Origin of the sequence: Gluconobacter albidus, assembly GCF_002723915.1 — a bacterium.
In the GTDB taxonomy this organism is placed as follows: domain Bacteria; phylum Pseudomonadota; class Alphaproteobacteria; order Acetobacterales; family Acetobacteraceae; genus Gluconobacter; species Gluconobacter albidus.
The window spans coordinates 227737-283444 of record NZ_BEWL01000001.1 but is presented as its reverse complement, the minus strand read 5'-3'; the positions used below and the strand labels follow the sequence as shown (position 1 = coordinate 283444).

Below are 55708 nucleotides of genomic sequence, written 5' to 3'. Positions count from 1 at the left end.
TGGTTCATATCCATCAGGTTTTCATGCATGAAACTGTAATGGCACGCGACCGTCTCGCCGAAACGGCGCGTCTTGTATTCGGGATTGCCAACCGATCCCATCTGTGGAAACGGCGTGCTTTCGGCTTTCGCGGGATCGCCCGGGAAGATGAAGATCAGGCCGCCTTCTTCGCGGCACGGATAGGTTCGCACGCCGTTCGGCAGTTTGCCCTTGCCCAGATACGGCACGTCGATGCATCGCCCGGAGCGTCCATAGGCCCAGCCATGATAGCAGCACTGCACCGCTTCACCGCTGACCTTGCCGAGGCTGAGCGGCACCTGACGATGTGCGCACCGGTCTTCCAGCGCAAACACGCTCCCATCCATCGGGCGCACGAGTGCGATCGGCTGCCCGGCATAGCGCGTGCCAATGGTCTTGCCGCGCCTGAGTTCGCGGGACCAGGCGACCGGATACCAGTAATCGGGGTTGGCCAGAACGCGCCGAAGATCTCCTGTCTTGCGGACCACATCCTCGACTGGAGAATATTCGCCGATATTCGGGTCGATCACCCGATCTGTGCCCGAAGGAGAGTTTTCGGCAGCAGAAGAGACAGAAAGCGTCTGCGACATGAGTATCCTGATCCGTAATGAAACCGCGACATCGTCTTGCTGAGAGTGAACCTAACAGGCAAAGCCCCCCTACAGGAAGCGATCATTCATGCCCGCAGAGCGCGTCTTTCCCGCAACATGCGGCACAAAAACCACCGTTTTCGTGTCATTGAAACATCATCTAGCAATGCTGGCGCTTTCCGCAGTGTGCAGGCACGTTTAGGACACCGCTTCCCAAAGTTTACAAAACCCAGATTCCGGAGTTTCGTCCACGGTGCGAACCAGATCCCTGCTGCTTTCCTCCATCGCACTGTTTGCAGTCCGCCAGTCAGCTCTGGCGGCAGGGCATCAGCCCCTTCCTGCAGCGGATGATGCTTCGCCGGTTTCGGTGTCCGCGCATCCGGCAAAGCATCATGCCCCGAAAGCTGTTTCTGGCGCATCTGCACGGAATGGCGCGGAGCACGCCGCACCGGTTCGTCGCAAGGCCGGAGCTCTGGAATCCCGCGCGACCGAAAGTGTCGCCGTCACGGGGCGGCAACTGACGGGCCGTGACGCCGAGCAGGCTGTCTCGAAAGCCATCATGCGCCAGTACGTCCCCGGAACCAGTGCCTACAAGATGCTGGACCGCACGCCGGGCGTGAGCTTCACTTCCACCGACCCGTTTGGTATCGACAGCTTCGGCGCCAATCTCTACGTGCGCGGGTTCTTCATGAATCAGATGGGGGTGACGGTGGATGGCGTTCCCCTGAACGACCAGACCTACCAGTCCGTCAGCGGCATGAGCCTGGCCTCTGCCATCATTCCCGATGACATCCAGTCCATGCGCATGTCGCAGGGCGCAGGCTCCGTTGAGCTGCCCTCCATGAACACGCTGGGCGGGACGATCCAGATCGGCTCTTCGGATCCCGACGATAAACGCGGTGGCAAGGTGAGCCAGTCCTTTGGCAGCTATGGCTCCTACCGCACCTATGTCCGTCTGGATTCCGGCAAGCTGAACCAGACCGGCACGAAGCTCTATACCTCCTATGCCCGGACCGACGAGGGCATGTGGATGGGCAGTGGCGACCAGTTCATGCAGCAGGTCGATGCTAAGCTCGTACAGCCGATCAATGAACGCAGTCGCATGTCGGCCTTCTTCAACTGGTCCAGCCTTGCGCAGTGGAACTATCCCGATACGTCCATCGGCATCCTGAAGAACCTTGGCTGGCGTACACCCCATCTTTATCCGAACTATGGTCTGGCTTACGGCATCGCCAATGGGACGCGCCCCTATCCGGCGGGTTACAACAGTGTTCCGGGTATCGATGGCTCCAATATCGCCATGTATGACGGCGGTCAGGCCGAAACCAATTACATGGGCGGGCTGCATTTCGATCTTGCCCTTACCGACCACCTGACCTGGAACACCACGCTCTACGGCCACAGCCAGACCGGCTATTATAGCTATACCGACAGCGACCCCGACGATCAGGTCGAGGACGGCGCACCCCTGTCCGAGGAAGTCTGGCAGAACCGTCAGGAACGCTACGGTTTTGATACCAGCCTGCGCTACAAATGGGGCCGCCATACGATCGAAGGCGGTGTCTGGTACGAGAACAACAACCAGCAGGCAGGTCTTTTCAATTACCGCCAGCCGCTTCTGGGGCAGGGTGCACCGCTCAAGGCCGTCGGGCCTTATGACGTTTATGGCCCGGCCTACCTGGAAGGTTACAACTTCCAGTGGAACACCAATGTCATGCAGTTCCATCTTCAGGACAGCATCCAGCTTGCTGAAGGCCTGACCCTGCATGTCGGTTTCAAGTCCATGACCGCTACCACATCCGGCGGTGCGCAGTATAACAATGCTGACTGGACGGGTGCTGACGCCCTGCCGAACGGATCGCTGACGGCGTCTCAGGCCTTCCTGCCACATGTCAATCTGGACTGGCACATCAACCGCCACCACGAGATCTATGTTGACGTGGCCGAGAACATGCGCGCCTACGAGGTCTCGGCCTATGGTGTCGCAAACTCGGTCTATTCCGTGCAGGATCAGGCGACGTTCCAGGCGCAGAAGAAGTCTCTAGAGCCGTCAAAGGCCTGGGTCTATCTCGGTGGTTATCGCTATTCGTCGAAGCTCCTTCAGGTGAACGCGACGGTCTACCACGCCAGCCTGATCCACCCGATCCTGGCCGCGGCCGTTGGCTCTCTGACCAACCCGGTCTCGCAGGTCATTGATTTCGGCCATATCTCCATGACGGGTGCGAATGGCGACATCACCATTACCCCCATCGACGGCCTGAGCATCAGCAATAACCTGAGCTACAACAAAGGTACCTACGATCGGAACGTCGATACGGTCGGCGGCTATTACGCGCTCGCGGGCAAGAATATCGTGAACTATCCCGCCTGGATGTACAAAACATCGGTTGCCTATAGCTGGAAGGGTATGACAGCGCATTTCGATGCCAACTACTACAGCCGCCGCTATTACAGCTTCATGAACGACACGTCGATCGGCGGCTACTGGCTGGCTAATGCCGGTGCGCAGTATCGTTTCGGCAAGCTCAGCGTTCTCAAGGATGTCACGGCGAGCTTCAATGTCTACAACCTGTTCAACACCAAATACATCTCCATGATGGGTGAGAACGATAACCCCGCTGTGGGCGATTACCAGTCCATGGAGCGCGGTGCTGTCCGCGAATTCTTTGGCACCGTCAGCGCGTCATTCTGAACGACGGGCAAGGCAGGCGGAGCTTCGGTCCGCCTGCTTTCAGCATCAGGAAAAAGCTGAGAGAACTGCCGGGTCAGGGTCGTCTGCATTTTGTCCCGTCAGACGTGAGCGGGCTGCACTCGCAACACGCCTGCTCCGTCTTGCCGTGCGTCGGAACAGCTGCCGCAGAATGAGGATATTTTTTCCGACTTCCGTCGTCAGCATCACAAACGCAAGGCTGGATGCCGCTTCGATAAAAGACGTGACTTCAAAGCTGGTGGCAAAGGTCAGAAAATCCGGAGCCATCTGCAGGCTTGTGGCAAAACCATCATGGCCCAGTAACCACGTGGCGCAACCCACAAGCAGAATAGTCCCCAGCGCAAGAATTCCCACCACATGGGGAAATTCTTTTATCCATCTGCAGGGACGCGTCACAAGCCGATCACGACAGATCCTGCCGACCGGCGTATCGGGTGCGGCGTAGGCCAGAAAAATCGCAGCAAACAGGCATAGAAGTATCAGGGGTGCCATGAACGTAACCTCAGTTCTCGCCATTCGAAGAATTATAGTCCTTTTTGGATGGGCGGTTCGCAAGTGTTTTCAGATCGGCGACGCCAAGTGTGGCACGAAGGCTGTCAGGTATCAGTGCAGCGTTAAATGGTGCGCGTGTGGGAGTTTCTTCCTTCCCGGTTCCGGCTACGCTCCGGATGACAGTCTGCGTGCCGAAAATCTGTGGGTGCCTGTTCTGCTGAAGATAGCGATCCAGTGTCGCTGCTGCGATCCAGCGGGCCTGTGTGTACCCCTTTGCCAGTGCGGCCATGGCCAGGACGTGCGCAAGCAGGTAATCGTCCGGTTTCTGGCCATGCTGCTGAATGAAGGCTGCTTCGTAGTAGTCCAGCCCCGTCGTGACGACATTCTGCTCCAGCATCCTGTGTAGTTCGGCCCGCCGCTTCATGTCATTGGGGATCAGGGTGTCCCAGTTGATCGGCTCCTGTTCACGCTCTGCCTGATCGGCGTCGAACATGGCCTTGAGGCGTGGATTGTCTCCGGCCTGAGCCGTATTCATGGCAGAGGCCAGAAGGGCAAGGAGTCCGAGGGCGTGGAATATCTTCATGGTTTTTTTCCGTCCTCACGACTGCGGAATACCCAGTTCCGCAGCCAGATCGCTGATGAACTGCGAGGCCACGCGGCCGGACCGACTGCCCCGCGCCATGGCCCACTGAAGCGCCTTGCGTCGCAGGTTCTCACGCGGAACCGGCAGGTTGTAATAAGCCGCATAGGCTTCAACGATCGCCAGATAATCGTCCTGCGTCGCGCCATACAGTCCGATCCACAGACCGAACCGGTCCGAAAGAGAGACCTTTTCCTCAATCGCTTCGGATGGATTGATTGCGCTTCCCGTCTCGTTCTCGATCATATCCCGCGGCATCAGGTGACGGCGGTTGGACGTCGCATAGATCAGGACGTTTTCCGGGCGTCCGCCGATCCCGCCATCGAGCACGGATTTGAGTGACTTGTAATCTGCGTCCTGGCTTTCGAACGAAAGGTCATCACAGAACAGGATGCAGCGGCGTTTCGTGGTCCGCAGGACAGCCAGCAGTTTCGGCAGCGATGAAAGTTCGTCCCGCTGGATCTCGATCAGTGCGAGCGTCCCGCCGTTCTTCGCACGCTGCTCCGCGTTCACAGCCGCAACGGAGGCTTTAACGAGCGAGGACTTCCCCATGCCACGCGCCCCCCAGAGCATGACATTGTTGGCGCTGAAGCCCTCCGCGAAATGCCGCGTGTTGGCCATGACCTGATCCATCTGACGCTTCACGCCCTGAAGCAGGGACAGGGGCACGCCCGAAACCTTCTCGACTGGCGTCAGCATGCCCAGCGCGGCCTGCCACAGAAAGGCGTCATGTTTGTGCAGGATATCCGCGCTTGGCGGAGGCGGACTCATGCGCTCCAGACTGTCGGCAATACGTTCAAGCGCGCTGAGCAGGGCATGGTTGGTCATGGGAAACGGTTCCGGGCTGAAAGAAGTTGAGATCAAAAGACATCGGCGCCACGCTTGACGGGCAGCCCCCGGACGATATGGTCCCCGCCAGCTTCACTCAAGACTGGACCCCGACATCCATGAGCAGTCTGTTCATTCCTTCCGCCCAGGCCGCCGATGGTGGTGGTCTGCTTTCCAATCCGCAGGTGCTTCAGTTCGCCCCGATGATTTTCATCTTCGTGGTGTTCTACTTCCTGCTGATCCGCCCCCAGCAGCAGCGCGCACGGAAACTGCGCGACGAGCAGGGCTCGCTGCGTCGTGGTGACCGCATCGTCACGGCCGGTGGCATCGTGGGCGTCGTGCAGGCGACGCGTGATGACAGCGATGAAGTCGATGTCGAGATCGCACAGGGTGTACGCGTGAAAATCGTCCGCAGCACGATCACGACCATCACGTCGCGCGAGAAAACGCCCAGCGCTTCCTGAACCGGGCTTTTTCGACCCGTTCATGAAAAACGCCCCGCCCGGAAAACCGGACGGGGCGTTTTTTTGTCTGATGAACCTCGAAGGGATCAGGCAGACTTCAGTTCGGCTTCCGCGAACTCGTAGTTGGCGAGCTTGTCCAGATAGTTCGTGACATAGTCCGGGCGACGGTTGCGGAAATCGAGGTAGTAAGCGTGCTCCCACACATCGAGGCCCAGAAGCGTCTTGCCCTGACCTTCAGCAAGCGGGTTGGAGCCGTTTGCCGTTTTCGTCACGGCAAGCTTGCCGGACTTGTCCAGTACCAGCCAGGCCCAGCCCGAACCGAACTGCGTCGTGGCAGCCTGCTTGAAGAGCTTCTTGAACTCTTCAACAGACCCGAAGTCTTCAGCAATCTTCTTTTCCAGACTGGTCGGGATCTTGCCGCCCTTCGGAGACAGATTCTTCCAGAACAGGATGTGGTTCCAGTGCTGGCCCGCATTGTTGAAGACCGGGGCAATCTCAGGCTTGCCGTGGGAGAACGCGATGATCTCCTCAAGCGTCTTGCCAGCCAGTTCCGGCTTGCTCTCCACGAAACCGTTCAGGGCCGTGACATAGGCCTGATGGTGTTTGCCGTGGTGCAGTTCCAGCGTTTCCTGGCACATGCCCGCATCAGCGAGAGCATTTTCGGCGTAGGGCAGGGTGGGAAGTTCAAAGGCCATGATGTCACTCCTTGGCAGAATAAGGCGAGGTGACCGTCCTCAGGGACGGGTGCTCCCGCGTATCGTTCTCATTTATGAGGAAGATTGGCAACGCTGTGTTCCATCGCACCGATGAGGGCCGAGTAATCCTCATCCGCATGCAGCCGGTTGGAAAGGGCCAGAGCCTGATCGGCCACGGCCATGCCTGGCATGAACGCGCCAACCTTGCGTCCGGCATCGAGCAGCAGCCCCATGTCCTTGGACATCAGGCGTGTGGGGAACTGCGACGGGAACTCACGGTTCTGGCCCATCTTCAGTTTACGCTTGTGATGCGGGCTGACGACGGCCACCTGCTGAAGCGTCTCGAACACGACATCGCGGTCCAGCCCCGCAGCCAGCCCGTACGATACGCCTTCGGCCACGATGTTGAGCGTCGCCCCCATCACGCCGTTCACGACCAGTTTCAGGCGTGCGGCCGCACCGGCAGGCCCGGCATGGATCGTCAGCTTGCCGATCACGTCCAGAACCGGCTGCGCCCGCTTGACCACGGCCTCATCGCCTCCCACCAGCATGACCAGATCGCCAGTCTCGGCTTCCGGCGTGCTGCCGGACATGGGGGCATCAAGCAGGGAGAACCCATGTTCCACAGCAAGCTTTGCAAAGGCGTCCGCCTGATCCGGCGAGACTGTGGATGTATCGAGGACAAGCTTGTCAGCCGTCAGGGCAGCGAGCGCGCCATTTTCGCCATGCAGGGATTGATTTTCCGCGGCATCATTCGGCACGCAGAAAATGATGATCTCGGCCGCTTCGGCAATCGCACGGGGCGAGGGCAGCATTTCCGTTTCATCCTTGCCCCCTGACGGCGCGAACGCGACAACCGGGTAGCCGGCCTTTCGCAGATTGGCGCCCATACGCTGGGCCATCGCACCGTAGCCGATAAAACCGATTTTAGGACGGGGCATGGATACTGGCTCCTTATGATGCGTTACGACAGACTCACGCATCATAGGTGCCAGAGTTTCTCAGAGTCCGGAAATTGATCATGGCACTTTTTCAGTACCCCAGGCCGCTGCCATCCGAGATTACTCCAAAAGAGATGTATCTCTCCCGACGTGCCCTGATCGGCGGTGCGGCAGCCCTGAGCACGCTTGCCACCGCGGCAAACGCCGCATCTCTCCAGACGCATCCGGGGCCGTATTCCGGCAATCTCACGCCGACGCCACACGAAGACGTGACGCACTATAATAATTTTTACGAATTTGGCATGGGCAAAGCCGATCCTGCGGCCCGCTCGCAGGACTTTCATCCGCTCCCCTGGACGCTGGAGATCACGGGTCTTGTCCGCAAGCCCGTCCGTCTGGACGTGGAGCAGCTTCTGCGTTCTGCGGCAATGGAAGAGCGTATTTACCGCATGCGCTGTGTCGAGGCGTGGTCCATGGTCATCCCGTGGGACGGTCTCCCGCTGGCGAGCCTGCTGAAGGACGCTGATCCCGATCCCCGCGCCACCCATGTCGCTTTCGAGAGCGTTCTGCGTCCGTCGGAGATGCCCGGACAGAGTGACGGCCTGTCGGGCATCCAGTGGCCTTACGTGGAGGGTCTGCGTCTGGACGAAGCTATGAATCCGCTGACGCTACTCGCGCTGGGTGTTTATGGCGAGACGCTTCCAAACCAGAACGGCGCGCCCATTCGTCTGGTTGTTCCGTGGAAATATGGTTTCAAAGGCATCAAGTCGCTTCAGCGTATTCGCCTGCTGGACCACGAGCCGCCCACGACATGGAACCGCCTCGCCTCCGACGAATACGGCTTTTATGCCAACGTCAATCCACAGGTCGATCATCCCCGCTGGAGTCAGGCGACAGAGCGCGTCATAGGCGCGCACTCCCTCTTCGGTGCCACACGGCAGCCGACGCTGATGTTCAACGGATATGGCGAGCAGGTGGCGGATCTGTATCGCGGCATGGACTTGCGGAAAAACTTCTGATGCCGTCAGAGGGGATGTTTGCCTCAAGAGCCAGAAGCGGTATGCTGCAACGGCACTGGCGCGTGATCCTGTATCCGCTCGGCATGATCCCGGCCGGGTGGCTCGTCTGGCAGGGGCAGCATGGCGCGCTCGGCGCCGACCCGGTCAATGTGTTCGAGCGGTCACTAGGGCTCTGGGCCTTCCGTTTCCTGCTGGCCTGTCTGGCGCTGGCTCCGCTGAGACGTTTTGCGGGCATTAGCATTAATCTGCTTCGATACCGACGTCTGACCGGATTGCTGGCGTTTTTTTATGCCAGTCTGCATGTGCTGGCGTATGTCGGTCTGGATCACGGGTTCGACTGGACCGTTCTGTGGACCGACATCACGCACCGCTTCTTCATCATTCTCGGGATGAGTGCTCTGGTTCTGCTCATTCCACTCGCGCTGACCTCAAACGCGTTGTCCATGCGCCTGATGAAGCGCCGATGGAAATTTCTGCACAAGCTGATCTACCCGGCCACAGTTCTGGCAGGCATCCACTTCTTCTTGTCATTCAAGACATTGAACTCGGTCTCTGAGCCCTATCTTGCAGCATTGGCGTTGCTTCTGGCGTGCCGCATCCTGCCGAAGAGACGCGTATAAACGGGCTCTGATCCAGAGCCCGTCGGGTTTTTTACAGGGTCGGACGCAATGCTGCGCGAATTTTGGGTGACAGCTCAGTCAGGGCGGAGCGACGCTGCGCCATCATGTCAGCCGGGAAAGGCTTGCTCGGAAAGTGGCATCCGTCGGCCAGAAGCAGGCCATCCGGAAGATGGGTGATTTCGCCGGGCCGGAAATCAAGCCGCGATAACGGAATGCCACATGCGCCCAGAACCGCAATATGGGCGCTGATTCCGAGTGTGAGGACCAGCTTCAGTCTGGGCATGCTCTGAAGCTCGGTACAGAGCGCGGCGCTACAGGCTTCGAGCTCTGACGGGAGAGCCAGAGGTTGTGGCGACAGGGGCTGCATGACGCTGGTGATGCGCCCCAGAATGGCCTCCGGCCCGGTAAGGGCCGGGTCGAAGACGATGCTGTTGGCGTCCAGAAAGGACGCCAGGGTCTCCGTGGCATCTTCCGGATCGAGGCAGACAATCAGCATTTCGGCTGAGAGCGGCCCGGTTCCTGACCGCGCGCCTTCTGCAAAGGCGGAGAGCGGAGGAGGGGCGGGGATCGTTCCGGTAGAAGCCCGAGGGGTCATGAGTCGCTGGTCTCGTCGCTGTTGATGTCGGCAGGATGACGAACCGGGCCCTGTCGGGGCGGATTGCGCGGTTCAGCCTGACGCCGTGTGAACGACGGCGCGATGTCCGCCAGTTCCACGAACATATCTGCCTGACGCCGCAGATCGTCTCCGATCATGGGGGGCGTCGAGCGCATCGAGGAAATGACCGTAACCCGGACCCCGCGTGCCTGCGCCGCCTCAACGGCACGACGCAGATCAGAATCGCCGCTGACGATCACGGCGTGATCGAGGCGGCCCGCCTGTTCCAGAAGATCCACTGTCAGTTCGACATCCATGTTCCCCTTGATACGCCGTCTTCCTGAAGGATCCGTAAACTCCCGCGCAGTTTTCAGCACAAGATGATACCCATTATAGGACAGCCAGTCCGTCAGGGGGCGGATGGGGGAATAGTCATCCGTTTCAGGCATGGCGGCATAATAGAAGGCGCGCTGAAAAAGAGACGCATTTTCAAAGAGTTTGCGAAGGTTGCGGAAATCGACTTCAAAACCCAAATTGCGGGCTGCGTGATGGAGGCTGGCGCCGTCGATGAAAAGGGCAGTGCGTTCGTTCTGGCGCAAAAGCATGAAGGTAATCCCGGTATGTAAAATATGTCGCCCTGCGCAGGAGAGGCTGCCGTCCAGCTGCGACCAGGCGTGGAGGCACTCGGGTTCAATTCCGGAGGCGGGGCAGGCGCCGATTGCATTCGCATGAACTGCATGTTATTGCCAGCGTTCTCTCTTATTTTATTCTTTTGTCTTACCCGAAGGGGGCCTGTCGCATGGCGCGCGTAACCGTCGAAGATTGCATCGAGAAGGTTTCTAACCGTTTCGAACTGGTCCTGCTGGCTGCCCAGCGTGCCCGTGGCCTGTCGCGCGGCGAGGAAATCCGGCTTGATCGTGAAAACGACAAGAATACGGTCGTCGCCCTGCGTGAAATCGCCGAAGACAAGGTAAGCCTTCCCGTTCTGCGCGAAGGCATCATCCGCTCTCTGGCGCGCGCTCCCGAGCCGGAGCCCGTGGACGAAGAGGTGCTGGATCTGATCCCGACGGACCAGAACATTTTTGGTCTGCAGGATGTCTCCGCCGAGGAAGAACATGCTCACATGGCCGAGAACATGTCTGCAGATGAAGCCGCTGCCATTGAAGCCGAACTGGGTGGTCGGGGCCGTCGCTGATCTCTGACCGGTTTTACTAAGAGGAGGAATGCTGCATGCCTGATGCATCTCCTCCGACTGCACCCCCGCCTGTCGCAAGCGGGGACTTCAAGCCGTCCATTGCCGGACTGCTGCGACGAATCGAAAGCTATGATCCGTCGGCCGATCTCGCGCAGATCGAAGCCGCCTATGATGTTGCGGCCAACGCCCATAACGAGCAGCGCCGTGATAATGGCGATGCCTACATCACGCACCCGATTGCCGTCGCCAATATCCTTGCGGGTTTCCGCATGGACGCAACCTCCATTATGGTGGGGCTGCTCCACGATACCGTGGAAGACACCGGCGTTTCCTGTGACTCCCTGAAAGCCCGCTTCGGCGAGGATGTTGCAGCGCTCGTTGACGGTGTGACGAAGCTGACGCGGCTCGAACTCCAGTCCGACCGCACCAAACAGGCCGAAAATTTCCGCAAGCTGGTTCTGGCCATGTCGCGGGATATCCGCGTCCTGATCGTCAAGCTGGCTGACCGCCTGCACAACATGCGCACACTTCATTATGTGCAGCGTACGGACCGTCGGCAGCGTATCGCCCGCGAGACGATGGATATCTATGCGCCGCTCGCTGAGCGCATCGGTATGGACCGTGTCAAGACGGAGCTTCAGAACCTTTCTTTCGCCCAGCTCGAGCCCGAAGCCGATGCGACGATCCGTGCAAGGCTGAACTTTCTGCGCGGGCAGGGCGCTGACGTCATCGAGCAGGTCCGTCAGGAGTTGATGGCTCTGTGTGCGGAAACCGGGATCGACAGAGTCGAGGTCACGGGACGCGAAAAATCTCCCTATTCGATCTGGGAGAAAATGCAGCGTCGGAATGTGGCGTTTGAGCAGCTTTCGGACATCATGGCCTTCCGCCTGCTCGTCCCCACGCGTGACGCCTGTTACATGGCGTTGGGAGCCATTCACGGCGCCTATCCGATGATTGCCGGGCGTTTCAAGGATTACATCTCCACCCCCAAAGCCAACGGATACCAGAGCCTCCATACCGGCGTGACCCTGCGTCATCCGCGCAACCAGAAAATCGAAGTCCAGATCCGGACCGCTGAAATGCACGATCTGGCTGAGAACGGCGTGGCCTCTCACTGGGCCTATAAAGAGCACGCGACGCCCAGTGAGCGCGAAGCCGCGGCTCTGTCGTCTGCTTTTGGCGCCCCGACCCGCAAGCTGCGCTGGGTTCAGGACCTGCTGGAAATTCTTGAGGACAGTCAGGCTCCCGACGAGTTCCTCGAAAACACCAAGCTCGAACTCTATCAGGATCAGGTTTTCTGCTTCACCCCCAAGGGGCAGCTGATTTCCCTGCCGCGCGGCGCCACTCCCGTTGATTTCGCTTATGCCGTGCACAGTCAGGTCGGCGATACCTGCGTCGGCGCGAAGGTCAACGGACGCCTGATGCCCTTGCGGCACGAGCTGCAGAATGGCGATCAGGTCGAGATCATGACGGCCCGGGGCGGCACGCCGTCGCCATCGTGGGAGCGTTTCGTCGCAACGGGCAAGGCCCGTGCCCGTATCCGGCGTTTCGTAACGCAGCAGCAGCGGCAGGTGCATCTCGATAATGGCCGTGCCGCCATTGCCAAGGCGTTCCGTCAGGAAGGGGTGGATGGTTCCGAAAAGGTGCTTGACGGCATCCTCAAGGAGCTCCGTCAGGCTTCAGTCGAAGATCTGTATGTTTCGGTCGGCAATGGCCAGCTTGGCCCCAAGGACGTCGTCAACACGGCGTATCCCGAACTGCGTCAGAGCGTTCGTGCGCCCCGCATGGTGCCGGGACTGTCGCCCCGTTTCGGGCAGTCCCTCATGCTGGGCTCGGGGCACGGCGCCCCGAAGGCGACGGCGCATTCCGGAAGTACGATCAAGGGGATCGGTTCGGGGATCGCCATCAGTTTCGCGGGCTGCTGCCGGCCACTGCCGGGAGACCCGATCGTCGGCATCATCGCACAGGGCAAGGGCGTCACCATTCATCGACGCGGCTGTCAGAACCTGTCCAGCTTCGCGGACACGCCCGAGCGTTTTCTGGAAGTGGACTGGGATTACGAAGCTCTTGGGCGCCGTCAGGGTACCGAACCCTATACGGCCCGCCTGTCGGTGGTGGCTGCCAACGAACCCGAGGTTCTCGCGACCCTGACGAATGTGGCTGCAAAGCACAATGGCAGCGTCCTCAACCTCAAGATCGTAAACCGCCAGCTCGATTTCATGGAAATTCTGGTAGATCTGGAAGTGAAGGACCTGCGCCATCTCTCGTCCATGATCGCGGCCTTCAGGACGGCTGTAGGTGTCATGCAGGTCGAGCGCGCCAAGGGATGACCCCATGATCCTCGGGATGGGGACCGATCTATGCATGATCTCGCGTATCGAGAAAAGCGTCGAGCGCTTTGGCGACCGCTTCCTCAACCGCGTTTTCACGCAGGCCGAACGCAGCCATGCTGACCGGCTCTCGGGAGTGGCGCGCATGGGCAGCTACGCCAAGCGCTGGGCCGCCAAGGAAGCCTGCGTGAAAGCGCTGGGCACAGGCTTTGCTCACGGAGTCCAGCTTCAGGATATCGGGGTCTGTAACGGACCAAGCGGTGCTCCCGAGTTGCGGCTTTCAGGAAGGGCGCGGGAAGTCCTGTCCCAGTTGACGCCTCCGGGACAGAACGCCCAGCTTTTCGTCAGCCTGACGGATGACCCGCCGTTCGCCCTGGCGCAGGTCATCATCCAATCGGTACCGCCGGAGGCGTCCGGACGGCCAGGACCGATTGAAGCGCTCGCCAACGTCGCCAAGCTGCGTTAAGAGCGTCTGATGATCAAGGAGAACAGACCCGTGCAGGGTTCAGAAAGTACGGGTGACAAGCCCGCACGCCGCGAAGAGACGCTTGGCGAAAGCATCCGTTATTTCTGCGTGCTGCTGCTGGCGGTGTTTGCCGTGCGCTCTCTTGTGGTGGAGCCTTTCAATATCCCTTCCGGTTCGATGATCCCGACACTGCAGATCGGTGATTTCGTTCTGGTCTCGAAGTTCAGCTACGGATATTCCCGTTTTTCCTTTCCGTTTTCGCCAAACGTCTTCAGTGGCCGGATTTTTGGAGCCGAGCCTCATCGTGGCGATGTTGCGGTCTTCCGTTTCACGCGGGATACGTCCGTTGATTACATCAAGCGTATCATCGGGCTGCCTGGCGACCATATCCAGGTCACGGGAGGGCATCTTATTCTCAACGGAATCGAAGTTCCCCGGACGGCACTTGGTCATTACGAGGTGCTGGACGAGAACAACCGCCTCCTCAGTGGCGAACTCTATCGTGAGAGCCTTCCTGGCAGCGGCGGACGTGCGCCGGTCGATCATGACATTCTCAAGCTGACGGATGAAGGTTTCGCAAACGATACGCCGGAATATGTGGTTCCGGAGGGATCGTTCTTCGCCATGGGCGATGACCGCGACGACAGCGCCGACAGCCGGTTTCAGGGTGATGGTCCGGACGATCTCGGTTTCGTGCCCATGCAGAACCTTGTCGGTCGCGCGCCGGTCGTCCTGTTCTCAATGGATATGCGCCATCCGGCATGGCAGTTCTGGTACTGGCCGACCGAAATCCGCTGGAACCGTTTCCTGCATCTCGTCACATGAAACTCTCCTCAACAGACGCCCTTGCGTCGATGCAGGCAGCGCTCAGGCATGATTTTGCAAAGCCTGAGCTGCTGAGCGAAGCGCTGACCCATCGTTCCGCCGTTTCCGGCCGCGATCCGCGCCGCGCGCGCCGGAGCCAGCGTCCCAAGGGCACGGGTTCGAACGAACGTCTTGAGTTCATCGGGGATCGTGTTCTGGGTCTGCTGATGGCCGAATGGCTGCTGGAACGTTACCCGGACGAACAGGAGGGCGCGCTCGGCCCGCGTCACGCCCATCTGGTATCGCGCACGGTTCTGGCTGAAATCGCCGATCAGGTCGGGCTTTCCGGCTCCCTCCAGATTTCTCCGCATGAGGAAGATGCCGGGATCCGGCGTCTGTCCAGCATCCGTGCGGACGCGATGGAAGCCCTGCTGGGCGCACTGTATCTGGATGGTGGGCTGGAGCCTGCGCGTCGGGTGGTCCGCCAGTACTGGCAGTCCCGGCTGGACAGTGCTGACCGGCCGCACAAGGAGCCCAAGACCCTGCTTCAGGAATATATGCTGTCGCAGGGACTGCCGCTTCCAAATTATGAACTCCTGTCTTCGGACGGTCCTTCCCATGCACCCGTCTTCCGCGTCAGCGTCACGACGCTCGGGCAGACGGGAACGGGAGAGGCCGGCAGCAAGAGGCTGGCAGAAACGGCAGCGGCAACCGCTCTGCTGAAACGTCTCGGTCAGAATGTGGCGTCCTGAGATGTCATCAATAAAGGATCAGAACATGACCACGCGCTGCGGTTTCGTGGCTCTCGTCGGGGCTCCGAACGCGGGGAAATCCACCCTGCTCAACCGGATTGCCGGAGCCAAACTGTCCATCGTCAGCCCCAAGGCGCAGACGACTCGTTTCAGGACACTGGGCATCGTCATGCAGGATAACGCCCAGATTATCCTCGTGGATCTGCCGGGTATCTTCAAACCCCGTCGCCGCCTTGACCGGGCTATGGTCAATGCTGCCTGGTCCGGGTCGCAGGACGCGGATCTGACGCTGCTTCTGGTGGATGCGAAGTCGGGGCTGCGCGAGGACGTCCGCGAAATCATCGCAAAGCTTGCGGGGAGCAAGGGGCGCATCTGGCTTGTCCTGAACAAGACGGATCTAGTGGAGCGGGGAGAGCTGCTTCCCCTGACTCAGGAGATCGGTGGTCTAATCAGCGTGGAGCATGTCTTCATGCTGAGCGCGCGTTCGGGCGAGGGCGTGAACGACCTGATGGCTCGTCTGGCGACCGAACTGCCGGAAGGTCCGTTCCTGTATCCTGAAGATGACCTGACCGATCTGCCAGATCGCCTTCTGGCCGCCGAACTGGTGCGGGAGCAGATTTTCATGCAGACGCATGAGGAAATTCCCTATCAGGCAACGGTCGAGACGGAGAGCTTCAAGGAACGTCCGGACGGTTCGGTACGGATCGAGGTGACGATCTACGTCTCCCGTCCCGGACACAAAGCCATCCTGATCGGCGAAGGCGGCCACAAGATTAAATCCCTCGGTGCGCGGGCACGGATGGAGCTTCAGGAACTGCTGGATCGCAAGTGCCATCTTTTCCTGAACGTTAAGGAACGCGCAGGATGGGACGAGGAAAAGGCCCGGCTGCGTGCCATCGGTCTGGACGATTGAAAAAGACAGGTGCCGGAGCGTTTGAAATCCGGCATCCTGACATCGCTTGTTCCAATGCCGCCACGTCTGTATGACGGGCGCAAATCAAGACACCACATCCAGCCGGAGACGGGCATGATGACCGAGAACCCAGAACAGAGCTCCTCCTACAAACGCGTCCTGCTCAAGGTGTCCGGCGAGGCCCTGATGGGCGATGGGCCGTCGGGAGTAGACCCCGTGATGGTGGACATGGTTGCCGCCGATATCGCTGAAGTGCGGGCTTCGGGGGTAGAAGTCTGCCTCGTCGTCGGGGGTGGCAACATTTTCCGCGGTCTGGCGGCGGCCGCCAAGGGCATGGACCGTGCTCAGGGCGATTATGCCGGTATGCTGGCCACTGTCATCAATGCGCTGATGCTGCAGAATGCGCTGGAGCGCCGCGGCATGGAAACGCGTGTCATGACCGCGATCCAGATGGCCTCCATCGCCGAGCCCTATATCCGCCGTCGCGCCGTGCGCCATATGGAAAAGGGCCGCGTTGTCATTTTTGCGGCCGGTACGGGTAATCCGTTCTTCACGACGGATACAGCCGCCGCCCTGCGTGCCAACGAAATGGAATGTGATGCGCTCTTCAAGGGGACGCAGGTGGATGGCGTCTATTCCGCCGATCCGCGCCGCAACCCGGACGCCCAGCGTTACGACCGCCTGACCTATCTCGAAGTTCTCGCCCGCGATCTGAACGTCATGGACGCTGCGGCCATCAGTCTGGCTCGCGAAAACAGATTGCCCATCGTGGTTTTCAACATGCATGCTCCCGGCTCTTTCAGCGCCGTCATGCGTGGGGAAGGGCTTTTCACCAAGATCATCGAAGCGGACTGATCTTCGCATTTTCAACGAAATCTTCAGGTTCCGTCCTGAGACCAACGTCGAACTGAAAGGAACAGCTCATGCCTGCTGACCTGAATGACCTCATCGCCGATCTGACGCGCCGCATGGACGGTGCGATCGAAAGCCTGCGCCGGGACCTCTCGGGCCTGCGTTCGGGCCGTGCCAGCCCGAACCTCCTTGAGCCGGTCCGCGTCGAAGCCTACGGGTCCGAGGTGCCGCTGTCGCAGGTCGGCTCCATCGCCGTACCTGAAGCCCGGATGCTGACAGTTTCCGTCTGGGACCGCACGGTCGTTGGTGCCGTCGAGCGCGCCATCCGCGACAGTGGTCTCGGCCTCAACCCGTCCACGGACGGCCAGACGGTCCGCGTTCCCATTCCGGCCCTGACCGAAGAGCGCCGTAATGAACTGGCCCGTGCCGCCGCCCGCTATACCGAGAACGGCAAGATCTCCGTACGTGGCGTGCGTCGCGACGGTATGGAGCAGACCAAGGCGCTGGAAAAGAAGAGCGAGATCAGTCAGGACGATATGAAAACCTGGACTGATGCCATCCAGAAGCTGACGGACCAGTACATCAAGAAAGTGGACGATATTTTCGCGGACAAAGAACGCGAGATCAAACAGGTCTGATTGCGCATTTGCCCTTAGGATCTTTTCCCCGCTCTGAAGGCACGGTCTCCTCTCCCATCGGGGGGGGGGCGAGCGCCGTTCCCGTCCATGTCGCCGTGATCATGGATGGAAACGGCCGCTGGGCGCGTGCGCGCAGGCTCCCGGTAATCGCAGGACACCGCCAAGGTGCGGAATCCGTGCAGAAATGCGTCCGCACGGCCATCCAGCAGGGCGTGCGATATCTCACGCTTTATGCATTTTCGTCCGAGAACTGGCGTCGCTCGACGAAAGAAGTCGGAGATTTGACTTCTCTGTTGCGCTTTTATCTGCGTCACAAGATCAACGAACTCCACGGACAAGGTGTGCGGCTGCGGGTCATCGGCGAGCCAGAGCGGTTCGAGGGGCCTTTGCGCGAAGAACTCCACCGTGCTGAAACCCTCACGCTTCACAACACTACCCTGACCCTGACGCTTGCACTGTCCTATGGCGGCCGTGCTGAAATCGTGCAGGCCGCCCGCCGTCTCGCTGAAGATGCTGTTGCAGGCCGGATTACACCTGACAGCATCACTGAAAACACGCTTCATGATGCGCTTCAGACAGCCGATATGCCTGATCCCGATCTGGTAATCCGGACCAGCGGCGAATGCCGGCTGTCCAATTTCCTGCTCTGGCAGAGTGCGTATGCCGAGCTGATTTTTATGGATGTGCTCTGGCCCGATTTTGGTGAGTCAGAATTTCTGGATGCCCTGTCACGTTTTGCCGGTCGTCAGCGCAGATTTGGTGGACGCCCCGCATGAGCAGTGCTTCAGCACGCTGGTCCGATCTGAGATTGCGTCTTCTATCGGCCGCGGTCCTCGTGCCGATTGCGGCTTTCTGCATCTGGCGCGGTGGTCTGGTCTATGATGCCCTGATCCTGCTGGCGATGTTCGGTCTGGTCTGGGAGGGCGAGACGCTTATTCGCCAGCCTCTGAAAACGTGGCGTGGCGGTCTGCTGCTCGCCTGGCCCGTGATTGCTGGCCTTGCTGCCCTGAAAGGGGAGTGGAGCGCCGCCTTCTGGATGATCTGGCCCACGCTGATTTTTGGCTTTCCGGCCAGCGTTCCCGTCATAATCGCCATTATTGGAGGCCTGTCGCTTCTGTGGCTGCGTCATCTGCCTTTCGGGATGGCGTCCGTTCTTTTCGTCCTGTCCGTCGTGATTGCCAGCGACAGCTTCGCGTATCTGACAGGCCGGGTTTTCGGTGGCCCGAAGCTGGCTCCGTCCATCTCTCCGGGAAAAACCCGCTCCGGCGCGATCGGAGGGCTTCTTGGAGCGTCTCTGGCGGGCGGCCTTGTTGCATGGCTGGCTGTGCCGGGTACGCAGATCGGTGGTCTCATCTGCGGTGCAGTCTTAGGGATTTTTTCCCAAAGCGGAGATCTTCTGGAGAGCGCGGCCAAACGTCGGTTGGGCGTGAAAGACTCAGGACGCCTCATCCCCGGGCATGGCGGCCTTCTAGACCGCTTTGACGGCCTTCTTGCTGCGGCTCCTGCCGCGGCACTGTTATCGCTTGCGGTGGCAACGCAGCCTTTTTGGTCCATCCTTCCTGCACATTTACCTACTTCTTACGGGAGTTCTTCGCATGACTGACGGTTCTGCACGGTCCACACGCCGTCGCATCACAGTGCTGGGCAGCACCGGCAGTATCGGAACCTCCACAGTCGATCTCCTCGCGCGGATCCCGGATGAGATCGAGGTCCGGGCGCTGGTCGGAGGCTGCAACGCGGCTCTTCTGGCCGAGCAGGCACGTCTTTTGAATGCTGAAGTGGCCGTCCTACATGACGAAAGCCGTCACGATGAACTGAAATCCCTGCTTGCAGGCACTGGCGTCCGGACTGCGGCCGGTCGTCAGGCCGTGATCGAAGCCGGTGCCATGGAAGCCGACTGGACCATGGCTGCGATTACGGGCGCAGCGGGTCTGGAGCCCACACTGGCCTCCGTTCGCAACGGACATGCCGTGGCGCTCGCTAACAAGGAAGCGCTCGTCTGTGCGGGGGATGTCATGCTGCGTGCCGTCTCCGACGCTAAAGCCACCCTTCTGCCCGTCGATTCGGAACATAACGCCATCGCCCAGTCTCTGGGTGGCTGCGATATGGAAACCGTTGAAAAGATTATCCTGACGGCGTCCGGTGGCCCGTTCCGTCAATCGACGCTTGAAGACATGCGTGCAGCCACCCCGGAAAAGGCTCTGAAGCATCCGACATGGTCGATGGGCGCCAAAATCACGATCGATTCGGCGTCCATGGCCAACAAAGGTCTGGAAGTCATCGAAGCCGCACGTCTGTTTGGTCTGACCGAAGACCGGATCGACGTTCTGGTTCATCCGCAGTCTGTCGTGCATGGTCTCGTGCAGTTCCGGGATGGCAGCCTCGTCTCGCAGATGGGCTCTGCCGATATGCGTATTCCCATTGCCCACACGCTCGCCTGGCCCAAGCGGATGGAGACGCCTTGCGGACGTCTGGATCTGGCCGCCTATGGCCGTCTGGAGTTTGAGGCGCCGGATGAAGTGCGGTTTGCCCCGCTTCGCCTTGCCCGGCAGGTTCTGCGGGCAGGCGGTGCGGCCCCAGCCGTGTTCTCTGCTGCCAACGAAATCGCTGTCGAGGCCTTTCTGAACCGCCGTATCGGGTTCCTCGGTATTGGCGAGACGATCGACGCCGCTCTTCAGGCCATGACTGAAAATCCCGAGCTTAAAAGTCTGGATGATGTCCTGCACTGGGATGCGCGGGGCAGGGAGCTGGCCGAGGCTCATATCCTGCGGACCAGCGGACATCTGCGAAACCACCTCAGCGAGGCCGCTCTGAATGCATGATCTTCTGCGGACCATTCTGGCCTATGTCCTGATTCTGGGCATTCTCGTTTTCATCCACGAACTCGGGCATTATCTGGCGGCGCGCTGGCGTGGCGTGAAGGTCGATACGTTTTCGATCGGCTTCGGCCCTGCACTCTATCGCTGGCATGACAAGTCCGGTACCGAGTGGCGGATCAGTGCCATTCCTCTGGGTGGCTTCGTCAAACCGCACGGGTTTGAAGGTCCAGAAGACGCGACCGAAGAACAAAAGGCCGCGTGGATTCCGGGGCGGACGTTCCACGACAAGCCGGTGGGATCACGGGCCATCGTTATTCTGATGGGGCCAGTCTTCAATTTCCTCTTCGCCATTCTGGCGTTCACGGTGCTGTTCGCAGTCATCGGCAAGCCAGAGATTCGCGGTGATGTCTCGCAGGTTGTCGTGGGAAGTCCTGCGGATCATGCAGGCGTCAAACCGGGCGATGTGATTACCCGGATTGGCGAGACCCACATCCTCGGAGCCGAAGATGTGATGGCCAGTGTTGCCTCTCATCCAGGGCAGCAGACCGTGCTCGGTATCCATCGCGGGACTGAGGATCTCAGCCTGCCCGTCACTTTTGATACCGTGAAAAGCGGCGGTCACGAGATGGGCAGCCTCGGAATTGCGTTTGGCATTTCCCGTGGACATCCCGTTTCGCTTCCTTCGGCGTTCATCATGGGCATCGAGGAAACCTGGGACAAATCGGTCATGACGTTGCAGGGCGTCTGGCAGATCGTCAGCGGTCAGCGAAGTGCGAGGGAACTGGGAGGTACGATTCGCATCGCACAGCTCTCTGGACAGGTCGCCAGCTACGGTCTGGCCAGCATCATTTCCTTTATGGCGCTGCTTTCGATCAATCTTGGCCTGATCAATCTCTTTCCAATTCCAGTGCTCGATGGGGGGCGTCTGGTCTTTTATGCCTGCGAACTCGTCCGCGGTCGCCCGGTTTCGCGCCGTGTCCAGGAGATCAGCATGCAGGTTGGAATGGCGCTGATCGGCGCTCTTTTCCTCTTTTCGACATTCAACGATCTGACCAATATCGGACTGTTTCACTGGATCTTTCACGCAGTAAGCTAAATATTCTGAAAAGACTTGTGATACAGTTGAACACGTCAGGGCATCTTGCGCGGGGCAGTGGTTATCGGATACCTCGGCCAGTGGCGTAACGTGTCAGTCGCCTGCAAAAAATATGTTACAAGGAAAGCCGGTTTGTCAGGATCACGGTCAAGAGGTTCCCGGTCTTCGAACACGCGTCTGCTGCTTCTCGCATCAGCCTGCCTGCTGCCGGTCGTCCTCGGAACAGCTCAGGCGCGTTCCGTTCGTCATCAGGCCCCGGCATCAACGCCCGGCGGAAACATCATCAGAGCCATTTCGGTCAAGGGAAATACCCGGATCGAGACGAGCACGGTGCTGTCATACATGGTCGCCCAGCCGGGTGACACGTTCAATCAGGACGACCTCGACCGCTCGCTGAAGACGCTTTACGCCACCGGCCTGTTCAAGGATGTCACCCTGCACCGCGATGGCGATACGCTGCTCGTGGATCTTGTCGAGAACCCAATCGTCAACCGCATCGTCTTCGAAGGCAATCATGCGCTGAAGGATGAGGATCTCCGCAAGGAAATCAGCCTGCGCCCGCGCGCGGTGTTCTCGGCGGAGACCACCGCTGCCGACCGCCAGAAGATCCTGAACCAGTATGCCGGCAAAGCCCGCTTCGGTGCGACCGTTACGCCGCAGATCGTCAAGTTGTCCCATAATCGCGTTGACGTGGTGTTCAACATCAACGAAGCGCAGCAGACACTGATCAAGAAGATCGTTTTCGTCGGCAATCATGCCTTCAGTGAGGCGCGTCTGGCGCAGGTCATCTCCTCCAAGGAGTCGATCTGGTACCGCTTCTTCTCGTCGGCTGACGAATATAACCCCGAGCGAATCAAATACGATGCGGAGCTGCTGCGCCGCTTCTATCTGCATAACGGCTTTGTGGACTTCCACATGGTCGATGCAACGGGTGAGCTCGCTCCCGATCACAAGTCTTTCTACATTACCTTCACTGTACACGAAGGCGACCGGTATCGTCTGGGCAAGATGGACGTCCGCTCAAGCGTGCGCCATGTCACGCCGGAAATGCTCCGTCCGCATGTCGAGCTGTTCCCGCACCAGATCTATGATGGTACGGCGATCCAGAACAACACCAAGAATATGCAGGAATGGTTGCAGGCCACCGGTCATCCGTTCGCCATGGTCCGTTCGGAAATCGCCCGAAATCCGGAAAAGCACGTTGTTGACCTGCTGTTCGATGTCACAGAAGGTCCGCATGTCTATGTCGAGCGTATTGACATCAACGGCAACACCATTACGCATGACGACGTGATCCGCCGGAACCTGCCGATGGCTGAAGGGGATCCGTACACCCCGTTCGATCGCAAATATTCCAAACTGGGCCTTCAGGATCTCGGCTATTTCAGTTCGGTCTCCGTTGACCAGACACAGGGTTCCGCGCCCGATCGCGTCAACGTTTCTGCAAACGTGGTGGAGAAGCCGACCGGTGAGTTCTCGCTGGGTGGTGGTTATTCGACGGACGTCGGTATTCTCGGTAACGCCTCGATCAAGCAGCATAACCTGCTCGGAACGGGCGTGGATGCCGGTATTTCGGGAACGGTCGCCTATTATGAAAAACAGGCCGACATCTCGATCACGGATCCCTACTTTCTGAACCGGAACCTTGTTGCTGGTGCTGATTTCTATTTCATCCAGAACAACTACCAGACGTATCAGAGCTATAAGGAATCCCAGTACGGCATGAGCCTGCGTCTGGGTTATGCCTATAACCGCTATCTGTCGCAGTCCTGGAACTATACTCTCGTTGATCGTCAGGTCGGCAATTTCTACGATGCTTCTGCCGTGGCATCTGATCCAAGTCTGATCCAGTGGGTGCCCTCGATTTACGTTCAGCAGTCTGCCGGTTGGTCACTGCTCTCGCAGATCAGTACGTCCATAACCTATGACCGTCGTGACCAGCGGGCAAAGCCGCACTCCGGTTATATGTTCAAGGTTGGTGGCGACTTCGCAGGTCTGGGTGGCAATTCCAAATACGCCCGCGTGAAGGCTGATGGCGCTTATTACCTGCCGCTTGATGACCTGACCGGCAATCATGACTGGACCTTCCAGTTCAAGGGCGGCGTGGGTTACATGGGCGACTGGAGCTCCAGCGGAAACCGCAACATCATTGATAACTTCTATCTTGGTGGTGAAAACCTGCGAGGATTCCTTCAGGGCGGTGTCGGTCCACGTTCGGGACATCTCAAAATCAACGGCGTCTATATCCCTGCACAGGGCCAGGAAGATCTTCTGGGTGGCCGTTTCATGTATACGGCCTCCGCACAGCTCAATTTCCCGCTGCCTATGGGTGATGATCTCGGAATTTCCGGTCGTGGATTCATTGATGCGGGTAGCCTTGCGGGTCTTCGCGTCAAGCATCTTTATACGAATCGTACGAATGATGGGGACAACTATACTCCTATCACCGGTGACAATCTGATTCCGCGCGTTTCCGGTGGCCTTGGTGTGTCGTGGAAGAGCCCGTTCGGTCTTGTTAATATTGATGGTGCCGTGCCGATCCGCAAAGAACACGGCGACCGTCTATACCCGCTGCGTTTTGGTTTCGGTCAGCAGTTCTAAGCTGTCCGAAACTTTGCCATTCTGTTTTCCAACCCCTTGCCAAGAGGTGGTCATGACCCTCAATTCCCTGATGCGCACGGTTTCGGCCGGCGCGCTTCTGGCTGCGTCGATTCTTGTCTCCGCTCCGGGTGCTCACGCGCAGGCCGCTGGCGGCAACGGTGGCTGGTTCGTTCCCAAGGCCGCGCACCCCGACGCCCCGCCGCCGCGTCCTGTTCAGCGTCGCGTTCCGGAAGCAGCTCCTGAAGAGGAAGAAGAGTCCGCTCCGTCTGATCAGCAGCAGGCGCCTCCGGTCCTGCCTCTTCCGCCTATCCCGGCGCCTCCGAGCATTGCGAAGGGGGCTCCCCCGCCGGCTGCCATCATTGGCGTCATCAATGTTCAAGCCGTCATGCAGATTTCCAGCGCCTGGCAGGAAATCCAGCAGGTTCTGGGTGCCCGTCGCGATCGTCTGGCGCAGGCTGTCCAGCGTGAAGAGGCCGCATGGCGTGGTGAGCAGCAGAAACTGCAGGCCCAGGCCCGGACCCTGACGTCCGACCAGATCCAGCTGCGTGAGCGTCACCTTCAGGAACGCCGTGCCAAGGACCAGCACGATTTCGGCAGCCAGGCCCGTATCATCCAGGAAGCGGCGCAGGTCGCCATGCACCAGATCGAGCGTGAACTGGAAGAACCCAACGGCATCATCGCTGCTGTTGCGGCAGCGCATAACATGAACCTGATCCTGCATGCTGAGCAGGTCGTACTGCATGTCGGCGGTCAGGATATCACCGAAGAAGTCGGCGCGCAGCTCAACAAGACTCTGCCGCATGTCTTCATTCCCGATGACGGTGTTGACCCTGAGCAGCTTGCCCGCTCAGGGAAGATGCCGACGACAGCCGATGAACAGCGACAGGCCCAGGGGCCGCAGGGTCAGGCGCCCCAGCAGGCTCCGGCTTCCGCACCGAGCGAGTCCGTTCTTCGTCAGCATCACTGAGGCGAATGTCCGTGTCTGATATGACAGCAAGCGAGACCCGCCCCGGCGACAGCCGTTTTTTTCAACGCTCCGGACCATTTGGTCTGGAGCAGTTGGCTAAAGCATCCGACAGCGACGTGGTTGCCGCAGCATCAGGTAAAAGCGTGGCGGCGTTTCGCGGTGTGGCCCCCCTGCATGTGGCCGGACCTGACGAGGTCAGTTTTCTCGATAACCGTCGCTATCTGCCGCTTCTGGCTGAAACGAAGGCCGGCGCCGTTATCCTGTCGCCAGCGTTTTCCGACAAGCTACCGCCCGATACGGCGGGACTGGTCTGCAAGGCGCCCTATCTCGCCTGGGCCCGTGTCGCCACGCTGTTTCATCCCGATCCAAAGTCTACCGGAGTCCGTCATCCAACGGCCTGGATTGCAGATGACGCAGACATTGGCGAAAACGTCGAAATTGGCCCCTTTGCTGTAATCGGCAGTGGGGCCCGTATCGGCCGTGATACCATCGTGGCCAGTCACGCAAGCATTGGTCAGAGCGTTGAAATCGGTTCCCGATGCCGCATCGGTGCTCATGCTGCCATTTCTCATGCGCGTATTGGTAATCGTGTCACGCTCTATCCTGGCGTTCGTATTGGACAGGACGGCTTTGGTTTCGCCGTAGGGCCGGAAGGGTTTGAAACCGTACCGCAACTGGGTCTGGTCGTTCTGGAAGATGGTGTGGAAGTCGGCGCCAACTCCACCATTGATCGTGGCTCCATGCGGGATACGCTGATCGGCGCGGGCACGCGTATCGATAACCTCGTGCAGATCGGTCACAATGCCCGTCTGGGACGATGCTGTATCGTCGTGTCGCAGGCTGGTATTTCTGGCTCTACAGAATTGGGCGATTTCGTCACCATTGCTGCGCAGGCCGGTCTGATCGGACACATCAAGATCGGTTCCAAGGCCCGCATCGGTGCCCAGTGCGGCGTCATGTCGGACGTGGATGCAGGGGCCGATGTTATCGGGAGCCCTGCCATGCCGTTCCGCGAGTTTTTCCGCAATGTCGCAACATTGCGGAAGCTTTCCCGCAAAAGCAGCGACTAGCTGCCCTGTAGCGCGGATGGTAACTCCCCCTCAGGTTTGCTAAGGGAAGCCATTCGCGCTGCCAGAGGGCAGCAATTGACAGACAACACCGCTTGAAGGGCATGGTAAAACGATGGACCGAGTTGACGCTCCAGCCGAACAGATGACTCCCGCGACAGACGCCGCCGCTGCAGGGCATCAGCTTCCGCAGAGCATCGACATCCTCAAGATCATGCAGTCGATCCCGCATCGCTATCCGTTTCTGCTGATCGACAAGATGGTCGAGATCCATGCCGGACAGTCCGCCATCGGCATCAAGAACGTGACGGTCAACGAGCCGTTTTTTCAGGGTCATTTCCCGTCCCACCCCGTCATGCCTGGCGTCCTGATCGTGGAAGCCATGGCCCAGACAGCGGCGACGCTGGTTGTCATGACTCTGGGTGAAGCGTTTGAAGGCAAGCTGGTCTATTTCATGACAATTGAAAACGCGAAGTTTCGCCGTCCGGTCGGCCCTGGAGACCAGCTCCGGATCCATGTGGACAAGGAGCGCTCCCGCGCCAATGTCTGGAAGTTCAAGGGTGTGGCCCGTGTCGATGGCGTTGCCGTGGCCGAAGCGACCTTCAGTGCGATGATCATGGGTTGACGTTGATGCAGATGGCAGGGAAGCGCCCCGAAACCGCCGAAATCCACGCGACCGCTCTCGTTGATCCGCGTGCGCGCATCGGCGAGAACGTGCGCATCGGACCCTGGTGTCTGGTTGGTCCCAACGTCACCATTGGTGACGGGGTCTGCCTGCACGCATCGGTCATTGTGGACGGATACACGACCCTGCGCGAAAGCGTGGAAGTCTATCCGTTCGTGACGATTGGTCTGGCCCCGCAGGACCTGAAATATGCTGGCGAACCCACGCTCTGCGAAGTGGGCGCCAATACGGTCATCCGCGAAAACGTAACGATCCATCGTGGTACGGCGCAAGGCCATGCGCTTACGCGCATCGGCGCGAACTGTCTGATCATGGCCAATTCTCATGTGGCCCATGACTGCGTCCTCGGTGACCGTGTCATCATTGTCAATAATGTCGTCATGGGTGGTCATGTCGAAATTGACGACGACGCCAAGGTTATGGGCTCGGCAGCGCTGCATCAGTTCGTCCGCATCGGACGCGGGGCTGTGGTCGGCGGTGTCTGTGGCGTCGAAATGGACGTCATTCCTTACGGAAGCGTGCTCGGAAACCGTGCCCGTCTAGTCGGTTTGAACTGGATCGGCCTGAAGCGTTCGGGGGTTGGGCCGGAAGAAATGCAAGCCATGCGCCGTGCGTTCCGCACGCTTTATCCACGGCATGGGGCGACGGAAGCCGTTCTGGAAAGCCGCATTGCCGAAGTCAGGGCGGAATACGGACATCTTCCACGCATTGCCGAGATGCTGGACTTCATGGAGGCTCCAAGCCGTCGCGGCCTGACACGTGTTGCGCGTCAGGAAGGGCAGTCTGAAACCGAAGGCGCCTGATCGTGGGCGACCGGGGCTGCATCGGCATTCTGGCTGGCTCGGGACCGCTTCCCGCACAGGTCGCCGCTGCCGCCATCGCCAAAGGCCGCAAGGTTTTCGTCATTGGCTTCCGTGACTTCGCCGATCGCGCGCTTCTTGATCCTTACCCGCACGAAATCATTCGTCTTGCCGCCGCAGGCGATATTCTTGGCGCTCTGAAGAAAAATAACTGCCGCGAACTGGTCCTGATCGGGCCGGTCCGTCGGCCCGCATGGCGGGACCTGCGTCCCGATGCGGAAGGGGCCCGCATTCTCGCGCGCCTCGGGCGGGCGATCTTTTCCGGAGACGACGGGCTTCTCGGCGCGATCGTCCGTGTCCTCGGCGAAGAAGGTTTTCATGTCCGGGGTGCGCACGAGTTTCTCGAACATGCCACCGGCCGTTCAGGAACCCTGGGGCGTGTGCTCCCTGACACTCAGGCCAGACAGGACATCGCCCGTGGTGTCGATGTTCTCAAGGCGATGGCCGTCCTGGATATCGGTCAGGGATGCGTGGTCCAGAACGGGCTTGTACTGGCGGTCGAGGCTCTGGAGGGGACGGATGCCATGCTGGGCCGCTGCGGGCGCCTCATGCAGGCGGGAAGTGGTGGCGTTCTGGTAAAGATGCCCAAAACCGGACAGGACCTTCGGGCGGACATGCCGACGATCGGGCCGGAGACGCTGGAAAATGCGGCCCGGAACGGATTGCGGGGCGTTGCGTTCCAGCCCGGAGTGACGCTCATGACGGATCCTGCGGGCTGCGTGAAGCTGGCGGATCGTTACGGGCTCTTCCTGTATGGGCTGACGCCGGAAGATCTGAAGGACAAGTGATGAATACGTTTTTGCATACGATGGTGAGAATCCGGGACATTGACCGGAGTCTGGCATTCTACAAGCTGCTCGGGATGAAGGAGCTTCGCCGCAAGGAAGTCCGGGAAGGGCGCTACACGCTGGTTTTCATCGGATTCGCCGATAACGAGCATGGGCAGGCCGAAATCGAACTGACCTACAACTGGGATCAGGAGTCCGATTACGATGTTGGGACCGGTTTCGGCCATTTTGCGATTGGCGCCCCTGACGTGGCGGCTCTGGTCGAAACGGTCCGTTCGGGTGGCGGCAAGGTGACACGCGAAGCCGGTCCACTGAAATTCGGCACGATCATCATTGCCTTTGTCGAAGATCCCGACGGCTACAAAATCGAGCTTATCGAGAAATCGTAACGTTTTTCAGCAGTTTCAGGGCGTTTTCGAGCGCTTCGATAATCGTCTGTGCGTTCTGTTGGACTGCCTTGTCCCTGTGGGTGCCGAGAATGTCAGCGCAGAGAAGCGCAGGAGCCAAGGCATTGCGCAGGTCGTGACGAAAGGTGGCAGCATCCTGAGACGGTGTGCTGGAAGCAGAATGGTTGCTGGACTCGGGCATGGGGTCAAGTTCCTGTAGGTCTGGCATTGACATGAAGGGCCTGCGTGCTTACAAGCCCGGGTCTCAATCACCGGGCGTTTCGTGCGCCCGATCGACGCGGATGTCCAGCAGTTGAGGCGTCCGCCTGGTTTTTAAGGATCAACGTCATGAAGCGCACGTATCAACCCTCCAAGCTGGTTCGCAAGCGTCGTCACGGTTTCCGTACGCGTAGCGAAACCGTCGGCGGCCGCCGCGTGCTGGCCAACCGTCGCACCAAGGGTCGCAAGAAGCTCTCCGCCTGAGTTCGACCCAGATCGGCACAACCCATACACCGAGCCGTTTGAAAAAACGGCCGCAGTTTCTGCGTGTAGCCGGGAAAGGGCGCAAGGTCGCCACTCCCGGTATGGTTGTGCAGATCCTTCCGGATGACACAGCGACCGAAACCCGCGTGGGTTTCACAGTCACTAAAAAAGTCGGTAATTCTGTCATCCGTAACCGCACCCGCCGTCGTCTTCGTGAGGCTCTCCGCCTCGTTGCACGGGAAGACGGTCTGCCTTCCGGCGATTTCGTCCTTATCGGGCGTGACAAGACCCGGGGGCGTGAGTTTTCTCTCCTCAAAGACGATCTGAGGCAGGCTCTTCGCAAGGGGCTGGATGCCAATTTCCGTGAAAAACCTTCCGGGAATTCCAGTCATAGCCGGAATCGGGCGAAATGATTGCGCGCGTCATCAGGAAAGCCGTCACTGCCCTGATGCTGTCGCTCATTGATGCCTACAAACTCTTCATCAGTCCGTTCATCGGTACGAACTGCCGGTTCGATCCGACATGCAGCACCTACGCATTGATGGTGATCCGCGAGCATGGTCCCGTGCGTGGGGGATGGCTTGCGATACGCCGGATCGGGCGCTGTCATCCCTGGTCGGAAGGGGGCATCGACCTGCCTCCGAAGCCACACCGGCATTAAAAACACCCGCCACCTATTGTTTTGGATGCGGTTTTCGGCCACTTGAAGCGCAAGCCCCATTCAGTGAGACGAAAGACCGGCATCCGCCCGATGGACATCAAGCGCATTATTGCGGCCACACTTCTCTCGGCCCTTATCCTGATCGGTTTCGACTATTTCATGCCGAAGCCCCATCAGGACGATCCCCATTCCGTCCCTCATGCGCCTGCTGCGCAGGTTCAGACCAGCGCCCCTGCCGCGTCTGAAGCCCCGGCAGAGACGCAGGTTGCCGCACGGCGTATTCCTCTGACGGGGCCGGATGTCCAGGGTTCTCTCAACCTGAAGGGCGCGGTGCTGGATGATCTGATCCTCACGAAATATCGCGAGACCCTTGCCAAAGGCAGCCCGCTTGTGCGGCTGCTGGACACCGCCGGAAGTACCCATCCCAATTTTGTCGTGATCGGCTGGACCAATGCTCCGGGTTCAAACGCCCGCGTGCCGGACCTGAACACGGTCTGGGACAGTCCGGACGAGACGCTGACTCCGGACCATCCGGTGACGCTACACTGGGATAACGGACAGGGGTTGGTGTTCTCCATCCAGATCGCGCTGGACGACCATTACATGTTCGCGGTGAACCAGACGGTCGAGAACCATTCCGCACAGCCAGTGGCACTTGTGCCGTTCCAGCGCGTGCAGCGGGACTACGAAGCGCCGGAAGGGGCTTTCACCGCGCATGAAGGTCCGATCGCCGTCGTTGGTGGCCGAATGCAGGACGAGAGCTACAAGAATCTGCGCAAGGGGGCTGATCATCCGGATCACGTCTCCTGGTCGTCCACGGGATCGAATGGCTGGGATGGCATCAGTGACAAGTTCTGGCTGACGGCCGTGGCGCCTGCGGACGGGACGCCCGTTATGGCAAGCTTTGCATACGTTCCGGGAGCGCCGGCATCCTATCAGGTGGGGATGTCTACACAGGCGCCCCAGCAGATCATGCCGAATGGCTCCATCACCGAGAAGAGCCATGTCTTTGCCGGGGCCAAGGTGCTCAGCCTTTTGCAGTCCTACAGCAAACAGCTTGGAATTCCTGATCTGGACAAGGCGATCGACTTCGGCTGGTTCAGCTTCCTGACCCGCCCGCTGCTGACGCTTCTACACTGGCTGTATCTGCATATCGGCAATTTCGGTCTTGCGCTGATGGCGCTGACGCTGATCGTCAAAATCGTTCTCTTTCCGCTGGCTTCAAAGGCTGCCCAGTCTTCTGCGCGGATGCGTCTGCTGGCGCCGAAGGTCAAGGAAATCCGCGAGAAGAACAAGGACGACCCGATGGCCATGAACCAGAAGGTCATGGCGCTGTATCGTGAAGAAAAGGTGAGTCCGGCCAGTGGCTGTCTGCCGATGCTGATCCAGGCACCGATCTTCTTCTGCCTGTACAAAATCCTGAACATCAGCATCGACGCCCGTCATGCGCCATTCTTCGGCTGGATCCGCGATCTGTCGATGCCGGACCCGACAAACATCTTCAACCTGTTCGGACTGCTCCCTTTCGACCCGACGCACTATTCCTCGTTCCTGCATGTCAGCATCTGGGGCACGGCACTGGGTCTGACGTTCTGGCTGTTGCAGCGCCAGACCAGCTCGACGGCGAGCCTTGATCCGGCACAGGCGCGCGTGATGCAGTTCATGCCGCTGGCTTATGTGTTCTTTATGTCCAGCTTCCCGGCCAGCCTTCTGGTCTATTACACATGGAACAACCTGCTGACGGTGGCGCAGCAGATGTTCATCCAGCGCCGGACCGGTCTGCCCGTTCCGGTCTCCCGGACCTGAGGCCGACCAGAGGCATGATGAAAGAAATACCAGGGCCTCCAACCGAGGCCCAGATCGAAGACGGGCGGCTTCTGTTTGCGGGGGAATGCGAATTCTTCTTCGGTTCTCAGAAGATCGACCAGCTTCCTCCGGTCGGTCGACCCGAAGTGGCCTTTGCCGGACGCTCCAATGTCGGCAAATCAAGCCTCATCAATGCGCTGACGGGGCGTCGTGCGCTGGCACGGGCGTCGTCCGAGCCGGGACGGACCAAGCAGCTCAATTTCTTCAATCTCGCTGACCGCCTGTCTCTTGTGGACATGCCGGGTTACGGATTTGCGAAGGCGGCCAAGTCGGTCAAGGAAGACTGGCAGGACATGATGTTCGCCTATCTTCGGGGGCGCACCACGCTGGAGCGGGTCATCCTGCTTCTGGACGCGCGGATCGAGCTCAAGGAGTCCGACAGGGACGTCATGGAGTTGCTGGATCGTGCGGCCGTGGTGTTCCAGATCGTGCTGACCAAATGCGATCAGGTGCGCCCGAAGGCGCTTGCAGCAAAGACGTCGGAAGTCGAGGCGCTGGCGCTCAAACACGCCGCCGCCTATCCGCGTATCATTTCCACCAGCAGCGAGACCGGGTTCGGGATCGAGGACCTGCGGGCGGAAATTGCCCGTTTTGCCGTGCCACTCCAGACGTCAGGGGAAGGACAGTCCGGATCATGACCAGTAAGACCTCCAGCGGAAACAATAGCAAAACTCACAGTGCCAAACTGCCGGATGTGCCGCCGGTCGTGAACGCGGAAGAGGCGCAGGCGCAGGCAGCCATTCTGTCCAGTGCGCTGCCTTTCCTGCGCCGTTATGCCGGGGACACGATTGTCGTCAAATACGGCGGTCATGCCATGGGCGAAGGTAAGCTGGCGCATGCATTCGGCTATGACATCGCGCTGCTCAAACTGGTCGGGATCAATCCGATCGTTGTGCATGGTGGTGGTCCACAGATCAGCGCGATGCTGGACCGTCTGAAGATCCGCTCCGAATTTATCGACGGTCTCCGGGTTACGGACCAGTCGATGGTCGATGTGATCGAGATGGTGCTGTCAGGCAGCGTCAACAAACAGGTCGCCGAGCTGATCAACCGTGCGGGGGCGCTGGCCGTCGGCATTTCCGGCAAGGATGGCGGACTGATACAGGCACGTCGTCTGACCCGGATGAAACGTGATCTAGATAGCGAGATCGAAAAGGTCATTGATCTCGGTTTTGTCGGGCAGCCGGAAAAGATTGATCCGCGGGTGCTGTATGCGCTCCTCGGGGCCGGGTTGATTCCCGTAATTGCTCCGGTTGGCGTAGGCGCAGACGGTGAGACCTATAATATCAACGCCGATACGGCGGCAGGTGCGATTGCAGGAGCGGTGCACGCCTCGCGTCTGCTGATGCTGACGGATGTTCCGGGAGTGCTGGATGAAAACGGCAAGCTCATCGAGGAACTGAGCGCGGAGGAGGCCTTGCGCCGGATTGCGGATGGTTCGATTTCGGGAGGAATGATTCCGAAGGTCGAAACCTGCCTTGAAGCCGTTCGCCAGGGTGCGAAAGCTGCCGTCATTCTGGACGGCCGGGTGCCGCATAGCTGTCTGCTGGAGCTTTTCACGCGGGCAGGCCCGGGGACGCTTATCAAGGCATAACCGGTCTGTTGTTCAGACCGGACTACAGATTATGGCGCTTCGTGTGAGAAGCGCCATAATCTGTTTTCAACCAGCCCTTCCTGCAATGCCAGCATTCCGCGCTCCAGCAGGGTCTCGGGCGTTTCCTCTGCATTGGCTTCGCGGGAGACGAGGCCGAGTTGCAATGGAAGATGGACAGGCGGGTCGATCAGGATGGGGATTCCGTGCGCCGTCATGCGCTCGGCCCGTTCGGCCGCTGCGAAGCGGTCGCCGCCATCCATCCAGAGTCCGAAGATATTATTGCCGATGCGACCGATGGCATCCGTCGGACGAACTGCCTTGCGGAGGAGGGCAACGCATTGCCGGAGGGCTTCCTCACCGGCTTCGAATCCCCGTGTTTTTGACAGTTCCGTCAGACCGGGAACGCGCGCGATGATCAGGGTCGCAGGCATGACCTCCTGATCGAGACGGCGGGTACGGCGTTCTATTTCCGCCTTCAGCCCTTTCCAGTTCAGAAGATTGGACGAAATGTCATAGTCGGAGTCGAACAGGATCCGGCGATGAATGCTGTCCAGTTCCCAGAAACCCGCCAGCAGCGAACACACGGCCTGACACAGCTTTTGCTCCTGCGGTGACCATGAGGTGGCTCGCCAGACGATAAGACACATCTGTTCGAGACTGCGGATGTTCTCGCGGCAGATCATGGCATGACGCGTACCGGCTCGGAAAACGATCGTCCCTGTCTGCGAGGGGCTGGCGGAGAGAACGGCCTGAATGTCGTCTGTCAGGCTTGAAGAACTGTACAGGAGTGTATCTGGAGCCGCCGTATCAAGCAGGGCTCCTTCGGCGCCGAGCGGCTCCAGCAGGGCTTCCATGGCAGCAGCGGCGGCCAGTCGGGGGACGATGGCCTTACGCAGAGCGGTCGTCACGTCGGCAAGGATGGCAATCCCATCGTGGTCTGCAGGCGAGGCCGTCCCGCATGCAGACGCGGATAACGGCTCCGAAACAGCTTTGAGGGTGCCACGTGTTCCGGTGATCTGTCCCTCGTCATCATGGAACGGGCGAGAAGAGAGGATCACCGTCAGAGGCTCGCCCTGTGGCGTCGTGATGGTAGCCGCCGTGCCCGCATGGGGCTGCAGGATGTCTACAGAGTCGCATAATGCGCTGAAGGGGTGCCCGATCAGGGATGTGGTCGGCTGCCCGAGCCAGGTGTCCGGGGAAATGAGGATGATCCGACCGCGACTATCTGTTTCGAAGACTAGATCCACGGCCTGATAAAGCAGGGACCGCCAGCGTTCGCGGCTTTCCAGCGTGGACGCCAGCATGTTCCGCAGATCCTGCGGACTCCTGTCGGGTGCGGACGGGTTCATGAACTGGGACAACAGGGAACGCATATCAGGCAAGGGTGACATATCCCGCAGAAAGCTCGAGGTCGGGCCAGCCAGTCAAAGCCCTCCGTTTTCATAAGCGTGGCGGGTTAAGAAGTCATGAACAACGCACGAAACTGTGCAGGTCGGAATCGGAGGTAAAGATCCGTTGACATGCACCGTCGGGAACCGCATGTTCCGGCGGATTTCTGCTTTTCTGACCGGACCGACCTGATGCCGAATGCACCTCTTCGTACTGCCATCGAAGCCCTGTGGGAGCGTCGTACGACTCTCAGCGCCCGTACGGAAGGCGAAGACCGCGACATCGTGGAAAAAGCCCTGTCCGCGCTTGATGCCGGCACCCTGCGCGTCGCCGAGCCTTCCGAAAACGGCTGGATCGTTCACGAATGGCTGAAGAAGGCCGTCCTGCTCTCGTTCCGTCTGAACGACAGCCGTGTCATGGAACGCGGTTGCGGTGGCGAGCCGGCCTTCGACAAAGTGCCCCTGAAGTTTGACGGCTGGGACCAGTTCCGTTTCGCCGAAGCCGGTTTCCGTGCCGTTCCGGGTGCGATTGTGCGCCGTTCCGCGTTCATCGCGCCCAATGTCGTGCTGATGCCGAGCTTCGTGAACGTTGGCGCACGCGTCGACAGCGGCACGATGATCGATACCTGGGCAACCGTCGGTTCCTGTGCCCAGATCGGCAAAAACTGCCACATCAGCGGTGGTGCGGGGATCGGTGGCGTTCTGGAGCCGCTGCAGGCTGCGCCGGTCATCATCGAGGATGACTGCTTCATCGGTGCGCGTTCGGAAGTGGCCGAAGGCGTTGTAGTCGAGAAGGGCTCTGTCCTCTCCATGGGTGTGTTCCTTGGTGCGTCCACCAAGATCGTGGACCGTGCGACGGGCGAAATTTTCATGGGCCGCGTCCCGGCCTATTCCGTCGTCATTCCGGGTACGCTGCCGCCGAAAGAGCCGGGCATGCCGTCGCTGGCCTGTGCGGTGATCGTCAAGCGCGTGGATGAGCGGACCCGCTCCAAGACCTCCATCAACGACCTCCTGCGCGACTGAGTGTCGTGAGCGGATCACACCTGCCGACAGATCCCGTGACACTGGCACGGGATCTGCTGCGTTGTCCGTCCGTGACCCCGGCCGACGGGGGCGCGCAGATGCTTCTGGCAGGTGTGCTGGAGGGGATGGGTTTTGAGACAGTCCATCTTCCTTTCGGCCCCGCGGAGGCCCCGACGCCCAATCTATATGCCCGGCTGGGTACGGGGCGCCCCACGCTCTGTTTTGCGGGCCATACGGATGTCGTGCCGCCCGGCGAAGGCTGGGCGCATGATCCGTTTGCAGCCGTGGTTCAGGACGGTCGGCTTTATGGACGCGGCATTGCGGACATGAAAGGCGGCGTGGCCTGTTTCGTCGCTGCTGTGGCGCGGCGTCTGGAGCAGGGGCCATTGAAAGGCTCCGTCTCCCTGCTGATCACGGGAGACGAGGAAGGCCCCGCGCATTTCGGGACGAAACCGGTCATCGAATGGCTGGCGGAACGGAAGGAGCTTCCGGATTTCTGCCTGCTGGGTGAGCCCACGAACCCCGAGGCTCTGGGCGATGTTATCAAGATCGGCCGACGCGGCAGCATGAACGCAGTTGTGACGGTGCAGGGCACCCAAGGGCATGTGGCGTATCCGCATCTGGCGGATAATCCGGTTCACCGTCTTCTGGCAGCGTTTTCCGAACTGATGGCGCGGGAGCTGGATGCGGGCAGCGAGTGGTTTGACCCGTCTTCGCTTCAGGTGACCAGTATCGACGTGGGCAATTCCGCGACCAATGTCATTCCGGCGCAGGCCGTCGGGCGGCTGAATATCCGCTTCAATGACCTTCACATCGGATCCGCTCTAACGGCGTGGATCGAGGATGTGGTCCGGCGTCATGCGCCTTCAGCGGACGTACAGGTGTCCATCAGTGGCGAGGCTTTTCTGACGCAGCCCGGAGAGGCCGTAACGTGCCTCTCGGATGCCGTGCGTCAGGTGACGGGGCGTACGCCCCGGCTCGATACCGGCGGCGGTACGTCCGATGCACGCTTCATTTCGCGCTATTGCGAGGTTGCGGAGTTCGGTCTTGTGGGGGCGACCATGCACAAACGGGACGAGCATGTGGGACTTGAAACGCTGGAGGATCTGACGCGGATCTATCTGGCGTTCATGGAAGGATACGGGCTGTGAATTCCGGACGGCAGGGTTCGTTTCCTCCTTCCGGAAACATAGCCATCCCGCTGGGCGTGTGGCTTCTGGGGCGCGGGCGCTCCGAAGGGATCAACTGCTTCGCTCCGGGAGCAGGTGCGTTGTTCGCGGCTTTGGCACCCACGATCGCGCTGGCGCTCATCGGTGTGTGGATGGCCTTTATGCTGCCTCCTGCCGAACGGGTCATGGGGCTGGTACGGGCGGTGGTGCCGCTGGTCTGCACGCTGTTGCAGCTTGTGGTGTCAGAGCTTTACACGGTTTTTCTGAGCCGCAAGGGGCTGTGGACGCGCTACGCAACCGCTTCTTTATGGTGTGGCTGGCTACCGCTGGTCATGCTTATTGTGGCGCAGGGTGTGCTGCATCTCGTAATTCCGGGGGCTGCGGCCTCCGGTCAGGCGCTGGCCGGTCTCGCCTTCGGGGCACAGCTTTATACGCTGTGGCTGACCTGGTACGTCACGAAAGTCGGCCTTCTGACGACAGGGTGGCAGGCCTTCGTCATGACGATTCTTCAGACCCTGCCGGTTGCCGCATTTCTCTGGATTCTGTGGCTTTTACCGCCGCATTACAATGCGATGGTGGATCTGCTCGGGATCTCGTTTTAAGTCCTGTTGAACGGATTGTCGGGATAGCCGACATCCATCAGACAGAGCCCTTCCGGCGGGGCCGTCTGTCCTGCGGCGCAGCGGTCTTTCGCTTCCAGAATCTCAATCATTTTTTCGACCGGCCACAGGCCCGCGCCGATCATCATCAGTGTTCCGGCCATGTTGCGGACCTGATGATGCAGGAAGGAGCGCGCCTTCGTGTCGATCATGACCAGTTCGCCCTCGCGACGGATGGTCAGAATATCCAGCGTGCGAACGGGACTTCTGGCCTGACAGGCGACCGCACGGAAAGATGTGAAATCATGCGGCCCGAGAAGATGGTTCGCGGCCTGCTGCATGAGATCCACATTCAGCGGGCGCTTGATGTGCCACACCCGGTTTTCCATCAGACCCGGACGGGCAGGGCGGTTGAGGATCGTGTAGCGGTAGCTGCGCCATGTGGCGGAGAAACGCGCATTCCACTCTGGCCCGACTTGCGCGGCTTCGAGTACGACAACGCGGTGGGGCTTGAGATGATATCCCATGCCGTCACGGATCTGGCGGGCGTCGATCGGGGCGTCATCCGGGAAGTCGAGATGGATGACCATTCCAGCGGCATGGACGCCTGCATCCGTGCGTCCGGCAGTGATGCTGGGCACGGGACGATTACGGACCAGTTTCGAGGCGGCAGCTTCGATCAGGCTCTGAATGGAGACGCCGTCATTCTGCTTCTGCCAGCCCAGATAGCCGGTGCCGTCATATTCGATGCGTAAAGCCCAGCGGTTCAGGCCAGAAGGCTCATGGTCCTGAGCCTGTGCGTCAGACAAGTCCCATCCCTTTCGGCACGGGCTGACCGCGCAGGAAATCGGCGGCGGACATCATGCTGCGCCCCGGCTTCTGAACGCGGTCGATGCGAATCGCACCGGTGCCACAGGCGATCGTCAGAGCGTCGTCGAGCGTGGTGCCGGGGGAGGCGTTGGGGACTGCGTCCGGCAGCGGAGTGGCCGTGCCGATTTTCAGCACTATACCGTCAAGCGTCGTAAATGCGCCGGGCCAAGGCGTGAGGCCGCGGATCTGGCGATCGATCTCGGCTGCCGTGCGCGTCCAGTCGATACGGCCATTATCGCGGGTCAGGCGTTCGGCATAGGTCACGCCGTCTGTGGGCTGCGGCACGGGTGTCGGACGCTCGGCCAGCGCACGAACGACCAGACGGCCGCCGATCTCCGACAAACGGTCATGCAGTGTGCTGGCGGTATCGGTCGCGCTAATGGGCGTAGCCTCCTCCAGCAGAACCGCGCCGGTGTCGAGGCCCTCATCCATCTGCATAATGGAAACGCCGCTTTGGGTGTCGCCTGCGAGGATGGAGGACTGGATGGGCGAGGCCCCACGCCAGCGCGGCAGAAGGCTGGCATGGATGTTCAGACACCCCAGACGCGGGGCGTCCAGCATCTCTTTGGGCAGAATGAGGCCATAGGCGGCGACCACGGCGGCGTCGGCATTCAGGGCAGCAAAAGCGGCGTGCTCCGTCGTGTCCCGACGAACGTGGGCGGGCGTCCGTACCTCGATCCCGGCCGCTTCGGCCGCTTCATGAACTGGCGAACGACGCAGCGCTTTGCCACGTCCTGCCGGTCGCGGCGGCTGCGTGTAGACCGCAACCACCTCGTGACCGGCGTCGAGCAGAGCGTGCAGCGCCGGGACCGAAAAGTCCGGCGTTCCCATGAAAATCAGCCGCATCGGGGATCAGCGCCTTCCGAGCTTCTGCTCTTTGGCAAGGCGGCGCATGATCATGTTGCGCTTGAGCGTCGAGAGATGATCGACGAACAGGATACCGTTGAGATGGTCCATCTCATGCTGGATGCAGGTGGCGAGCAGGCCCGATGCATCACGCTCGATCGTTTCTCCCGCGAGGTTGCGATAGCGCACACGGATCGATTCGGGGCGGACGACTTCGGCATACTGGTTCGGCAACGAAAGGCAGCCTTCCTCGCGAGCCGCCATCTGCTCTGAATCCGTAACGATTTCCGGATTGATCAGCAGCATGGGCTCACGCGGCGCGTCTTCTTCGGCCACGTCCACCAGAGCAAAGCGCATGCCAAGACCGACCTGCGGCGCGGCGAGGCCGATGCCGGGGGCCTTGTACATGGCGGAAAACATGCCCGGAAGCTGATCGCGGATAAAGGCGATATCCTCGGGGCGGACCTCACGGGCGACCTCCCGCAGCACGGGCTGGGGGGCGATCAGGATCGGGGTAGGGGGCACATCGTCGATGCCGGACAGGAAATCGAATTCGCTCATGCCCTGCGATGTAGCGAGCGCGGGCGTCAAATGCCAGTGTAACATGCCATGAACGTCGGTTTTGCATGCGCTTGGTCGGGAGCAGAGCTTGCATCCCTAGGGGTGGTCACCATATCGTAGGACCAGCCAGTTGCCGCAGAATGGGACTGGCTCTGTTTTACGTCTCGCTCATGGAGGAGGCTCTCGCCCTATGTCCGGTCGCCTGTTCACGTCCCCGATGTTCCTCGGCTTCGATCACCTCGAGCAGATGCTTGAGCGTGCTGCCAAATCGACGTCCGACGGCTATCCCCCCTATAATATCGAGCAGCTCAGCTCCACGGCCCTGCGGATTACGCTGGCGGTTGCGGGCTTTGTCATGGACGACCTTCAGATCACGCAGGAAGACAACCAGCTTGTGATTCGCGGGCGTCAGACCGATGACAGTCAGGGGCGCATTTTTCTGCATCGCGGCATTGCGGCGCGGCAGTTCCACAAAGCCTTCGTGCTGGCAGAAGGCATCGAAATCGGTGGAGCATGGCTTGATAACGGCCTGCTGCATATCGATCTTCTACGTCCCGAGCCTGAAGTTCGGGTCAAGCGGATTGCGATTTCGCAGGGGCGGCGAAGCCCGGCACCGGCTCCAACGGTTCACCACGAAGTGGTGCCGCCTGTCGTGAAGACCCGACGCGCAACGCGTCCTGCGCGCGATATCGACGACGAATAAGACCGGTCGCGCGCTTACAATTTTACAGAATCAACCCAAGGCTGGGCGGCAGAAGCCGCTGCGGCTCCAAAAGGAAACGGAATTGAACAATCCCTTCGAAAACGGTGATCGTTCGGACGAAAAACTGCCGGCGGATCTGCGCCGCATCACGGGGCCGCAGCTTCTGACGCTGGGTATGTCCCGCCTCGCCTATGTCAGATCCGTCATGCATGAGGGTGAAATGCTCGTGGCCATCCATGCTGCCGACGGCACGCCCATGGCCGTTGCGGAAGACGAGGAAAGCGCGCTCGATGCCATCCTCGAACATGAAATGATCCCGACCCTGCTTCAGTAACCTCCCGCCTCAGTAACCGACGTCAGAAAGTCCACGCCCGTGAGCAAAAACGCCGATATTTCCCGTCACCTTGAAGAGCAGCGCCTTGCGGGCGTCGTCGTCCATAACGGGCTGGCCTATCTGGCCGGTCAGGTCGCGGACGATGCCACCCTCGATACGGAAGGGCAGACGGTCGACATCCTGCGTCAGATCGACGCGCTTCTGGCCTCGCTGGGAACGGATAAGAGCCGGATCCTGTCGGTGCAGATTTTCCTGACGGATATCGCGGAAATCGGGGCGATGAACCGGGCCTGGGATGCATGGCTGGACACGGACAGCAAACCGGCCCGCGCTACGGTTGAAGCCAAGCTGGCCGTTCCGGAATGGCGCGTGGAAATGACGGCGATTGCTGCGCTGAAATAAGAGCCTGCTGCTGAATGCTGAAAAGCCGTCTTTCCATCGGGAAGGCGGCTTTTTTTGTGGCGGCAAGAGCCGGTTCAGACAGAGAACAGAAACTCTCTCAGCCGCCTGTCCCGTTCGGGGTGCAGGGGCAGCTCATAATTGTCGATGTCTGATACGGCGGTCAGCGATAATGCATTGACCAGCCACACGCCTGTCACCGTTTTGAGATCCTGCGGCAAAAGACGGCCTTCGGTACAGAAGCCCCCTTCCAGCAGTCGAGCGCGGGACGTTCCCGGCAATGCGCCGTCATGAATGGGAGGCGTCTGCAGGCGCCCTTCCCGCAGGAACAGGATGTTCGCAGCGCTGGCTTCGGCAACAGCCCCCGTCATTCCCAGAAGAAGCGCATCATCCAGCCCGGCTGCGACGGCTTCCATGCGGCTCATGATGGATGGCAGACAGGCAAGCGATTTCACGCGCGCCAGAGGAGAGCCCCCATCGCGCCGGTAGCGGCCAAGCCCCAGCCTGACGGGGGCAGGCACGGCCAGCGCGGAAGCAGTCGCCTGAATCAGGACTGTGGGTTGCGGCGTAACAGGCGGTACCAGACCGCGTGGCCCGGTGCCGCGCGTGACCGTCAGGCGCAGCGATCCGTCTGACAGCCCCGTAGCATGCAGCAGATCGGAAACGGCCTGTGTCAGCAGTGTCGGGTCCGGCGTGGGCAGACGGAGGATCGTGCATCCTTCCTCCAGCCGTGCCAGATGCCGTGCCAGATGTGGCGCCTGTCCGTTGGCGACGCGGATTGTTTCAAACAGCCCATCAGAGAGCAGAAATCCCCGGTCGTTCGGAGCAATATGCGCGTCTGTCGCGTCCAGGAGACGGCCATTGAGCCAGACAGGAGTGCTCATGCCTCAAACGCCTTCAGAATCGGGGAGACTTTCAGAAGCATTTCCTCATATTCCCGCATTGGATCGGACAGCACGGTAATGCCGCCTCCCGCACCGACGGAAAGGGTGTCGCCCGATCGCGCCATGCTGCGGATGATGACGGAACTGTCCATGGCCCCATCCTTGCCGATGCGGAACAGGCTGCCGCAATAGGCCCCACGGGCAGAGGCTTCCAGAAGGTCGATGATCTCCATGGCGCGTTTTTTCGGTGCCCCTGTGACGGAACCCGGCGGAAGCGTGGCCTGAAGCAGATCAATGGCGTCCAGTTCGTGACGGAGTTGCGCCTGAACGACCGAGACCAGATGCAGGACGTGGGGAAACTGCTCAACCTTCGACAGCTGGGGAACGCGAACAGAGCCGATCTGTGAGACACGACCGATGTCGTTTCGCATCAGATCCGTAATCATCAGGTTTTCGGCGCGTTCTTTTTCGTCCGCAGCCAGTGTCCGGCTGTTCCGGGCTGTTTCTTCGGGCGTGTGTCCAAGGGAAATGGTGCCCTTGATGGGGCGCGTCTCGATCAGCCCGCCCCGCGAAAGCGAAATGAAACGTTCCACGGAGGCGCTGAGCAGCGAAAAATCCGGCGTCTTCAGATAGGCCCCGAACGGAGCCGGGGAGGTCTGGCGCAGTGTCCGATAGGCAGCCAGCTCATCGAAACCGTCAGCACACTCCGCAACCCAGCGCATCGTCAGATTGGCCTGAAAAATATCCCCGGCCCGGATGAAGGCGATGATGCTGCGAACCGCATCCATCCAGATGTCTCGCGGCTGTTCAGGCCGAAAACGCAGGGAGGGGGCGGGGCAGATCGTCGGCGAGGTTAATTCGGGTGTGGGATGTCCCCTCCGGCTGATCCACCAGCAGCGTTCTTCATGCCGGTCGAACGCCAGCACGTCTTCAAAAGAGGCCGCCACCAGTCTGGGCGCAGAAGAAACATGGCGGGATGGAACTTTTTCAAGCGCCATGCCCGCTTCATAGCTCATCATACCGATCACCCCGCCGGTGAAGGGGATGATATCCTCTGCTTCGGGGCAACGGGTCGAGGCGGCGGCCATATCGCGCAGATGCGTCCAGACATCACCCTGTATGGATATGCCATTCCTGCGAAGGCTCCCCGCGTGCCAGTCGAGGGTTTCAGCAGGAGACAGGCACAGAAAGGACCAGCGGGCGCGGTCGTCCGTGTCCGGGCCTCCGCTATCGAGAAACGCGGCCCAGGGGGCGGAGTCCATGGCGGAAAGCGCCTGTTCGGGAGGTCTCCAGGGAATTTCAGTGAAAGGCAGCGGAGCGCGGGACATTCAGGCTCCGTAAGGGAAATTCTGTCAGCCTGTCAAAGCCCTGGAGTCCTCAGGCCGTACGGCGCAGCCGCTTGCGCTGGCTGGATTTCGCAATACCCAACCCCTCGCGATATTTCGCAACCGTGCGGCGCTGGATGGAGAAGCCTTCCTTTTGCAAAAGGACCGTCAGGGCATCGTCGGACAGGACGTTGTCTCCTTCGGCCGAGACGAGCGCCTGTAGACGATGCTGGATCGCGTGAGCGCTCTGGGGCGTACCGTCTTCGGACGTCAGGGCTGTGGAGAAAAACAGCCTGAGCGGGACGGTGCCCTGTGGCGTGTCGATATATTTGCTGCTGACGATGCGGCTGATGGTGCTTTCGTGCAACTCCGTGCGCTCGGCGATGTCGCGCATGGTCAGCGGGCGCAGGGCGGCGGGACCATCGCGCAGGAAATCGGCCTGATGCTGCACAATCGCGCGGCCAACCGCGAGCAGGGACTGTTTGCGGCTGTCCATCGCGCGGATCAGGGCCGTGGCCTCTGCCGCACAGGCAAGAAGCGTCCTGCCGGGATCCGTGCGTCCATCAAGCTGCGCGCGCATCGTGTCATCAAGCCGGAGTTTCGGCAGCAGGCGCGTGTTGAGGGTCAGACGGAAGCCGGCGCCGTTGAAGCGAACGATCAGATCGGGTTCGATGGGGGGCTCAGGCGGTGGCGGGGTCAGGCCGGGACGCGGATCGAGCGCCTGGATTTCGGCGAGCATCTCCAGCAGGTCGTCCTGCCCAAGAGCGCATTTTTCGCGCAGCCTGCGCCAGTCGCGCCGGGCGAGAAGGTCCAGATTGTCGAGGAGGGTCTGCATCGCGGGATCAAGGCGGTTGCGGGCGCGGAGTTGCGCCGCCAGACATTCTTCAAGCGATCGGGCGAAAAGCCCGACAGGTTCAAGATGCATGAGACTCTGGCGGATCGCTTCGAGCCTTGCGACCTCCATGCGAAGGTCGCCTGCAAGATCCGCTACTGAAACGGGAAGGCGGCCACTTTCGTCCAGACTGTCCAGAAGATGCAGTGCCGCATCCTGTTCGTCCGCAGGAAAAGACAGGCGGATCTGGAGGATCAGATCATCCCGGGTGGACGGAGGTGGTGCCGCTGCTTCCGGGCGTTCAGAAGCACTGGTGAAGCGGTCCGGGTCGTCGTCGTGAAACTCTTCCGGAGCGGGGGCGGGATCGGCCGCGGTCTCGCCGGGCTCCAGAATAAGAAGCGGATTGGCTTCGCAGATCTGCCGCAGGTGCTGGGCGAGGTCGATCTGCGTGTATTGCAGCAGTGCAATCGCCTGACGCAGCTGGGGCGTCATGACGAGAGACTGCGACTGACGCTGGATCAGGCCCGGGACAAGCATCCCGGCATGTTACAGCGAGAAATTCTCTCCGAGATAGACCCGGCGGACATCTTCGTTCGCAACAATGGCTTCGGGCGTGCCTTCCATCAGCACCTGCCCACCGTGCATGATGTAGGCGCGGTCGATGACTTCGAGCGTTTCGCGGACGTTATGGTCCGTAATCAGCACGCCGATGCCACGATCCTTCAGATGTGAGACGAGATCGCGGATCTCCCCGACTGCGATCGGGTCGATGCCGGCCAGCGGTTCGTCGAGCAGGATGTAGTTCGGCTGACTGGCCAGCGCACGGGCGATTTCCAGACGGCGGCGTTCACCACCCGACAGCGCCAGAGAGGGGGAGCGGCGCAGATGGGTGATGCCGAATTCGGCCAGAAGGCCGTTGAGCATCAGGTCGCGCTTTTCCGGGTCGGGCTCGACGACCTCAAGAGCAGCCATGATGTTCTGTTCGACGTTCAGGCCACGGAAAATGCTGGCTTCCTGTGGGAGGTAACCGACGCCGAGGCGGGCGCGGCGATACATCGGAAGCTGTGTGATGTCCGCACCGTCCAGCGTGATGGTGCCGGTGTCGGGCTGAACGAGTCCGACGATCATGTAGAAGCTGGTCGTCTTCCCCGCGCCGTTCGGGCCGAGGAGACCGACCGCCTCGCCGCGCTGCACCTGAAGCGAGACGTTTTTGACGACGGCACGCTTCTTGTAGGACTTGCCGATGCCGCTTGCGACCAGACCGGTTGCAGGGGGCTGGGAGGGGATATGGCTGTCTGTCACTTGGGTGCCTGGCTGCTGTTGGCCTCGTTTGGCACGACGAGCCCCTGGATGGGGGAATCCGTGCCCGGCAACATGGTTGCGATGCCGGTCTTCATGTTCACGATGGCCTGCGAGCCATTGTTCTGGTTCTGCCCCTGCGTGACATGCACATGTCCGATCAGGCGGGCAATCTGGGTATCGAAAACATAGACGCCACGATCGCCCGTGGCAGTCTGGGTCGGGGTGCGCAGAACGACATGCCCCCAGCCATAGGCCCGGTCGAGCTTCGAGGAACCGCCGCCCATCGGATTGGACGAATCTGCGGCCGCCTGTCCCGGTTTCTCAGACTGTCCCGGAGCTGGCGCATCGCTGGGTTTGCTGAACGAGACCAGCACGTCCGCCTTGACCTGCTTGCCATCATTGGTCGTGACAGTCGCATCGCCCCGGCCAACCGACATGCGCGTCTTGGAGTGATATTCCATGACGTCGCGGGCCGTCAGAACGTCCTGCGGCGTGGTCAGTTTCAGATGCTTGCCGGTCATGACCATGACGCCCTGATCCATGTCGTACAGCGCGTGATCGCCCCAGCCCTGATCGGTCTGGTTGTAGATATGGACGTTGCCGCGCGCTTCGATCCGGTACAGCTCGAGGGAGCCGCCCATCGGATCGCCGCTGCTCGCGCTTTTGCCATCGGCCGGTGTTGGCGCAGGAGCGGACTGTCCGGGAGCGGGCGCTTTCTTGCGCAGATATCCGATCAGCGTATCCGCATCGACCGTCGTATCCCCGCGCACAGCCCGCGCCCCACCCGTGAGCGTCACGGTCTGGGCATTGCGATCGTAGACCTCTTCCTTTTTCCAGAAGAGCTGCACCGCTTCACCGTGGGACATGTCCAGTCCGTCCGCGTGGGCAGGAGCGGAGGGGAAGGCCAGAGGAAGGGCGATCAGGAGGGGAAGGAAGGCTGCGGAACGGCGGGTCATTTCTCTGTCTTCAGTCCTTGCAGGTGCAGGCGGGCCGCCGCACTCGGAGGGCCGTTGTCATCGTTGCGGACCGTCAGTCCCGGCCCCGTAAACTGCATGATACCCGCATGCTGGTCCAGAAAATAGCCTTGGGCGTCCTGCGTACCGAAGGGTCCTTCCGCATGGACCCAGTCCCGCGAGGCGATGACGTCTGCCTTGAGGTCCAGATCTGCGGAAGGACCGTTCAGGAGAAAGCCGTCGTCACGGTAGAGCACGACGTTGTCGTCGAGATCGAGGGTCTGTTCGTGCTGCATGTAGACGCCGCGATCAGCCTTGATATGCGCCCAGGAATTGCCGGAAAGCTGGATATCGGCGACCGGATCGACAAGGTCCACGCGGTCCGGACCCTGCTGGTGGGTGGTGCGGGCTGTGATCATATAGAGATGATCGTGGGCGTCGAGGCCGCGATAGGTGGCCTGTTCCATATTGCCGCTTTCCACGCGCAGACGGGCCATTTCCTTCAGCGCGGCGCGGTTCTGGTTCATGAGATGGGAAATCTCGGGCCAGGCCGCGATGGAGCTGAGAAGAACGAGAGCCAGTCCTGGCAGCGCCCATTTGGCGAAACCCAGAAGCGAGCGACGTCGGGCGAGTTCCTGAGCATTGGGAGCCTGACGGATCCGCTGGAAGGCCGCGCGGCGCAGATTGTCGAGACGGGCGAGGCTTTCGGTCCGGTTGGGGTCGAAATCTTCCCGGCGAATGCGGTGTTCGCCATTATCGGGCGTGGGGGTGTTCATGACAGGCCGGCTCGCAGGAGGTCGTGAATATGGACGATTCCCGCGGGGCGGTGTGCCGCGTCCACGATGAAGAGGCTCGTGATGGGGCGTTCGCGCTGGTTCATGAGGTGCATCACGTCCTGCGCCAAGGTGTCGGCGCGCGCGGTGACGGGGGCGGGGTTCATGACGTCCGCCGCCGTGGTCGTGTCGAGGTCGCCGGAGAGCGCGCGTCGCAGATCGGCGTCTGTGATGAGGCCCTGAAGTTCACCATTGTCATCAATGACACCCATGCACCCGAATGACTTGCGTGTCATCTCGAGAATGACGGAGCGGAGCGGGAGGCTGCCCTGTCCAAGAGGCAGGGCGTCGCCGGTGTGCATGAGGTCGCTGATGGGGCGCAGCCGTGCGCCGAGGAGGCCGCCGGGGTGAAAAACGCCGAAATCGCGGGCGGTGAACCCGCGCTTTTCCAGCAAAGCAATGGCGAGCGCATCGCCCAGAGCCAGTTGCAGCAGGGTGCTCGTCGTGGGCGCCAGCCCCATCGGGCAGGCTTCGGTGCTCGTAGGCAGAACCAGTGGGATCTGCGCGGCACGCGCGAGAGCAGAGGTGCCGACAGCGGTCACAGCGATCACGCAGTGATTCTGCCGGGCGGCATAGGCCAGAATCGTGGCAAGTTCGGCGGTTTCGCCGGAATTGGAGAAAGCGAGGATCAAGTCACCGGGGGCGACCATGCCCAGATCGCCATGGGCGGCTTCCGCGGGGTGCAGGAACAGCGACGGTGTGCCCGTAGAGGCGAGGGTCGCCTGAATTTTGCGGGCGATATGACCGGATTTGCCGATTCCGGTCACGATCAGACGCGCATGACTTTCGGCGATGCGGTCGACGGCCTCGCGGAAAGCCATTCCGAGCGGACCGGAGAAAGCATGTTCGAGCGCTTCCAGTCCTTTGCGCTCTATGGAGACGGTCTGAAGGGCCGATTCCAGAGCGGTACGGGAAAAACCGGGCGACGGGCGGTGCATGATCAGCCGGGCCGGAATTCAGGCGCGATGCGAGAAAATGTCGGCTTCGTCGTAGCCCAGCAGATCGAGGCGGCAGCGGGCCGGGAGGAAATCGTAGCAGGACTGCGCGAGGTCGCGGCGGTTTTCACGGATCAGCATGGCTTCGAGCTTATCCCACAACGCGTGGAGATGCAGCACGTCCGATGCGGCGTAGCGGAGCTGATCGGGGGTGAGGGTCTCGGCGCCCCAGTCAGAACTCTGCTGGTGTTTGGAGATTTCAACGCCGAGAAGATCCCGGCACAGATAGGCCAGACCGTGACGGTCGGTGAACGTATAGACCAGTCGGGCGGCGATTTTGGTGCAGATGACAGATGGGATCGTAATATTGAAAGCGTTCTGCAGGACTGCGACGTCAAAGCGTGCGAAATGCATCAGCTTGGTGACGGAATCGTCTGTCAGGAGCGCTTTAAGGTTGGGGCAGTCATAGCCGCGGCCGCTCATGGAGACCGGTTTGATCTGCACGAGATGGGCTTCGCCATCACCAGCTGAAAGCTGGACGAGGCAGAGGCGGTCACGATGGGGATTGAGACCCATGGTCTCGGTATCAATGGCAACGACAGGGCCAAGATCAAAGTCATCCGGCAGATCGCCGTCATGAAGATGGATGGCGTTCTGCGAACTCATTTGTCGTCACCAAATTTTTTTGATCACCAGAGGATCGAGGCAGTATGCTGCCTGATCGTCTGTGGTGCCCAGAAGAAGACTCGAACTTCCACGTCCTTTCGGACACAGGTACCTGAAACCTGCGCGTCTACCAATTCCGCCATCTGGGCTCAGAAAGCACCGGGTTTTTTCAGTTTCCTGAGGCATCCCGGCTCGGTGAAGAGGCGTTTACCCCTGCACGTACGGGGCGTCAACAGCCAAACTGAAAGAAAAGCGAAAATGCGTAGAAATTTTTCCGTGGACGGAACTGGTGGCGGAGCTGGAAATGACGCTGGAACGGGCCACGGCCCAAAGGTGGTGGCGGTTTTAGGCGGCGGAGGGTTTGTCGGGCGCGAACTTGTTGGCCGGCTCGTGGCCCTGGGGCATGTCGTGCGTGTGGGAAGCCGGAATCCCGAAGGCGATCAGGCACTGGCGCGGTTTCCGGGTGACGGACGTGTGGAATTTATCAAGGCATCCGTGAATGACGCGGCTTCGCTGGAGCGTGTGTTCGCCAGCGCGGATGTGGGGATCAACCTGGTGTCGATCATGTCGCCGGATGTGCGGGCGATGCATCGGGTCAATGTGGAGGGCGCGCGGCTGGCGGCGCTCATGGCGCGGCGTCAGGGAGTGGAGCAGTACCTGCACATGTCGGCCATTGGGGCGTCGCTGACGTCGCCGGGGAATTACGGGCGGAGCAAGGGGTTGGCTGAACGTGCGGTGCGGGAGGTGTTCCCGGAGGCGGCGTTGCTGCGACCTTCGGTGATTTTCGGGCCGCAGGACAGTTTCTTCAACATGTTCGCGCTGATTGCGAAGCTCTCGCCGGTTCTGCCGGTGTTTGCGCCCGAGACTCTGTTTCAACCGGTCTATGTGGGCGATGTGGCGCGGGCGATCATCGCGCTTGTGGAGCCGGGGTATGAGGGTATGACGGTTGAGGCGGGTGGGCCGGATGTTCTGAATATGAAGGAGTTGATGGCGTTCGTTCTGGAAGCGTCTGGGCGCCGTCGAATTCTGTTGCCGGTGCCGGGATGGGTAGCGAAGCTGGAGGCGGGCATTCTTGAGGCGTTGCCGGGGCATCTGCTGACGCGCGATCAGGTTGCGATGATGGGCGTGGACAATGTGGTGCAGCCGGGAATGGCTGATCTTCAGGCGCTGGGGATCAGGCCTGCGGCGATGCGGAGTATCGTTCCGGACTATCTAAGGGGGAGTGTTTGTGAGAGCTGGAGGCGGTTCCGGAAATAAATGGTCCGTTTCGGTCCTAAAAATTTGTGTGAAAAATGGCTCATGGAGCGAATAGATGGGCCATTTCATGCGAAAGGTCAGTATCACTGACTGTTATTGGATAAAGTGACGGAATAGCTGCATTCTCACTCGCATGTTTGCAGGAGACACGACGCATGGCCGAACGGATGTTGCAGTTCGTCACCCACCCCCAGGTGCTTCCGGAGAAGCGCGACGCGGCTGAACGCCGTCAGGACTTCGGGGAGATTTATCGTGGGTTCGCGCGCAGCCGGGCGGAAGAGCAGGCGTCGCGTTGCTCGCAGTGCGGGATTCCGTTCTGCTCCGTGCATTGTCCGCTGGGGAACAACATTCCCGACTGGCTGAAGCTGACGGCGGAAGACCGGCTTGAGGAAGCGTATGAGATGTCGTCTGCGACGAATACGTTTCCGGAGATCTGCGGGCGGATCTGTCCGCAGGACCGGCTGTGCGAAGGCAACTGCGTCATCAACAAAGGCTTTGAGAGCGTCACCATTGGCGCTGTCGAGCGGTTCATTACCGAAAATGCGTTCGAGCAGGGCTGGGTGAAGCCGGCGCTCCCGGATCGTGAACTCGGGCGCAGTGTCGGAATCGTGGGGTCGGGGCCTGCGGGGCTGGCCTGTGCGGAGCGGCTGCGGGCGCAGGGTTATGAGGTTCATGTCTATGAGCGTCAGGACCGTGTGGGCGGGCTCATGACGTACGGTATTCCGAGCTTCAAGCTGGAAAAGCATGTCATGGCTCGGCGTCACGCGCTGCTGGAGGCGCAGGGGATCGTGTTCCACCTCTCCACGCCTGTTGGTTCGGGCGAGGGCGAGACGGCGCTTGAGGATCTGCGGGCGCGGCATGATGCGGTATTTCTCGCAACAGGCGTGTATCGCTCGCGTGATGTGAAGGTGCCGGGGGCCGGGCTTGAGGGTGTTGTCGATGCGATCGACTTCCTGACGGCATCCAACCGTCGGGGCTATGATGAGGATCCGGGCGAGGACGCGGCGCTTCATGCGAAGGGGCGTCGGGTCGTGGTGATTGGCGGTGGTGACACGGCCATGGACTGCGTGCGCACGTCGATCCGTCAGGGTGCCGAGCGTGTGACATGCGTTTACCGTCGGGACCGGGCGAATATGCCGGGGTCGCGACAGGAAGTTTACAATGCCGAGGAAGAAGGCGCGCATTTCGAATGGCTGGCCTCGCCGGAAGCGTTTCTGGGCGATGGCAGCGTGTCGGGTGTACGGGTGCTGAAGATGCGTCTGGGTTCTCCGGATGCATCGGGGCGCCGGTCCATCGAGGGCACGGGGCAGCATGACGTGATCGAGGGCGATCTGGTCATCAAGGCTCTTGGCTTTGATCCCGAGGATCTGCCGGGGCAGTTCAACACGCCTGAGCTGGCCGTGACGCGCTGGGGCACGCTGACGGTGCCGCCGGGGGGCTTTGAGACGAGCCTGCCAGGTGTGTTCGCCGGGGGCGATATTGTGCGCGGAGCGAGCCTTGTTGTCTGGGCGATCAAGGACGGCCGGGATGCGGCCGATGCGATCCATCATCATCTGACTGAAACAGTAACCGGTTCTCTGGAGGCCGCGGAATGACACAGAATAACGATTTCATCCGCGAGTATGCCGAGAACGTCGAGCGACTGAAGGGGCTGTATGACCCGTCGCAGGAGCGCGATTCCTGTGGTGTGGGTCTGGTCGCGGCGCTGGACGGCAAGCCGTCGCGCAGTGTGGTTCAGGCGGGAATCGAGGCGCTGGGCAATATCTGGCATCGCGGTGCGGTGGATGCAGACGGCAAGACCGGCGATGGCGCGGGCATTCATGTGGAAATCCCGCAGGATTTCTTTGCCGAGGCGATCCATAACGGCTCCAGCGACGACACGATCGACGGGCGCATTGCGGTGGGCATGGTGTTCCTGCCCAAGACCGATCTGGGATCGCAGGAGCGCGGCCGTCAGATCATCGAGACGGAGATCCTGAACTTCGGCTACGGGATCTATGGCTGGCGTCAGGTGCCGATCGATACGGCGTGCATTGGCGAGAAGGCCAACCAGACGCGGCCGGAAATCGAGCAGATCATGATCCGTAACCGGCTTGGCCGGTCCGAGGACGAGTTCGAGCGCGACCTGTACGTTCTGCGCCGGCGGATCGAGAAGCAGGCGACGGCACAGCAGGTTGATCTGTATGTGTGTTCGATGTCTTGCCGCTCGGTAATCTACAAGGGCATGTTCCTGGCCGAGAACCTGACGGATTTTTATCCGGATCTGCTGGATGAGCGGTTTGTGTCGCGGTTTGCGATCTACCATCAGCGGTATTCGACCAATACGTTCCCGACCTGGAAGCTGGCCCAGCCGTTCCGGAAAGTGGCGCATAACGGCGAAATCAATACGATTTCGGGCAACACGAACTGGATGCGTTCGCATGAGACGCGGCTCGCGCATCCGGAACTGGATCCGTACATGGCGGATCTGAAGCCTGTGGTGCAGGCTGCCGGTTCCGATACGGCGGTTCTGGACAATGTGTTCGAGCTTCTGACCTTCGCCGGGCGGGACGCGCCGATGGCGAAGACGATGCTGGTGCCGGCCTCTGGCGGTGCGAATTCGGCGATGTCTGACGCGGCGCGGGCGCTGTTCCGGTACTGCAATGCGGTGATCGAGCCCTGGGACGGTCCGGCGGCGCTGTGTGCGACGGATGGACGTTGGGTCGTGGCCGGGCTGGATCGCGCCGGGCTGCGTCCGCTGCGTTACAGCATCACGCAGGATGGTCTGCTCATCGTGGGCTCCGAGACGGGAATGGTCCGGGTGCCGGATGCGCGCGTCAAAAGCCGCGGGCGGCTTGGTCCGGGGCAGACGCTGGCGCTCGATCTGAAGGAAGGGCGGCTTTACCAGTCTGAAGAGCTGCTCGAGATGCTGGCGTCGCGTCAGGATTTCCAGGGCTGGGTGAAGCGCATCCGCGATATCGAGCCAATCGTGCGCGATGTTGTGGAGCCTGAGGCGCTGGACCCGGATGTGCTGCGGCGGCATCAGGTGGCGGTCAGTCTGACGCATGAGGAACTGGAGACCATTCTGCACCCGATGGTGGAGAATGCGGCCGAGGCTCTGGGCTCGATGGGTGATGATACGCCGCTTCAGGTCCTGTCGAAGATCTATCGCGGGTTGTCGCATTATTTCCGTCAGGGGTTCAGCCAGGTCACGAATCCGCCGATCGATTCCCTGCGTGAGACGCGGGTGATGAGCCTGATTACGCGGCTGGGCAATCTGGGGAACATCCTCGATCAGGCGCCGGAGCAGTGCGATCTGTTGCAGCTGCCGAGCCCTGTGCTCACGATTGGTGAGTTCGACGAGCTGCGGAAGGTCTGCGGCGAGAATGCGGGCGTGATCGACTGCACCTTTCCGGCTGAAGAGGGCGAGGAAGGTCTGCGGGCGGCGATTGCGTCCATCCGGGCGCAGGCTGAGGATCATGTTCGTGGCGGGTGCACGCATCTGTTCCTGACGGATGACAACACGGATGCGACGCGGGTTGCGATTCCGATGATCCTCGCCACCGCGGCCGTGCATATCCATCTGGTGCGCAATTCGCTGCGGACGTTCACGTCGCTGAACGTGCGGACGTCCGGGGCGATTGATGTTCATGCGATTGCCGTGACGATCGGTGTGGGTGCGACGACGGTGAATCCGGCTCTGGCGCAGTATTGCGTGGCGGACCGGCTGCGGCGCGGGCTGTTCGGCAAGATGTCGCTGCGTGAGGCGATGGAGCGGTATCGCAAGGCCGTGGACAAGGGTCTGTTGAAGATCATGTCCAAGTCGGGCATTTCGATCATTTCGGCCTATCGTGGCGGATATAATTTCGAGGCAATCGGGCTGTCCCGTGCGCTGGTGGCGGAGTTCTTCCCGGGCATGCCGTCGCGGATTTCGGGGATTGGTCTGCCGGGAATTGCGCGGAATGTTCTTGGCGCACATGCGGCCGCGTGGAACCGGAAGGTCGAGGCGCTGCCGGTCGGTGGACGCTACAAGCTGCGGCGTCAGGGTGAGACGCATGCGTTCTCCGGCCAGCTCGTCCACATGCTCCAGAGTGCGGTGACGGCGAACAGCTTTACGCTGTACCGGCGTTACGCGGATGCGGTGCGTCAGATGCCGCCGGTGGCGCTACGTGATCTGCTGGATTTCAAGCCGCTTCATGCGCCGGTTCCGGTGGATGAAGTGGAGAGCATCACGCAGATCCGCCGTCGTCTGGTGGCACCGGGAATTTCGCTGGGCGCTCTGAGCCCCGAGGCGCATGAGACGCTGGCGATTGCCATGAACCGGATTGGTGCGAAGTCCGATTCCGGTGAGGGTGGCGAGGATGCCGAGCGCTCCAAGCCGCGTCCGAACGGGGACAATGCGTCTTCGGCCATCAAGCAGGTGGCGTCCGGGCGTTTTGGCGTGACCGCGCAGTATCTTAATGATTGCCGCGAGATCGAGATCAAGATGGCGCAGGGTGCGAAGCCCGGCGAGGGCGGGCAGCTTCCGGGCTTTAAGGTGACGGAACTGATCGGGCGTCTGCGTCATGCGACGCCGGGGGTCACACTGATTTCGCCGCCGCCGCATCACGACATCTATTCGATCGAGGATCTGGCGCAGCTCATTTACGATCTCAAGCAGATCAATCCGACGGCGACCGTCACGGTCAAGCTGGTGGCGCGGACGGGCATTGGCACGATTGCGGCCGGTGTTGCGAAAGCCAAAGCGGATGCGATCCTGATTTCCGGCCATTCGGGAGGGACGGGTGCGAGCCCGCAGTCTTCGATCCATTATGCGGGTCTGCCGTGGGAAATGGGGCTGTCGGAGGCGCATCAGGTGCTGATGCTGAACCGGCTGCGTCATCGTCTGGTGCTGCGGACGGATGGCGGCATCAAGACTGGCCGCGACGTTGTCATGGCGGCGATGCTGGGCGCGGAAGAGTTCGGCATTGGTACGGCCGCACTCGTGGCGATGGGTTGCATCATGGTGCGCCAGTGCCACTCCAACACCTGTCCGGTGGGCGTGTGTGTGCAGGACGAGAAGCTGCGCGAGAAGTTCGGGGGATCGCCGGAGAAGGTCATCAACCTGTTCACGCTGATTGCGGAAGACATCCGGCATATTCTGGCGGATCTGGGCGTGCGGTCGCTTGAAGAGGTGATCGGACGGACGGATATGCTGCGCCAGGTGTCGCGGGGTGCGGATTATCTGGATGATCTGGATCTGAATTCCCTGCTGGTTCAGGCCGATCCGGGCGAGCATGCGCGTTACTGCACCCGTGAAGGGCGTAACGAAGTGCCGGAGACGCTGGACGGGCAGATTATCCCGGATGCGACCGCGCTGTTCGAGCGTCGCGAAAAGCTGCACCTGCATTACACCGTGCAGAACACCCATCGTGC

Annotated in this window: 59 protein-coding genes and 1 tRNA gene (2 of these 60 running past the window's edge); 38 read left to right on the top strand and 22 right to left on the bottom strand. The window is 60.6% G+C overall.

The annotated features are described in order from the left end of the window. Positions 1-608, bottom strand: the 5' portion of a protein-coding gene (locus GAL01_RS01355; RefSeq protein ID WP_174694415.1) for an aromatic ring-hydroxylating oxygenase subunit alpha. 562 nt of this gene lie to the left of the window's left edge; only the first 608 of its 1170 coding nucleotides appear in the window; it begins with the start codon at positions 606-608; its stop codon lies off the left edge, out of view. Between the two features lie 472 nt (positions 609-1080). Between GAL01_RS01355 and GAL01_RS01350 the strand changes: the two genes are divergently transcribed. After that, positions 1081-3300, top strand: a complete 2220-nt coding sequence (locus GAL01_RS01350) for a TonB-dependent receptor (protein WP_373317726.1) — start codon at positions 1081-1083, stop codon at positions 3298-3300. Between the two features lie 45 nt (positions 3301-3345). Here the strand turns inward: GAL01_RS01350 and GAL01_RS01345 are convergent, their stop codons facing one another. From GAL01_RS01345 to GAL01_RS01335, 3 genes are read right to left on the bottom strand one after another with little or no spacing between them, the layout of a single operon-like run. Continuing rightward, complete coding sequence (locus GAL01_RS01345; RefSeq protein WP_145995591.1) at positions 3346-3810, bottom strand: hypothetical protein; 465 nt, start codon at positions 3808-3810, stop codon at positions 3346-3348. 10 nt (positions 3811-3820) lie between these two features. Further along, positions 3821-4393 carry a hypothetical protein gene (locus tag GAL01_RS01340; RefSeq protein WP_062033589.1) on the bottom strand — a complete coding sequence of 191 codons (573 nt, stop codon included), beginning with the start codon at positions 4391-4393 and terminating at the stop codon, positions 3821-3823. 15 nt (positions 4394-4408) lie between these two features. Then, positions 4409-5278 carry an ATP-binding protein gene (locus GAL01_RS01335; RefSeq protein ID WP_062033585.1) on the bottom strand — a complete coding sequence of 290 codons (870 nt, stop codon included), beginning with the start codon at positions 5276-5278 and terminating at the stop codon, positions 4409-4411. Between the two features lie 119 nt (positions 5279-5397). Here GAL01_RS01335 and yajC point away from each other — a divergent pair, with 119 nt between their 5' ends. Then, positions 5398-5742 (top strand): preprotein translocase subunit YajC, encoded by a 345-nt coding sequence (gene yajC / locus GAL01_RS01330; protein ID WP_062033581.1) that lies wholly within the window; start codon positions 5398-5400, stop codon positions 5740-5742. Between the two features lie 86 nt (positions 5743-5828). On the opposite strand, the gene GAL01_RS01325 is transcribed toward yajC, so the two are convergent. Further along, positions 5829-6437: a superoxide dismutase gene (locus GAL01_RS01325; RefSeq protein WP_062033578.1), complete on the bottom strand. Its 609-nt coding sequence runs from the start codon at positions 6435-6437 to the stop codon at positions 5829-5831. Between the two features lie 68 nt (positions 6438-6505). Next, positions 6506-7378 (bottom strand): NAD(P)-dependent oxidoreductase, encoded by an 873-nt coding sequence (locus GAL01_RS01320; RefSeq protein ID WP_062033575.1) that lies wholly within the window; start codon positions 7376-7378, stop codon positions 6506-6508. Positions 7379-7458: 80 nt separating this feature from the next. On the opposite strand from GAL01_RS01320, the gene msrP reads away from it, so the two are divergent. Continuing rightward, a complete protein-coding gene (gene msrP / locus GAL01_RS01315; RefSeq protein ID WP_062033572.1) occupies positions 7459-8397 on the top strand; it encodes a protein-methionine-sulfoxide reductase catalytic subunit MsrP in 939 nt (312 codons plus the stop codon). A gap of 41 nt (positions 8398-8438) precedes the next feature. Beyond that, complete coding sequence (gene msrQ, locus GAL01_RS01310; protein ID WP_082790818.1) at positions 8439-9017, top strand: protein-methionine-sulfoxide reductase heme-binding subunit MsrQ; 579 nt, start codon at positions 8439-8441, stop codon at positions 9015-9017. 31 nt (positions 9018-9048) lie between these two features. On the opposite strand, the gene GAL01_RS01305 is transcribed toward msrQ, so the two are convergent. Together GAL01_RS01305 and GAL01_RS01300 are read right to left on the bottom strand one after the other, a co-directional pair. Then, the gene (locus tag GAL01_RS01305; RefSeq protein ID WP_174694414.1) at positions 9049-9612 is read right to left on the bottom strand and encodes a uracil-DNA glycosylase family protein; all 564 of its coding nucleotides are present in this window, start codon (positions 9610-9612) and stop codon (positions 9049-9051) included. Then, complete coding sequence (locus GAL01_RS01300) at positions 9609-10217, bottom strand: LabA-like NYN domain-containing protein (protein ID WP_062033563.1); 609 nt, start codon at positions 10215-10217, stop codon at positions 9609-9611. Before GAL01_RS01300 ends, GAL01_RS01305 begins: the two co-directional genes overlap by 4 nt. A 194-nt stretch (positions 10218-10411) precedes the next feature. Here GAL01_RS01300 and rpoZ point away from each other — a divergent pair, with 194 nt between their 5' ends. The 19 genes from rpoZ to gloA all read left to right on the top strand — a co-directional run bounded on the left by rpoZ (position 10412) and on the right by gloA (position 28834). Continuing rightward, on the top strand, positions 10412-10807 hold the full coding sequence (rpoZ, locus tag GAL01_RS01295) for a DNA-directed RNA polymerase subunit omega (protein WP_062033888.1): 396 nt from the start codon (positions 10412-10414) through the stop codon (positions 10805-10807). Between the two features lie 35 nt (positions 10808-10842). Next, positions 10843-13137 (top strand): RelA/SpoT family protein, encoded by a 2295-nt coding sequence (locus GAL01_RS01290; protein WP_062033559.1) that lies wholly within the window; start codon positions 10843-10845, stop codon positions 13135-13137. A 4-nt stretch (positions 13138-13141) separates the two neighbouring features. After that, entirely contained in the window at positions 13142-13603 is a 462-nt protein-coding gene (gene acpS, locus GAL01_RS01285; protein ID WP_062033554.1) for a holo-ACP synthase, read from the top strand. Between the two features lie 9 nt (positions 13604-13612). Continuing rightward, entirely contained in the window at positions 13613-14428 is an 816-nt protein-coding gene (gene lepB / locus GAL01_RS01280; protein WP_301271800.1) for a signal peptidase I, read from the top strand. Continuing rightward, positions 14425-15159 carry a ribonuclease III gene (gene rnc / locus GAL01_RS01275; RefSeq protein ID WP_062033551.1) on the top strand — a complete coding sequence of 245 codons (735 nt, stop codon included), beginning with the start codon at positions 14425-14427 and terminating at the stop codon, positions 15157-15159. The genes lepB and rnc overlap by 4 nt, the downstream gene beginning before the upstream one ends. Before the next feature lie 25 nt (positions 15160-15184). Further along, the gene (gene era / locus GAL01_RS01270; RefSeq protein WP_062033541.1) at positions 15185-16072 is read left to right on the top strand and encodes a GTPase Era; all 888 of its coding nucleotides are present in this window, start codon (positions 15185-15187) and stop codon (positions 16070-16072) included. Between the two features lie 114 nt (positions 16073-16186). Continuing rightward, positions 16187-16927: a UMP kinase gene (gene pyrH / locus GAL01_RS01265; protein WP_062033882.1), complete on the top strand. Its 741-nt coding sequence runs from the start codon at positions 16187-16189 to the stop codon at positions 16925-16927. Between the two features lie 68 nt (positions 16928-16995). Further along, positions 16996-17562: a ribosome recycling factor gene (gene frr, locus GAL01_RS01260; protein ID WP_062033538.1), complete on the top strand. Its 567-nt coding sequence runs from the start codon at positions 16996-16998 to the stop codon at positions 17560-17562. A gap of 8 nt (positions 17563-17570) precedes the next feature. Next, the gene (uppS, locus tag GAL01_RS01255; protein WP_062033535.1) at positions 17571-18338 is read left to right on the top strand and encodes a polyprenyl diphosphate synthase; all 768 of its coding nucleotides are present in this window, start codon (positions 17571-17573) and stop codon (positions 18336-18338) included. Continuing rightward, complete coding sequence (locus GAL01_RS01250; protein WP_062033532.1) at positions 18335-19165, top strand: phosphatidate cytidylyltransferase; 831 nt, start codon at positions 18335-18337, stop codon at positions 19163-19165. Before uppS ends, GAL01_RS01250 begins: the two co-directional genes overlap by 4 nt. Beyond that, positions 19158-20384 (top strand): 1-deoxy-D-xylulose-5-phosphate reductoisomerase, encoded by a 1227-nt coding sequence (gene dxr, locus GAL01_RS01245; RefSeq protein WP_062033529.1) that lies wholly within the window; start codon positions 19158-19160, stop codon positions 20382-20384. The genes GAL01_RS01250 and dxr overlap by 8 nt, the downstream gene beginning before the upstream one ends. Then, complete coding sequence (gene rseP, locus GAL01_RS01240; RefSeq protein ID WP_062033527.1) at positions 20377-21477, top strand: RIP metalloprotease RseP; 1101 nt, start codon at positions 20377-20379, stop codon at positions 21475-21477. The genes dxr and rseP overlap by 8 nt, the downstream gene beginning before the upstream one ends. A gap of 132 nt (positions 21478-21609) precedes the next feature. Next, positions 21610-24078, top strand: coding sequence for an outer membrane protein assembly factor BamA (gene bamA / locus GAL01_RS01235; RefSeq protein ID WP_062033524.1), 2469 nt, complete (start codon positions 21610-21612; stop codon positions 24076-24078). Positions 24079-24130: 52 nt separating this feature from the next. After that, positions 24131-25045: an OmpH family outer membrane protein gene (locus GAL01_RS01230; RefSeq protein WP_174694413.1), complete on the top strand. Its 915-nt coding sequence runs from the start codon at positions 24131-24133 to the stop codon at positions 25043-25045. A gap of 20 nt (positions 25046-25065) precedes the next feature. Continuing rightward, positions 25066-26115 (top strand): UDP-3-O-(3-hydroxymyristoyl)glucosamine N-acyltransferase, encoded by a 1050-nt coding sequence (lpxD, locus tag GAL01_RS01225; protein WP_062033880.1) that lies wholly within the window; start codon positions 25066-25068, stop codon positions 26113-26115. Between the two features lie 142 nt (positions 26116-26257). Continuing rightward, on the top strand, positions 26258-26737 hold the full coding sequence (fabZ, locus tag GAL01_RS01220) for a 3-hydroxyacyl-ACP dehydratase FabZ (protein WP_086649100.1): 480 nt from the start codon (positions 26258-26260) through the stop codon (positions 26735-26737). A gap of 5 nt (positions 26738-26742) precedes the next feature. After that, positions 26743-27600, top strand: coding sequence for an acyl-ACP--UDP-N-acetylglucosamine O-acyltransferase (gene lpxA, locus GAL01_RS01215; protein WP_062033878.1), 858 nt, complete (start codon positions 26743-26745; stop codon positions 27598-27600). Between the two features lie 2 nt (positions 27601-27602). Further along, entirely contained in the window at positions 27603-28445 is an 843-nt protein-coding gene (locus GAL01_RS01210; RefSeq protein WP_086648878.1) for an LpxI family protein, read from the top strand. Next, positions 28445-28834 carry a lactoylglutathione lyase gene (gene gloA / locus GAL01_RS01205; RefSeq protein WP_062033514.1) on the top strand — a complete coding sequence of 130 codons (390 nt, stop codon included), beginning with the start codon at positions 28445-28447 and terminating at the stop codon, positions 28832-28834. Before GAL01_RS01210 ends, gloA begins: the two co-directional genes overlap by 1 nt. Here the strand turns inward: gloA and GAL01_RS01200 are convergent. Next, positions 28818-29033: a hypothetical protein gene (locus GAL01_RS01200; protein WP_231865436.1), complete on the bottom strand. Its 216-nt coding sequence runs from the start codon at positions 29031-29033 to the stop codon at positions 28818-28820. The genes gloA and GAL01_RS01200 overlap by 17 nt on opposite strands. Before the next feature lie 146 nt (positions 29034-29179). On the opposite strand from GAL01_RS01200, the gene rpmH reads away from it, so the two are divergent. The 6 genes from rpmH (at position 29180) to argB (ending at position 33435) form a co-directional block, all read left to right on the top strand. Then, complete coding sequence (gene rpmH, locus GAL01_RS01195; protein WP_062033507.1) at positions 29180-29314, top strand: 50S ribosomal protein L34; 135 nt, start codon at positions 29180-29182, stop codon at positions 29312-29314. Positions 29315-29352: 38 nt separating this feature from the next. Then, a complete protein-coding gene (gene rnpA / locus GAL01_RS01190; protein ID WP_077802424.1) occupies positions 29353-29727 on the top strand; it encodes a ribonuclease P protein component in 375 nt (124 codons plus the stop codon). Beyond that, positions 29724-29975, top strand: coding sequence for a membrane protein insertion efficiency factor YidD (gene yidD, locus GAL01_RS01185; protein ID WP_062033500.1), 252 nt, complete (start codon positions 29724-29726; stop codon positions 29973-29975). The genes rnpA and yidD overlap by 4 nt, the downstream gene beginning before the upstream one ends. Positions 29976-30065: 90 nt before the next feature. Further along, positions 30066-31781 (top strand): membrane protein insertase YidC, encoded by a 1716-nt coding sequence (gene yidC, locus GAL01_RS01180; protein WP_062033498.1) that lies wholly within the window; start codon positions 30066-30068, stop codon positions 31779-31781. A gap of 17 nt (positions 31782-31798) precedes the next feature. Then, positions 31799-32479, top strand: coding sequence for a ribosome biogenesis GTP-binding protein YihA/YsxC (gene yihA / locus GAL01_RS01175; RefSeq protein ID WP_062033495.1), 681 nt, complete (start codon positions 31799-31801; stop codon positions 32477-32479). After that, positions 32476-33435, top strand: a complete 960-nt coding sequence (gene argB, locus GAL01_RS01170; protein WP_062033490.1) for an acetylglutamate kinase — start codon at positions 32476-32478, stop codon at positions 33433-33435. Before yihA ends, argB begins: the two co-directional genes overlap by 4 nt. A 29-nt stretch (positions 33436-33464) precedes the next feature. Here argB and GAL01_RS01165 read toward each other — a convergent pair whose 3' ends face one another. Next, positions 33465-34808 carry a sensor domain-containing diguanylate cyclase gene (locus GAL01_RS01165; protein ID WP_231865441.1) on the bottom strand — a complete coding sequence of 448 codons (1344 nt, stop codon included), beginning with the start codon at positions 34806-34808 and terminating at the stop codon, positions 33465-33467. A 207-nt stretch (positions 34809-35015) separates the two neighbouring features. Between GAL01_RS01165 and dapD the strand changes: the two genes are divergently transcribed. The 3 genes from dapD to GAL01_RS01150 are packed head-to-tail and all read left to right on the top strand — an operon-like array spanning position 35016 to position 37617. Beyond that, positions 35016-35846, top strand: a complete 831-nt coding sequence (gene dapD, locus GAL01_RS01160; protein ID WP_062033875.1) for a 2,3,4,5-tetrahydropyridine-2,6-dicarboxylate N-succinyltransferase — start codon at positions 35016-35018, stop codon at positions 35844-35846. A 5-nt stretch (positions 35847-35851) separates the two neighbouring features. Continuing rightward, complete coding sequence (gene dapE, locus GAL01_RS01155; protein ID WP_062033484.1) at positions 35852-36997, top strand: succinyl-diaminopimelate desuccinylase; 1146 nt, start codon at positions 35852-35854, stop codon at positions 36995-36997. Beyond that, the gene (locus tag GAL01_RS01150) at positions 36994-37617 is read left to right on the top strand and encodes a hypothetical protein (RefSeq protein WP_062033481.1); all 624 of its coding nucleotides are present in this window, start codon (positions 36994-36996) and stop codon (positions 37615-37617) included. The genes dapE and GAL01_RS01150 overlap by 4 nt, the downstream gene beginning before the upstream one ends. On the opposite strand, the gene truA is transcribed toward GAL01_RS01150, so the two are convergent. Genes truA through def form a run of 3 tightly spaced genes read right to left on the bottom strand, consistent with a single transcriptional unit; the run spans position 37614 to position 39891 of the window. Next, complete coding sequence (truA, locus tag GAL01_RS01145) at positions 37614-38423, bottom strand: tRNA pseudouridine(38-40) synthase TruA (protein ID WP_062033478.1); 810 nt, start codon at positions 38421-38423, stop codon at positions 37614-37616. The genes GAL01_RS01150 and truA overlap by 4 nt on opposite strands. Further along, complete coding sequence (gene fmt / locus GAL01_RS01140) at positions 38416-39330, bottom strand: methionyl-tRNA formyltransferase (protein WP_062033475.1); 915 nt, start codon at positions 39328-39330, stop codon at positions 38416-38418. The genes truA and fmt overlap by 8 nt, the downstream gene beginning before the upstream one ends. 6 nt (positions 39331-39336) lie before the next feature. Next, the gene (gene def, locus GAL01_RS01135; protein WP_062033472.1) at positions 39337-39891 is read right to left on the bottom strand and encodes a peptide deformylase; all 555 of its coding nucleotides are present in this window, start codon (positions 39889-39891) and stop codon (positions 39337-39339) included. A 190-nt stretch (positions 39892-40081) separates the two neighbouring features. Here def and GAL01_RS01130 point away from each other — a divergent pair, with 190 nt between their 5' ends. The 3 genes from GAL01_RS01130 to GAL01_RS01120 all read left to right on the top strand — a co-directional run bounded on the left by GAL01_RS01130 (position 40082) and on the right by GAL01_RS01120 (position 41330). After that, complete coding sequence (locus GAL01_RS01130) at positions 40082-40594, top strand: Hsp20 family protein (protein ID WP_062033469.1); 513 nt, start codon at positions 40082-40084, stop codon at positions 40592-40594. 82 nt (positions 40595-40676) lie between these two features. Beyond that, positions 40677-40928 carry a DUF1150 family protein gene (locus tag GAL01_RS01125; RefSeq protein ID WP_062033464.1) on the top strand — a complete coding sequence of 84 codons (252 nt, stop codon included), beginning with the start codon at positions 40677-40679 and terminating at the stop codon, positions 40926-40928. 39 nt (positions 40929-40967) lie between these two features. After that, on the top strand, positions 40968-41330 hold the full coding sequence (locus GAL01_RS01120; RefSeq protein WP_062033461.1) for a RidA family protein: 363 nt from the start codon (positions 40968-40970) through the stop codon (positions 41328-41330). Between the two features lie 74 nt (positions 41331-41404). Here the strand turns inward: GAL01_RS01120 and GAL01_RS01115 are convergent, their stop codons facing one another. The 9 genes from GAL01_RS01115 to GAL01_RS01075 form a co-directional block, all read right to left on the bottom strand. After that, entirely contained in the window at positions 41405-42211 is an 807-nt protein-coding gene (locus tag GAL01_RS01115; protein WP_062033457.1) for an aminotransferase class IV, read from the bottom strand. After that, complete coding sequence (locus GAL01_RS01110) at positions 42208-43539, bottom strand: anthranilate synthase component I family protein (RefSeq protein ID WP_062033453.1); 1332 nt, start codon at positions 43537-43539, stop codon at positions 42208-42210. Before GAL01_RS01110 ends, GAL01_RS01115 begins: the two co-directional genes overlap by 4 nt. 49 nt (positions 43540-43588) lie before the next feature. After that, positions 43589-44905, bottom strand: a complete 1317-nt coding sequence (rpoN, locus tag GAL01_RS01105; RefSeq protein ID WP_082790817.1) for an RNA polymerase factor sigma-54 — start codon at positions 44903-44905, stop codon at positions 43589-43591. A 9-nt stretch (positions 44906-44914) separates the two neighbouring features. Continuing rightward, complete coding sequence (gene lptB / locus GAL01_RS01100; protein ID WP_062033450.1) at positions 44915-45670, bottom strand: LPS export ABC transporter ATP-binding protein; 756 nt, start codon at positions 45668-45670, stop codon at positions 44915-44917. Then, entirely contained in the window at positions 45667-46626 is a 960-nt protein-coding gene (locus tag GAL01_RS01095; RefSeq protein WP_062033447.1) for an LptA/OstA family protein, read from the bottom strand. Before GAL01_RS01095 ends, lptB begins: the two co-directional genes overlap by 4 nt. Further along, positions 46623-47399, bottom strand: coding sequence for an LPS export ABC transporter periplasmic protein LptC (gene lptC / locus GAL01_RS01090; protein WP_062033444.1), 777 nt, complete (start codon positions 47397-47399; stop codon positions 46623-46625). The genes GAL01_RS01095 and lptC overlap by 4 nt, the downstream gene beginning before the upstream one ends. After that, positions 47396-48394 carry a KpsF/GutQ family sugar-phosphate isomerase gene (locus tag GAL01_RS01085; RefSeq protein ID WP_062033441.1) on the bottom strand — a complete coding sequence of 333 codons (999 nt, stop codon included), beginning with the start codon at positions 48392-48394 and terminating at the stop codon, positions 47396-47398. The genes lptC and GAL01_RS01085 overlap by 4 nt, the downstream gene beginning before the upstream one ends. Before the next feature lie 18 nt (positions 48395-48412). Further along, the gene (locus GAL01_RS01080) at positions 48413-49057 is read right to left on the bottom strand and encodes a ribonuclease D (protein ID WP_062033436.1); all 645 of its coding nucleotides are present in this window, start codon (positions 49055-49057) and stop codon (positions 48413-48415) included. 62 nt (positions 49058-49119) lie between these two features. Further along, positions 49120-49206, bottom strand: a tRNA-Leu gene (locus GAL01_RS01075). Positions 49207-49315: 109 nt separating this feature from the next. Here GAL01_RS01075 and GAL01_RS01070 point away from each other — a divergent pair. The 3 genes from GAL01_RS01070 to gltB form a co-directional block, all read left to right on the top strand. Further along, positions 49316-50314, top strand: coding sequence for a complex I NDUFA9 subunit family protein (locus tag GAL01_RS01070; protein WP_082790816.1), 999 nt, complete (start codon positions 49316-49318; stop codon positions 50312-50314). Positions 50315-50469: 155 nt separating this feature from the next. After that, positions 50470-51909: an NAD(P)-dependent oxidoreductase gene (locus tag GAL01_RS01065; RefSeq protein ID WP_062033433.1), complete on the top strand. Its 1440-nt coding sequence runs from the start codon at positions 50470-50472 to the stop codon at positions 51907-51909. After that, on the top strand, positions 51906-55708 hold the 5' portion of the coding sequence (gene gltB, locus GAL01_RS01060) for a glutamate synthase large subunit (protein ID WP_062033430.1). The gene runs 718 nt beyond the window's last position; 3803 of the gene's 4521 nt are visible here — the first part of the coding sequence; its start codon is at positions 51906-51908; its stop codon lies off the right edge, out of view. The genes GAL01_RS01065 and gltB overlap by 4 nt, the downstream gene beginning before the upstream one ends.

Bases quoted from the DNA above. Each gene is read 5' to 3' on its own strand.
- GAL01_RS01085 (WP_062033441.1), bottom strand. From the start codon at position 48,394: ATGCACCGCCCGTCGCCCGGTTTTTCCCGTACCGCTCTGGAATCGGCC.
- msrQ (WP_082790818.1), top strand. From the start codon at position 8,439: ATGCTGCAACGGCACTGGCGCGTGATCCTGTATCCGCTCGGCATGATC.
- yidC (WP_062033498.1), top strand. From the start codon at position 30,066: ATGGACATCAAGCGCATTATTGCGGCCACACTTCTCTCGGCCCTTATC.
- GAL01_RS01115 (WP_062033457.1), bottom strand. From the start codon at position 42,211: ATGAGCACTCCTGTCTGGCTCAATGGCCGTCTCCTGGACGCGACAGAC.
- GAL01_RS01335 (WP_062033585.1), bottom strand. From the start codon at position 5,278: ATGACCAACCATGCCCTGCTCAGCGCGCTTGAACGTATTGCCGACAGT.
- pyrH (WP_062033882.1), top strand. From the start codon at position 16,187: ATGATGACCGAGAACCCAGAACAGAGCTCCTCCTACAAACGCGTCCTG.
- GAL01_RS01165 (WP_231865441.1), bottom strand. From the start codon at position 34,808: ATGCGTTCCCTGTTGTCCCAGTTCATGAACCCGTCCGCACCCGACAGG.
- msrP (WP_062033572.1), top strand. From the start codon at position 7,459: ATGGCACTTTTTCAGTACCCCAGGCCGCTGCCATCCGAGATTACTCCA.
- GAL01_RS01325 (WP_062033578.1), bottom strand. From the start codon at position 6,437: ATGGCCTTTGAACTTCCCACCCTGCCCTACGCCGAAAATGCTCTCGCT.
- yihA (WP_062033495.1), top strand. From the start codon at position 31,799: ATGAAAGAAATACCAGGGCCTCCAACCGAGGCCCAGATCGAAGACGGG.
- fmt (WP_062033475.1), bottom strand. From the start codon at position 39,330: ATGCGGCTGATTTTCATGGGAACGCCGGACTTTTCGGTCCCGGCGCTG.
- GAL01_RS01305 (WP_174694414.1), bottom strand. From the start codon at position 9,612: ATGACCCCTCGGGCTTCTACCGGAACGATCCCCGCCCCTCCTCCGCTC.
- GAL01_RS01065 (WP_062033433.1), top strand. From the start codon at position 50,470: ATGGCCGAACGGATGTTGCAGTTCGTCACCCACCCCCAGGTGCTTCCG.
- GAL01_RS01320 (WP_062033575.1), bottom strand. From the start codon at position 7,378: ATGCCCCGTCCTAAAATCGGTTTTATCGGCTACGGTGCGATGGCCCAG.
- GAL01_RS01290 (WP_062033559.1), top strand. From the start codon at position 10,843: ATGCCTGATGCATCTCCTCCGACTGCACCCCCGCCTGTCGCAAGCGGG.
- acpS (WP_062033554.1), top strand. From the start codon at position 13,142: ATGATCCTCGGGATGGGGACCGATCTATGCATGATCTCGCGTATCGAG.
- rseP (WP_062033527.1), top strand. From the start codon at position 20,377: ATGCATGATCTTCTGCGGACCATTCTGGCCTATGTCCTGATTCTGGGC.
- lepB (WP_301271800.1), top strand. From the start codon at position 13,613: ATGATCAAGGAGAACAGACCCGTGCAGGGTTCAGAAAGTACGGGTGAC.
- GAL01_RS01230 (WP_174694413.1), top strand. From the start codon at position 24,131: ATGACCCTCAATTCCCTGATGCGCACGGTTTCGGCCGGCGCGCTTCTG.
- lpxD (WP_062033880.1), top strand. From the start codon at position 25,066: ATGACAGCAAGCGAGACCCGCCCCGGCGACAGCCGTTTTTTTCAACGC.
- frr (WP_062033538.1), top strand. From the start codon at position 16,996: ATGCCTGCTGACCTGAATGACCTCATCGCCGATCTGACGCGCCGCATG.
- GAL01_RS01070 (WP_082790816.1), top strand. From the start codon at position 49,316: ATGCGTAGAAATTTTTCCGTGGACGGAACTGGTGGCGGAGCTGGAAAT.
- rpoN (WP_082790817.1), bottom strand. From the start codon at position 44,905: ATGCTTGTCCCGGGCCTGATCCAGCGTCAGTCGCAGTCTCTCGTCATG.
- yidD (WP_062033500.1), top strand. From the start codon at position 29,724: ATGATTGCGCGCGTCATCAGGAAAGCCGTCACTGCCCTGATGCTGTCG.
- GAL01_RS01080 (WP_062033436.1), bottom strand. From the start codon at position 49,057: ATGAGTTCGCAGAACGCCATCCATCTTCATGACGGCGATCTGCCGGAT.
- rpmH (WP_062033507.1), top strand. From the start codon at position 29,180: ATGAAGCGCACGTATCAACCCTCCAAGCTGGTTCGCAAGCGTCGTCAC.
- GAL01_RS01345 (WP_145995591.1), bottom strand. From the start codon at position 3,810: ATGGCACCCCTGATACTTCTATGCCTGTTTGCTGCGATTTTTCTGGCC.
- GAL01_RS01250 (WP_062033532.1), top strand. From the start codon at position 18,335: ATGAGCAGTGCTTCAGCACGCTGGTCCGATCTGAGATTGCGTCTTCTA.
- lptC (WP_062033444.1), bottom strand. From the start codon at position 47,399: ATGAACACCCCCACGCCCGATAATGGCGAACACCGCATTCGCCGGGAA.
- GAL01_RS01200 (WP_231865436.1), bottom strand. From the start codon at position 29,033: ATGCCCGAGTCCAGCAACCATTCTGCTTCCAGCACACCGTCTCAGGAT.
- argB (WP_062033490.1), top strand. From the start codon at position 32,476: ATGACCAGTAAGACCTCCAGCGGAAACAATAGCAAAACTCACAGTGCC.
- GAL01_RS01340 (WP_062033589.1), bottom strand. From the start codon at position 4,393: ATGAAGATATTCCACGCCCTCGGACTCCTTGCCCTTCTGGCCTCTGCC.
- fabZ (WP_086649100.1), top strand. From the start codon at position 26,258: ATGACTCCCGCGACAGACGCCGCCGCTGCAGGGCATCAGCTTCCGCAG.
- era (WP_062033541.1), top strand. From the start codon at position 15,185: ATGACCACGCGCTGCGGTTTCGTGGCTCTCGTCGGGGCTCCGAACGCG.
- lpxA (WP_062033878.1), top strand. From the start codon at position 26,743: ATGCAGATGGCAGGGAAGCGCCCCGAAACCGCCGAAATCCACGCGACC.
- GAL01_RS01130 (WP_062033469.1), top strand. From the start codon at position 40,082: ATGTCCGGTCGCCTGTTCACGTCCCCGATGTTCCTCGGCTTCGATCAC.
- GAL01_RS01095 (WP_062033447.1), bottom strand. From the start codon at position 46,626: ATGACCCGCCGTTCCGCAGCCTTCCTTCCCCTCCTGATCGCCCTTCCT.
- gloA (WP_062033514.1), top strand. From the start codon at position 28,445: ATGAATACGTTTTTGCATACGATGGTGAGAATCCGGGACATTGACCGG.
- GAL01_RS01300 (WP_062033563.1), bottom strand. From the start codon at position 10,217: ATGCTTTTGCGCCAGAACGAACGCACTGCCCTTTTCATCGACGGCGCC.
- dxr (WP_062033529.1), top strand. From the start codon at position 19,158: ATGACTGACGGTTCTGCACGGTCCACACGCCGTCGCATCACAGTGCTG.
- dapD (WP_062033875.1), top strand. From the start codon at position 35,016: ATGCCGAATGCACCTCTTCGTACTGCCATCGAAGCCCTGTGGGAGCGT.
- GAL01_RS01110 (WP_062033453.1), bottom strand. From the start codon at position 43,539: ATGTCCCGCGCTCCGCTGCCTTTCACTGAAATTCCCTGGAGACCTCCC.
- rpoZ (WP_062033888.1), top strand. From the start codon at position 10,412: ATGGCGCGCGTAACCGTCGAAGATTGCATCGAGAAGGTTTCTAACCGT.
- rnc (WP_062033551.1), top strand. From the start codon at position 14,425: ATGAAACTCTCCTCAACAGACGCCCTTGCGTCGATGCAGGCAGCGCTC.
- def (WP_062033472.1), bottom strand. From the start codon at position 39,891: ATGAGCGAATTCGATTTCCTGTCCGGCATCGACGATGTGCCCCCTACC.
- yajC (WP_062033581.1), top strand. From the start codon at position 5,398: ATGAGCAGTCTGTTCATTCCTTCCGCCCAGGCCGCCGATGGTGGTGGT.